Below are 56,047 nucleotides of genomic sequence, written 5' to 3'. Positions count from 1 at the left end.
GGACTGGGGCTAGCCTTGGCGGCGCCGGCTCGGCGCACCGCGTCGATGATCGCCCGGCGAGTCCGGGGGTCTGGTTGAGTTCGAACAGGCGTGAGTCGCGCAGCCGCCTGCCCATGACGGGTGAGAATGACCTCCTCCCCCGACTCCGCCCGGCGCACCAGCTCGGTAAGTTGAGCCTTGGCCTCAGTGACGGAAATGCGCATTTGAACCGATGGACTATTAAATGGTCCAATATATTGGTCCAGCATGTGGTCCAAAGTCAATTGACCACGAAAAAGGGCGGCGCCCGGAGGCGCCGCCCAGTTCGGCAGGGCTGGTGAGAGGGGTGGCTCCAGCCCTGAGTTCCAGTCACCCTTACGGGGTCGGAACGGTGATCGCCTCGGGCTGAGCCGAATCAGGGGTCGCCTCGGACGGAGCCGGGTTGACCGCTTCGGGAGCCGCTGTCACCGGCGGGACCACGATGGCGGCCGGGGCCGACGCCGAGGTCTGGGCCAAACCGGAATAGGCCTGCGGCGTCGCCGGGATCGTGGCGCTGGCGTTGGTCCCTGAACCCTCGGCGCTCACGGCGGAGGTCGCGGGGCGGGCCCGGGCCACACGGGTCGGGGCGACGCGAGCCGTGGCCCTGGGCGTCTCGATTCTGGCCAGCCTGGTGTCAGCGGGCGCTTCCGGCGCCATGACCGGCGGTGTGGTCACCGCGGCGGTCTGAGTGGGAGCCAGCATCGGGGCCGGAGCCACGGTGTTGGTGGCGCTCGGAGGCGGAGTCGCCTCGTCCTTGGGGCCGCCCATGAACATGACGCCGGCGCCAATCGCCAGGGCGATAGCCGGAACCGCCGCGTAGACCAGGGGATTTACGCCGCCCTTGGCCTTGTCAGCCTTGGGTCGGGCATAGATCGGGGTTTCCGAAAACATCGGCGTGTCGGAACCAGGCTCGGCGTCTCGGCGCTCAAGATCAGACGCGGCGACAGTCGGCTTGGCGAAGGGGCTATATTCGGTCGTCATTTTAAGACCTCCCAATGTTGTTCGAGAGGTTAAACGAGGGGTATGGTCACACGTTCCGTGTTCTCATCGGTGGAGCTCGGGTCTGGTGTGTCAAAAACGCCGCAACGCCCAATAAAATATGGGCTTGAGGCGGGTCATATTTTCTTCGGAAACTTCCTAATTTTCGGATCAACCGGCTCCTGTCCTTTTCAGACCGCGCCGAAATCTCTCCAATTTGCGACGTAAACCCGCCCCAATTGGCGCTCAGTTCAAATCTTCCGTCAGTTCGCCAATCGATCGGATGACGCGGTCGGGCCTGATCAAGCTTTCCGCGGGCAGGCCCTCTCCCAGGTGATCGTGCCAGATGGCGTGGATGCCCAGGCGCTGAGGCGCCGCCACCTCCCATTCGAGATTGTCGCCCACCATCCATGTCTCATGGGTCTGCACGCCGAGGGCGGCCATGGCGTGGAGGTAGGACTGCTCCTCCGGCTTGCCGAACCCGGCCTCGCCCTCGATCTGGATGTGGTCGAAGCGGTGGGCGAGGTCGAACCTCTCGATCTTCGCCCGTTGCACCGCCGCCGCGCCGTTGGTGACCAGGGCGAGCTTCACGCCACGCCGTTTCAGCTCGTCGATGGCCTCCACCGCGCCAGGGAAGAAGCGGATCTGTTCCTCGCGATAGGCGTCGAAGCGCGCGGCGAAGGCCCGGCCGGTTTCCGGGGTCAGGCCGGGCGTTCGCCGCCGAAGGTCGGCGAAGACCCCAGTGACGACACCGAGCCGCGCCGCGGCCAGGTCCATGCGCCCGCGCTTGTGGCGCTCGGCGTCCGACCAGAAGGCGCGGAAGGCTTTCTCCATCTCCTCGGCAACCCGGGCGGGGCCGGGGGGCGTGAGGTCGGCGGCGAACTCTTCGGCCACCTCGGCCAGCAGCTGTGGGCGGCGCCCCAGGGAGATGAGGGTGTCGTCCAGGTCGAACAGAATTGCGCGGGGCAGCAGGGTCATGGAATCAGCCTAGCCCGTGAACCGAGTCGTTGGACTGAGTCCTTTCCGCCACGGTGCACCCTGTCTGACGCGGGTGTGACGACGGGTGTCCAAAGCCCCGCTTGACCCGCGCCTCGCCGCCCCGCCAAGGTGGCGCGGACGTCGGAGGGTACGCATGAGTTTTAAGGCCCGGCTCGAACGTGAGTGGCGGTTCGTACGCGGGCTCAACCGCACCCTGAAGCGGGTGAAGACCATTGCGCCCACGTCGCCCAACCTAGTCTGCGACGATCTGCAGGCCGCCGTCGATCAGTGGCGTGAAAAGCCGGCCCTGACCTTCGAGGGCAAGACGCTGACCTACGGCGAGATGGACGCCATCGCCAATCGCTACGCCCATTGGGCCAAGACCAACAACCTGCGGCGCGGCCAGAGCGTGGCGTTGTTCATGCCCAACCGGCTGGAATATTTTCCCATCTGGTATGGCCTGACCAAGGTCGGGGTGATCACCGCCCTGATCAACAATCAGCTCTCGGGCGCGGCGCTCGCCCATTGCCTGAACATCTCGGGCGCCGGTCACGCCATCGTCGACTCCGAGACATCCGTCGCCTTCGAACAGGCCAAGGGGCTGCTGGACAGACCCATGCAGCAATGGGTGCTGGGTCACGCGGTGGGCGATCAGCGCGATCTCTCGCAGGCCTTGAAGAGCTGCAGCTCCCTGCCGCCCGACCGTTCGGTGCGCGAGGGGATGACGGCGAGCGACACGGCCCTGTTCATCTACACCTCCGGCACGACCGGCCTGCCCAAGGCGGCGCGGATCACCCATGTGCGGGCCCAGCTGTTCATGCGCGGCTTCGCGGGCTCCACCGGGGCCACGGAGAAGGACCGGATCTACAATCCCCTGCCGCTCTATCACTCCACGGGGGGGCTCTGCGGCCTGGGCGCGGCCCTGCTGAACGGCGGCTCGGTGGTGCTGAAGAAGAAGTTCTCCGCCACGCACTTCTGGTCCGACGTGGTGGCCGAGGAAGCCACGATGTTCGTCTATATCGGCGAGCTGTGCCGCTACCTGGTGAACCATCCGCCCGGGGAGGACGACACCCGCCACAAGCTGCGCCTGGCCTTTGGCAACGGCCTGCGCCCCGATGTCTGGGCGGAGATGAAGTCGCGGTTCCGGATTCCCGAGATCCTGGAGTTCTACGGCTCCACCGAAGGCAATGTGTCGATGTTCAACTTCGATGGCCGCACCGGCGCCATCGGACGTGCGCCCAAGTGGCTGCGCAATCGGTTCAACATCCGTCTGGTCCAGTACGATGTCGAGGCCGAGGCGCCGATCCGCGGGGCCGACGGTTTCTGCATCGAATGCGGGCCGGGCCAGGTGGGGGAGTGCATCGGCAAGATCGGCCAGGGCGACGCGCGAAGCGAATATACCGGCTATGTCGACAAGGTCGCCTCGGACCGGAAAATCCTGCGCGATGTGTTCGAGAAGGGCGACGCCTGGTTCCGCACCGGCGACCTGATGAAGGCTGACGGCGACGGCTATTTCTACTTCATCGACCGGATCGGCGACACCTTCCGCTGGAAGGGCGAGAACGTCTCCACCGGTGAGGTGGCCGAACGGCTGCAGGCGGTACCGGGGGTCACCGAGGCGAATGTCTATGGCGTCGAGGTTCCCGGCGCCGACGGCCGAGCCGGCATGGCTGGCCTGGTGGTGGACGCAGATTTCGACATCAAGGTCTTCGGCGACCAGGTGGCCGCCGACCTGCCGCCCTACGCCCAGCCGGTGTTCGTGCGCATCCTGCCGGCTATCGAGACCACGGGCACCTTCAAGTACCGCAAGCTCGACCTGGTGACCGACGGCTTCGACCCCGGCAAGGTGAAGGGGGCGATGTTCTACAAGGACGGCGCCAAGGGCTATGTGAAGCTGACCAAGGCCGGATTCGCCAAGCTGGAGGCCGGCGGCGTGAAGCTCTGAGCAGATCCTTCCCCAGGCGCGTAGCGACGATGTGGGGGCGGTGGGCTGTCGCGAAGCGGCAGGCCGGAGGGGGATCGACGTAGTCGACACCAGTCGCCGTAGAACAAGTGTCAAAGTCCCCCTCAGTTAGCGTCGCTGACAGCTCCCCCAGTGGGGGAGCATCTGATAGGGCCAGCCAAAAAACCCGCCCGGCTAAGACCGCTTTAAACCCTACCGGACCATTCTCTCGTCATGGCCAAGCTCATTCTCGTCACCGGCGGCGCCGGGTTCATCGGTTCGTCGCTCTGCGCGCGCCTTGTCGCCGAAGGCCACAAGGTCATCTCGCTCGACAACTATTTCGCAGGGACGAAGGACGCCCATGTCGCGGGCGTCGACTACCGCGACGGCCACACCAAGGATGTGGCGGCCCTGGTGCCCGAGACGCCGGACCTGATCTTCCACCTGGGGGAATATTCCCGCGTGGAGAAGAGCCTGCTGGAACCGGCGACGGTCTGGGACCTGAACAAGGCCGGCAGCTTCGGCGTGCTGGAGTTCTGGCGGGCCAAGGGCTGCAAGCTGCTCTACGCCGGGTCGTCCACCAAGTTCGGCGACGGCGGGCTGGGCCGCGACCAGAGCCCCTATGCCTGGACCAAGGCCACCAATACCGAACTCGTCCGCAACTATGGCGACTGGTACGGCCTGCAGTACGCCATCACCTACTTCTACAACGTCTACGGACCGGGCGAGCGCGCCGGGGCCTATGGCACCCTGATCGAGATCTTCCGCCAGCGCCGCCTGGCCGGTGAGCAGCTGCGGGTGAATGCGCCCGGCACCCAGAAGCGCAACTTCACCCACATCGACGACATCGTTGAGGGCCTGGTCCTGGTGGGCGAGAACGGGGTCGGCGACGACTTCGGCCTGGGAGACAGCCGCGCCTATTCGATCCTGGAGGTGGCGGAGATGTTCGGCGGCGAGATCGTCATGGGGCCGGAGGTGGCCGGCAATCGGATGAGCGCCGACATCGACACCTCGAAGACACGCCTGCTTGGCTGGTCGCCGACCCGCGCCCTGATCGACTATATCGGTCAGACTCCCGGTGCGAACACCAAGCCCCGCCGAGACTAGGCGTCCAGAGGCAGGACGACCCGGCACTGGATGCCGTCGGCGTGGTAGGCCAGGGTCGCCTCGCCGCCCAGCTCACCCTGCAGACTGCGTTCGATCAGGCGTGAGCCGAACCCCCTGCGGGTGGGGGCGCTGACCTTCGGCCCCTTCTCCTCGGTCCAGGCGATGACCAGGCGGTCGCCTCCCTGACCGCTTTCCACCGACCAGTGAACCCGCACGCAGCCCTCGGGACTGGAGAGGGCGCCATACTTCGCCGCGTTGGTGGCCAGTTCGTGGAACAGCAGGCCTAGCGCCAGGGCGCGGGCGGGCGAAAGCGCGAGGTCGGGCCCCTCCAGGCGGTAGCGCTCGACGCCGTGAGGTCGGAACTCCGCCAGCAGGATGTCACGCAGGTCGGCGCTGCGCCAGCTGGAGGCGGTGAGCAGATCGTGGGTGGCCGACAGGGCCAGCAGCCGCGACTTAAAGGCCTGGCGGAAGGCCACCGGGTCGGGGCTGGTGCGCAGGGTCTGGGCGGCGATCGACTGCACCGTCGCCAGGGTGTTCTTCACCCGGTGGTTCAGCTCGTCCAACAGCAGCTTCTGTTGCTGCTCGGCGCGAACCCGGTCGGTGACGTCGCTGCCCTCGACGAAGACACCGGCCGCCTGGCCGTCGGCGCCGAGGATCGGCTGATAGATGAAATCGACGAAGCGCTCCTCGGGTGGACCGTCGGCGGTGCGCTGCAGGCTGACGCCCACGGCCCGTCCGATGAAGGGCTCGCGGCTGGCCATCACGCTCTGCAGCAGCCCCACGAACCCCTGGCCGCGGACCTCCGGCAGGGCCGCGTCCACCGGCAGGCCGATCACCGGGCGGTGGCCGACAAGCTGCTGATAGGCGTCATTGGCCAGGGTGAAGGTGAGGTCAGGCCCGGTGAGCACGGCCATGAAGCCCGGGGCCTGGCGGAAGATGTCGCGCAGCTCGCCCGTCTCCTGCAGCAGGGAGAGGTTGGCTTGCTGAACCTCCAGCACGCGCTGCAGCAGGCTGGTTTCGCCGGGGGCCGGCGCCTCGCTGCTGGCCTGCTGCTTCAGGGTCTGGAGTTCGGTGACGTCGACGGTGTTCTGGACGATGAAGGCCACCTGCCCGTCGTCGCCGAACAGGGGCGTGTGCACCGCCGACCAGTAGCGCATCTGCATCCCGCCGCCCTCGCTGGCGGGCCGCTCGATGGCGTAGGAGATCAGGGCCATGGTGTCGGGCTGGCCGGTCTGGAGGACACGCTCAAAGGAGGCGCGCAGCAGGCGGCCGCTCTCGCCCGGATCGGGGAACATCTCGAAGATGGGCTGGCCCAGCAGCGTGTCGCGGTCCCGGCCCAGGGTGTCGACATAGGCCTGGTTGACCTCGACGTAACGAAGCTCGCGGTCCAGCACCATGTACGGGCTGGGCAGGGCGTCGAACAGGGCGTGGAAGTCGATCTTCGGCAAGGCGTGGTCCCGCATTTTCATCAATGCCCGCGGGCCGACCGCATCATAACGAATGGGGGAGATGGCTGCATCCCTCGCGAGATCCAGAATGATGAAAGGTCGCGGCGGCGCTGCGTTCGCACGCGGACTCGCCTATATCTGCGCCATGCCGACTGACACGACCCTGGCGCCCCTGAAGGGCGCGGCCCTGATCAAGGACGAGGTGAAGCGTCTGCCGGACTCGCCGGGCGTCTACCGCATGATGGGCGAGGACGGCGAGGTCCTCTATGTGGGCAAGGCGCGGTCGCTGAAGAAGCGGGTGCTGCAGTATGCGCAGGGAAGGTTCCACACCCAGCGCATCGCCTTGATGGTGGACCTGACCCGGTCCATGGAGTTCGTCACGGTCCGCACCGAGACCGACGCCCTGTTTCTCGAGATCAACCTGATCAAGCAGCTGAAGCCGCGCTTCAACGTGCTGCTGCGGGACGACAAGAGCTTCCCCGAGATCGTCATCCGGCGCGAACACCCGGCCGCCCAGCTGCGCAAGCATCGCGGCGCCCACACCATCAAGGGCGACTATTTCGGGCCCTTCGCCAGCGCCTGGGCGGTGAACCGCACCCTGAACACCCTGCAGAAGGCCTTCCTGCTGCGGTCGTGCTCCGACAGCGTCTATGAGAGCCGCACCCGGCCCTGCATGCTGCACCAGATCAAGCGCTGCGCCGCGCCCTGCACCGGGCTCGTCAGCCTGGAGGACTACGGCGCCCTGGTGGAGCAGGCCGAGGATTTCCTGCGCGGCAAGAGCCGGGCGGTGATCTCCAGGATGTCGGGCGAGATGCAGGCGGCCTCCGATGACATGGAGTTCGAGCGCGCCGCGCGCCTGCGCGACCGCATCCGGGCCCTGGCCTCGGTGGCCCAGGAGCAGCAGATCAATCCAGAGACCCTGGACGAGGCCGATGTCTTCGCCCTGTTCGCCGAGGGCGGGCAGGCCTGCGTCCAGGTGTTCTTCTTCCGGGCGGGCCAGAACTGGGGCAACCGCGCCTACTTCCCCCGGGTCGACAAGTCCGACGAGGACATCGACGTGATGAGCGCCTTCCTTGGCCAGTTCTATGACGACAAGCCGATCCCGCGCCTGATCCTGACCAATGTAGAGCCGGCCGAGCGGGAGCTGCTGTGCGAGGCCTTCTCCCTGAAGGCCGGCCGCAAGGTGGAGATCAGCCGGCCGCAGAAGGGGGAGAAGAAGGGTCTGGTGGACCACGCCCTCACCAACGCCCGCGAGGCCCTGGGGCGCAAGATGAGCGAGAGCTCGGCGCAGGGGAAACTGCTGGCCGGGGTGGCCGAGGCCTTCGGCCTGGAGGGCCCGCCCGAACGGATCGAGGTCTATGACAACAGCCACATCATGGGCACGAACGCCGTGGGCGGGATGATCGTGGCCGGGCCCGAGGGCTTCAACAAGAACCAGTACCGCAAGTTCAACATCAAGGGCACGGAGCTCACCCCCGGCGACGATTTCGGGATGATGAAGGAGGTGCTGCGGCGCCGCTTCGGGCGGATGGTCAAGGAGGAGGAGAGTGGCGAGGCCTCCAGCCCGCGGCCCGACCTGGTGCTGATCGACGGCGGCGCGGGCCAGATCTCGGCGGTGATGGAGGTGATGGCCGACCTGGGCGTCGACGACATCCCCGTGGTGGGGGTGGCCAAGGGGCCCGACCGCGACGCCGGGCTGGAGCGCTTCCACGTGGCCGGCAAGCCGCAGTTCATGCTCGAGCCTAAGTCGCCGGTTCTCTACTACCTGCAGCGCCTGCGCGACGAGGCCCACCGCTTCGCCATCGGCACCCACCGCATCAAGCGGTCCATCGACATGAAGAAGAACCCCCTGGACGAGATCGAGGGCGTGGGGCCCGGCCGCAAGCGCGCCCTGCTGCACGCCTTCGGCTCGGCCCGCGGGGTGAGCCGCGCCTCGGTGGACGACATCATGAAGGTCGACGGGGTCAGCGAGCCCCTGGCCCAGCGGATCTTCGACTTCTTCCGCAAGGCGTAGCGACTCTCGGCAAGCTGAGGCGTTAGACTGTCATGATGAAGTCCCTGCCCAACATCCTGTCCACCGGCCGCCTGATCCTGACGGTCCTCATGTTCGTGGCCCTGGCCGCTGCGGCGGGCGGCGTGCCCTATGTCAGCGAGAACCTGACGCCCGACACCCAGTTCGCCCTGCAACGGTTCGCCTTCTGGGCCTTCGTGATCGCCGCGGTGACCGACTATTTCGACGGCTGGCTGGCGCGCAAGTTCGACGCCGTGACGGTCTGGGGCGCGATCCTCGACCCCATCGGCGACAAGGTGCTGGTGGCGGGCGCGATCCTGGGCCTGATGGCGCTGGGCCCCCAGCCGGCCGTGGTGCTGCCGGTGGGCCTGATCCTGTTCCGCGAGTTCACGGTCAGCGCTCTGCGCGAGGTCGGCGCGGGCCGGGGGATCAAGCTGCCGGTCACGATGTTGGCCAAGTGGAAGACCACCCTGCAACTGGTGGGCCTGGGCGCGGAGCTGCTGGTGGCCTCGTGGGCGGCGTTCCAGCTGCCGTCGGACCCGTCCATCCAGGGCCCGGTGATGATCTTCGCCCACACGGTGCTGTGGCTGGCCGCCCTGGTGACCCTGATCACCGGCTGGCAGTACTGGGACCAGACGCGCAAGGCGCTGGCCGCCTAGCTCATCGGATTGGCGGGCTGGGGCGGCTCGGGCAGGGGGATGAACTCCTGGTCGGCCTTGGCCTGCTCGATGCGCTCCTTGGACGAGGAGACGAAGTTCCAATCGATGAAGCGCGGGCCCACCGGCTCGCCCCCCAGCAGCATGACGATGGCCGGCGTGACGGCGGTGAACAACACCGGTTCGCCCGGCTTGAACACGATCATCTGGCCTTCGCGGAAGGTCTGGCCCAGCACCTCCACCTCGCCGCGGGCCACATAGGCCGCGCGCTCGGGATATTCGGCGGGAAGCTGCGCCTTGGCGCCGGCCTGCAGCGCCCAATGGACATAGAACATCGGCGAGTGGGTCTTGACCCGCGCCTGCGCCCCGACGGCCCTGCCGACGATCAGCCGGGCCCACATGCCGTTTTCCTCATAGGTCGGCAGGTCGGCGACGTCGTGATGGTAGAAGGCCGGATCGATCTCCTCCTGGCCGTCGGGCAGGGCGACCCAGGTCTGGATGCCGTCCATGCGGCCTCCATGGGCGCGCAGGTCCTCGAAGCGCTCGGAGTGGGTGATGCCGCGGCCCGCGGTCATCCAGTTCACCTCGCCCGGGTTCACCACCTGGGTGGCGCCTACCGAGTCGCGGTGGGTCATCTGGCCTTCGAACAGATAGCTGACGGTGGACAGGCCGATGTGGGGATGGGGGCGGACATCGACGCTGAGCGGGAAGCCGGCGGTGAAATCGGCCGGACCCATATGGTCGAAGAAGATGAAGGGCCCGACCATCCGGTGGGCATGGAACGGCAGGACCCGCCCCACCTCGAACCCGCCAAGGTCCTTGCGGCGTTGTTCAATGACGAGGTCGATCATGGGAAGGAAACCCTAGGAGTGGGCGCTCACATATGGACTGACCAGGCCGAGCGGCGCGGCGGTCGTATTCTTCACCGAGCGTATGACGATCCGGCTCTCGATGTTGGAGACCAGACCCAGGGACAGGATCTTCTCGCGCAGGAAGTCGTCGAAGGCGTGCATGTCGCGGGTCACGACCCGCAGCTCGTAGTCGGCCGAACCGGTGACGGTGGCGCACTGCACCACCTCGGCCAGCTTGGTGATGGCCTGCTCGAAGTCGTTGAGGTTGTCCTTGGTGGGAAGGCTGAGCTTGACGGTGCAGTAGACCTCGAAGCCCAGGCCCAGCAGTTCGCGGTCCAGGATGGTCACGCGGCGCTGGATGATGCCGGAATCTTCCAGGCGCTTGATCCGGCGCCAGCAGGGGCTGGAGGACAATCCGACCCGCTCGGCGATCTCGGCGACGGACAGTCCGGCGTCATGCTGAATAAGATCCAGGATCTTAGCATCGACAGCGTCGAGAGCCTCAGACAAGTTTTCCTCCCACACTTGGCGCTATTGCGCCTCATTCGTGCCCCGGAACCGCTGTCAGGGGGCACGCCTTTGGCAAGCAATTGCGGCGCACTTATATGATCTTCTAACCTCGTTAGGGAACCCAAAAGGAAAGAAATTGCGATGCGGCACCAGGATGTGACGCTCGACGACAAATTTCTGCTCAGCCAGGGCCGGGTTTTCATCACCGGCGTGCAGGCCTTGTTGCGAGTTCTGATGGATCAGCGCCGCCTCGACCAGGCGGCCGGTCTGAACACCGCCGGTTTCCTCTCCGGCTATCGCGGCTCGCCATTGGGCGGGCTGGACCAGCAGGCGACGCGGGCGAAGAAGCACCTGGAAGCCTGCGAGGTGGTCTTCAAGGAAGGCCTCAACGAGGACCTAGCCGCCACCGCCGTCTGGGGCAGCCAACAGGCCAACCTCTTCCCCGGCGCCAAGTTCGATGGCGTCTACGGCATGTGGTACGGAAAGGCGCCTGGCGTCGACCGCACCGGCGACGCCTTCAAGCATGCCAATTTCGCCGGGACCTTCCCCAAGGGCGGTGTCTTGGCCGTCGCCGGTGACGACCACACCTGCAAGTCCTCGACCCTGCCGTCGCAGTCGGAATTCGCCTTCCAGGACTTCGAGATGCCGGTGCTGTCGCCAGCCGATGTGCAGGAGGTGCTGGACTACGGCCTGCTGGGCTACGCCATGTCGCGCTATTCCGGCCTTTGGGTCGGGCTGATCGCGCTCGCCGACACCATGGACAGCGGTGTCACCATCGACGTGGACCTGGCGCGCCACAAGTTCGTCCTGCCCACCAACTTCGCCCTGCCGCCCGGTGGGCTGGGCATCCGGCTGAAGGACCAGCCGCTGGACAAGGAGCGCCGGCTCCGCACCCAGAAGATCCCCGCCGCCCTGGCCTTCGCCCGCGCCAACAGGATCGACCGGGTGGTGCTGCCGGCCGCCCGGCCTCGGCTGGGCATCGTCTGCCAGGGCCAGGCCTACACGGACGTGATCGAGGCCTTCGCGGCCATGCGCATCAGCTTCGAGGAAGCGGCCAGCCTCGGGGTCTCGATCTACAAGGTCGGCATGCCCTGGCCGCTGGAGCCGCAGGGTCTGCGGGCCTTCGCCGCCGGTCTCGAGACCCTGATGGTCATCGAGCACAAGCGCCCCCTGATCGAGACCCAGGCCCGCGCCGCCCTTTACGACCTGCCGGCCCACGCCCGTCCGCGCATCATTGGCAAGACCGACGAGGTGGGCCATCCGCTGCTGTCGCAGCTGGGCTCGCTGTCGGTGGCCGAGGTGGCGCTGGCCATCGCCGACCGCCTGCCGCCCGGGCCGCACATGGACCGGGTGCATGACTATCTGAGCCGTGTCTCGGCCGCCTCCATGGCGGCGGTGACCCTGGCCGCCGAACAGCAGCGCAAGCCGTTCTTCTGCTCGGGCTGCCCGCACAACACCTCGACGCGACTTCCCGAGGGATCGCGGGCTCTGGCCGGCATCGGCTGTCACTACATGGCCAGCTTCTCCGATCCCCAGACCGACTTGAACAGCCACATGGGCGGCGAGGGCCTGACCTGGGTGGGCTCGGCGCCCTTCACCACCGAGGACCATGTCTTCGCCAACCTGGGGGATGGGACCTACAACCACTCCGGCTCGCTCGCGGTCCGCGCCTCGATCGCCGCCAAGTCGCACATCACCTACAAGCTGCTGTTCAACGACGCCGTGGCCATGACCGGCGGCCAGCAGGCCGAGAGCGGCTTCACGCCGGCTCAGATCACCCGGCAGCTGGCCTCGGAAGGTATCGCCAAGACCGTCATCGTCGCCGACGATCCCAGCCGCTACGCTCACGTCACCGACCTGGCGCCGGGCGTCGAGGTCAAGCCGCGCTCCGAGCTGATCGCCGTGCAAAAGATGCTGCGCGACACGCCGGGCACGACGGTCCTGCTCTATGACCAAGTCTGCGCCACCGAGAAGCGCCGTCGCCGCAAGCGCGGGGCCATGGAAACCGCCACCAAGCGGGTCTTCATCAACCCCCTGGTCTGCGAGGGCTGCGGCGACTGTTCCAAGGTCTCCAACTGCGTCTCCGTCGAGCCGCTGAACACCGAGTTCGGCCGCAAGCGGAAGATCAACCAGTCCACCTGCAACACCGACTATTCCTGCCTCGACGGCTTCTGCCCCTCCTTCGTCACCATCGAGGGCGGTGAGAACGCCCAGGCCAAGGCCCTGCCGGCGCTGACCGCCGACTCCACGCCCCTGCCCAGCTTCGAGCCGCTGGAGGGGGTGAAGAACATCGTCTTCACCGGCATCGGCGGGACCGGCGTCACCACTGTCGCCTCGATCCTGGCCATGGCCGCCCACGTCGACGGCCGCGCCGCCTCGGTGGTGGACATGACCGGCCTGGCCCAGAAGGGCGGGGCGGTGTTCTCCCATGTCCGCATCGGCGAGCTTGAGGAGACCGTGGTCGGCGGCCGGGTGCCGGCGGCCTCGGCCCATGTGCTGATCGCCTGCGACATCCTCTCGGCGGCAGGGCCGGACGCGCTGTCGCTCTACGCCAAGGACCGCACCGTGGCCTGCGGCAACGAGGACTTCGCCCCCACCGCCGACTTCGTCACCGATCGCGACGTGCGGTTCGACGCCGGAAACATGGCCCGCCGGATCGCGGCGGCCACCAAGAGCTACGACGAGTGCCCGGCGCACCACCTGGCCGAGACCCACTTCGGCGACGCCATCTACGCCAACATGATCATGGTGGGCTTCGCCTGGCAGAAGGGGCTGATCCCGATCTCCAGCCGGGCGGTCTATCGCGCCATCCGGCTGAACGGGGTCCAGGCCGAGGCCAACCTGCAGGCCTTCGAACTGGGCCGCCGGGTGGCCCACGATCCGGCTGAGCGCGGCAAGGCCGAGGCCGACGTGCCGACGCCGGAGACCATGCCGCTGGCCGAACTGATCGCCCACCGCGCGCGCGAACTGACCGCCTATCAGAACCAGGCCTATGCCCGCCGCTATCTGACCCGGGTTGAAGACGTCGCCAAGGCCGAGGCCATCTTCGGTTCGGAGGTCCTGACCCGTTCGGTGGCGGTGAATCTCTACAAGCTGATGGCCTACAAGGACGAGTACGAGGTGGCCCGGCTCTATTCCGACGGCCGCTTCGAGGCCGAGAAGAACGGGACCTTCAAGGGCGGCAAGGCCAAGGTCTGGCTGGCCCCGCCGATCATCGCGCCCAAGGACGCCAATGGCCGGCCGAAGAAGATCGCCTTCGGAGGCTGGATGCTGGACCTGGGCTTCCCGATGCTCGCCAAGCTGAAGGGCCTGCGCGGGACGGGCTTCGACCTCTTCGGCTACAGCGAGGAGCGCAAGATGGAGCGCGGCCTGATCGCGGCTTACGAGGCGGGGATCGACAAGCTGCTCGCCGGTCTCTCGGCGGAGAAGATGCCGCTCGCCGTCCAGATCGCCCAGGTCCCGCAACAGATCCGCGGCTATGGCCACATCAAGGAGGCGTCCGTCACCAAGGCCACGGCGCAGGAGACTACCCTGTGGGCGCAGTGGGCCTTGACCTGACGAAGGGGTAGAGCGCCGCTGCGGAGGCCAGCAGAACCCCCGCGATGAGAGGCGCTCTCCAGTCGTCGGAGGCGATCCGCGCCACGAGCAGTCCAAGGCACACAACCGCGCCGGCCGCCGGGATGACGACAGGTATCTCGAAACCGCCTTTGGGCTCGTCCTTGCGCAGGGTCAGCACCACCAGGGATGCGTTGACCACGACGAAGACGCAGAGCAGCAGCAGGACCGTGGCGGAGGCGAGTTCGGCGATGTCGCCGGCCATGGCCAGGGCGATCAGCAGGACCAGCAGGATGACGATGGCGAAGTGAGGCGTGCGCCGCGTGGGATGAACCCGCGCCAGCTGAGCGGGCAGCCGGCCATCGCGCGCCATGCCGTACAGCAGGCGCGAGGCGGTGACGTAGTTGATGAGGGCCGAGTTGGCGACGGCGAAGACCGTGATGACCACGAAGGCCCAGTCGGGGAACCAGGGCGCGGCCCGGGCCATGACGTCGGCCAGGGGGGCCTTGGCGTCGGCCAGCTCCCGCCAGGGGATGACCGAAACCGCCGTCACCGCCACCCCGATGTAGAGGACGCAGGCCAGCGACATGCCGAGCACCAGCCCCAAGGGCAGGGTGCGTCGCGGGTTCTTGACCTCCTCGGCGACATTCAGCGTGTCTTCAAAGCCCACGAAGGAGAAGAAGGTGAGCACGGCGCCCTGCACCATCAGCAGCGGCGGGATGGCCAGCAGGCTGCCGCCGGACGGGGTCGCTGGGGTCTGGAACATGTCCACCGACCCCCAGTACTTCGCGCCCACGACGATGATCAGGGCCAGGCCGGCGGCCTCCACCACGCTGCACACGACATTGGCCCACATGCTCTCGCGAATGCCGCGAAAGACGATGCCGGCCATCAGGAACAGATAGGCCACCGTCAGGACCACGACCGGTGTCTCTGACAGGAAGGGGATGCGCTGCAGGTTTAATCCGATGACCCACGATCCCGCGGCGATCGAGGTGAGGCCTGAGCCAGCGACGGCCAGCCCCAGGACATGGGTCAGCAGGCCCCTGCCGTAGGCGCGGTGGGTGACGTAGGCCGCCCCCCCGGCCCGCGGGTAGCGGGAGCCGAGGGAGGCGTAGGACAGCCCGGTGAGCAGGGCGGCCACCATGGCCAGGAGGAATCCCAACCAGACCGCCGAGCCGAGTTCGCCCGCCGCCTTGCCGATCAGGCCATAGATGCCGGCGCCCAGCATGGAGCCTGCGGAGTAGAACACCATCTGGCCCAGACCGATGGTCCGCATGAGTTGCGGCTGGCCTGTCGGGGCGTCGGGGCTAGCGGAGTCTGTCAGGGCCATCTCCTTGCAATGGGAACGGTCAAGGTCGGTTCCCGACCGCTCCCAAGCTTTCGGCCAGGCGACCGCGGCCTTATGCGGCCCTGCCAAATATGCTGGCGGTCTCGTCTGAGGGCAGGGCGACGGCGCGTTCGGCGATCAGGGCGCGCCGCAGGTCGTGGTCCTTGTTGCGGGTGGCGGCCTCGATCAGGGTCAGGTCGATCAGGTCGCGCTGGGCGTGGCTGCCGCCGAACCGCGCTGAGCGGTTGCGGACCGTCCGCAGACGCTCAACCGCCAGGCCGTAGTTCCCGGCCCCGAAGGCGACGAGGCCCTCCATGACGGGCAGGCCGACCTCACCCGTGAAGCTGGCGTTGTCGCCGGGACCCTTGAGCGCCGCCTGCTGGGTTTCCAGCAGCGCCTGGATCGCGTCCGTGCGGCCGGCGCCCACGAAGGACAGCATGGCGTGGGTGTCGTCGAAGGCGTAGGCGCCCAGGGTGTCGGCGCGGGCCTGGTAGACGTCGGCCAGCTCGTTCCAGCGGTTCCCCAGATCGATGCCGCGCACCCACAGCCGCCACAGCAGGGCCGAGGCGTCCACCAGGTCGAAGGCCATGTCGGACTTGGCGCCCCAGATCGGGCCGTCATAGAGCTTCAGCACCTCTTCCACCTCGCCGAGGCCGAGGTGGAAGAGCGCGAGGTGCCACCAGTTGTGGACCGCGAAGAAGCTCTCGCGGGTCCAGGCGTCGATGTCGGCGCGCATCCAGATGATCCCGTCGGCGCGCCGGTCCTGCATCTCCAGGACGTGGGCGACGGCGTGCTGGGCCCAGCCGTTGCGCGGCTGCAGCTCGATGGCCTGGCGGCCGGCGGCTTCGGCGCGGTCATAGAGACCAGTCTCCTCAAGGCCGAAGGCGAGCATGCCGAGCACGGCGTGATAGTCGGGTCGGCCCTGGTCCCAGTAGGGGGCGGCGCGGCCGATGCGGTCGCGGAGCATGCGGCTGTCCCCGGTCAGGAAGTCCATCAGCTGGCCGGCCTGGAGACCGAGCGCGTCCTTCGGATGAGCGATGGTGAGGTCCTCGAAGATCCGGCCGGCGGCGCGGTATTCTCCCGACAGCATCTTCTGCAGGCCAGCCAGGTGGCCCTGCTCACGGTCGTTGGCGGGCAGGGAAAGCGCCGTGGTGGCCGCCTCCACGCCCACCTGAACCGCCGCGGCGTTGGAGCCCACCAGGTGCAGGTAGGCCTTCAGCACATGGGCCATGGTGAAGGCCGGGCTGTCGGCGATGGCCGCCTCGATCAGGCCGCCGGCGTCGCCTGCGAAGCAGTGATAGGCCTCGACGGCGGCGATGTAGTTTTCGGTCGCCGCGGCGCTGGCGCCAGACAAGACAGACCCGGAGAGGTCACGATGTTGCATTTCTTTCTCCTGGCGACTGGGCGCAGAGGGGTTGTCTTCCAGATGCCGGCCTTTCGCGGTGGGGCGGTCAGGCTTGGACGCGGCGAGATTTCCCGACATCTGAGCCGCAAATCGGGGGTTTGGCGAGCGGAACGAGAGGATCGGCGGCATCCTTCTTGAAGGCTTATGCCGAGGCGATGGAGCGGGGAGCCGCGAGGTGCGGCAGCGCAACGGCCAGGCCCTGAGCCCACCCCGGCTTGGCGTCGCCCGCGGCATCGGCTACCCACCCATCCATGGCGGATTTCGATTTCGACGCGGTGGTGGTGGGCGCGGGCGCCGTGGGCCTGGCCTGCGGCTACGCGCTCACAAGGCGGGGGCTGGTGGTCGCCGTTCTTGAGAGCGGCCCGATCATCGGCGAGGGGGTCTCGGCGCGCAATTCCGAGGTGGTCCACGGCGGGCTCTACTATGCCTCCGGCTCGCTCAAGGCGAAGCTCTGTGTGCAGGGTCGGCGAGCCCTCTACGCCTTCTGCGACAGCCACAAGGTCGCCTATGACCGATGCGGCAAGCTGGTGGTGGCGACGACGCCCGACGAGGTCGGCCGGCTGGACGCCATCCTGGAGCAGGCCCAGGCCAACGACGTCGAGGGCATGGCGCACATGACCAAGGCCCAGGTCCTGGCGCTTGAACCCGAACTGAAGTGCGAAGGCGCCCTGATTTCCCCACAGAGCGGGGTGTTCGACAGCCACGGCTACATGCTGGCGCTGCAGGGCGAGATCGAGGCTGGCGGCGGGGCGGTGGTGACCTCCACGCCCTTCGAGGGCGCGAGCCCCCTCGCCGGCGGCGGCTGGTCGGTGCGGGCCGGCGGCGCAGAGCCGACGACCCTCACCTGCCGCGTCCTGGTGACCGCGCCGGGGTTGGCGGCCCAGGCGGTGGCCGCGCAGATCGACGGCTACCCGAAGGTGACGATCCCCGAAGGCCACTACGGCAAGGGGGTCTATTTCCGGCTGACCGGCAAGGCGCCCTTCGCCCGGCTGATCTACCCGCCGCCGATCCCCGGCGCGCTCGGCACCCACTACCGTCGCGACCTGGGCGGCCAGGCGGTGTTCGGGCCCGACCTGCAATATGTCGACAGCCTGGACTACAGCGTCGATCCGGCGCGGGCCGCCGACTTCTACAGCTATATCCGCAAGTTCTGGCCGGGGCTGCCGGACGGGGCGCTGGCGCCTGATTATGCCGGCATCCGGCCCAAGCTGCATGGGCCTGGCGAACCGCAGCCGGACTTCCGCATCGATGGGCCACAAGCCCACGGCATGGCTGATCTGGTCACCCTCTTCGGTATCGAGAGTCCGGGGCTGACCAGCTCCCTGGCGATCGGCGAAGAGGTGGTCTCGCGGCTCAGCCTCTAACGCTGGCCGCAGGGCTTCCCATATGGGGCCCATGACCCCGCTTTCCGTTCTCGACCTTTCGCCGATCCTTCAGGGCGGCGACGCCGGCCAGTCCCTGCGCAACACGCTGGACCTCGCTCGCCACGCCGAGCGGCTCGGCTACAACCGCTACTGGCTGGCCGAGCACCACAACATGCGGGGCGTGGCCAGCGCCGCGACCGCCGTGGTCATCGCCCACGTGGCGGCGGGCACCAGCACCATCCGGGTCGGCGCCGGCGGGGTCATGCTGCCCAACCACGCGCCCCTGGTGATCGCCGAGCAGTTCGGGACCCTGGCGGCCCTGCATCCCGGGCGCATCGACCTGGGCGTCGGCCGCGCGCCGGGCTCCGACCAGCTGACCGCGCGCGCCCTGCGCCGGACCCTGACCGGCGACGTCGACCAGTTCCCGCAGGATGTGATGGAGCTGCTGCACTATTTCGAACCGGCCCAGCCCAACCAGGCGATCCGCGCGGTCCCCGGCGAGGGGACCCGCGTCCCGGTCTGGATCCTGGGGTCCAGCCTGTTCGGGGCGCAGCTGGCCGCGCACCTGGGCCTGCCCTTCGCCTTCGCCAGCCATTTCGCTCCCGCCCAGATGATGCAGGCCATCCACCTCTACCGGGCCCAGTTCCAGCCCTCGGCGTACCGCGACGAACCGCATGTGATGCTGGGCCTGAACATCGTCGCCGCGCCCACCGACGAAGAGGCGCGGTTCCTGTTCACCTCGATCCAGCAGGCCTTCGTCAACTTGCGCACCGGCCAGCCCGGTCCCCTGCCGCCGCCGATGGAGGGCTATGGCGAACGCCTCGATCCCATGGCTCAGGCGGGGCTGGCCTCGGCCCTGTCGCAGGCGATCATCGGCTCGCCGGATACGGTGCGCGCGGATCTGGCCGAGTTCGTGGCGCGGACGGGCGCCGACGAGCTGATGGTGACGTCGCAGATCTTCGACCACACCGCCCGCCTGCGCTCCTTCCAGATCGCCGCGGAGGCTCGCGACGCGTTGGCGAAGGTGGCGGCGTAAAGCGTCCACCATCCAACCGCACATCCCAGCGAAGGCCGAGATGTGCGAAGTTGAAATCAGCTCTTCGGGACCAGCTTGAGAATGCGGCCCTCGGCGCTGTCGGTGGCGAGGTAGAGGGCGCCGTCGGGGCCGACCACCACGTCGCGGATGCGTTCGTTCAGCTCGGTGGCGATGCGCTCCTCGCCCACCACCTTTTCGCCGTCGAGGGTCAGGCGGGTCACAGACTTGCCGGCCAGGCCGCCGACGAACAGGCTGCCCTTCCACTTTGGGAACAGGGCGGCGTCATAGAAGGCCAGGCCTGAGGCCGCGATCACCGGGTCCCAGTAATAGATCGGCTGCTCCATGCCATCCTTGGCGGTGAGGCCCGCGCCGACGGGGCCGCCCTGGTACTCAATGCCGTAGGTGATGGTGGGCCAGCCATAGTCCTTGCCGGCGGCGGGGATGTTGAGCTCATCGCCGCCCCGGGCGCCGTGCTCGGTGGTCCACAGCTTGCCGGTGGCGGGGTTGAGAGCCGCGCCCTGGACGTTGCGGTGGCCGATGGACCAGATCTCGGGACGGGCGCCGGCCTTGCCGACGAAGGGGTTGTCCTTGGGGATCGAGCCGTCGGCGTTGATGCGCACCAGCTTGCCGATGGCGCTGTCCATCTGCTGCGACTGCACCCGGCCCGGCAGGACCGAGCGGTCGCCAAGCGTCACGAACAGCTTGCCGTCGGGGGCGAACACCAGGCGTCCGCCATAATGCTGCACCGACTGCAGGGAGGGCGCCTGATGATAGATCACCTGGACGTTCTCCACCTTCGCCTGGCCGTCGGCGGCCACCACCAGCTTGCCGCGGGCGACGGCGGTGTTGGTCATCTTTTCGGCCGGGCTTTCGGCATAGCTCCAGTAGATCAGGCCGTTCTTGGCGAAGGCCGGATCCACCGCCAGGCCCAGCAAACCGCCCTGGCCCTTGGCGTAGATGGCGGGCAGGCCGGCCACCGGCTCGCTCAGCGCCCCGTCGGCGCCGACGATCCGCAGGCGGCCGGGCTTCTCGCTCACCAGGATCTTGCCGTCCGGCAGGAAGGCGATCCCCCAGGGATTGGCCAGGCCCTCTGCGACCGTCTTGACCTCGTACTCGACGCCGGCCTTGACCTCCGGCGCGCGGGTCTGGCCCGCGAAGGCCGGGACTTGGTCCTTGCCGTTGGCGGGCCGCGTCTCCACCGGCGCGCCGGGCGCCGCCAGGGTCGGACCGCAGGCGGAGATCAGGGCCGCGACCGCGGCGGTGAAGAGCAGGCTACGCATGGGAGTCTCCGGGGTTTTCAGCACAATAGCACGTCAGTCAGATCGTTCCCGCTGCTTGGCGCAAGGCGTCCTCGGGGCTCGCGCCCTCAAGATGGACCAGCGACCAGACGGCGAAGAACAGCAGGGGCCATCGCTCCGCGCCGCCCCCGACGAAGGTGGCGCGGACCGCGTCCGGCGTGCGGACTCGCCGCACGGCCTCCACCTTGCCGATCCGCTCGGCGAGGTCGGCGGCGCGGGGCGCAATCCAGGCGTCCACAGGGACGGTGAAGCCCTGCTTGCGCGCCCAGGGATCGGCGGCGGGACAGACCCGCTCAAGCCACTTGCGCACCAGCCACTTGCCATAGCGTCCCCGCACCTTGAACCGGTCGGGCAGGGGGAAGGCGAAGTCGGCCACGGGCGGATCGAGGAACGGGGTGCGGCCCTCCAGCCCATGGGCCATCAGGCAGCGGTCCAGCTTCAGCAGCAGGTCGTTCGGCAGCCATGTGACGATGTCGGCCCACTGCGCCTGCTGCAGCCGGGTAAGGCTCGCGGGCGCCCTTGCCTGCGCGCGCCAGCGGGCCAGGGCCTCGGCGTCATCGGGTCGCGGCTCGGCCGGACGTCCCCCCAGCCAGGCGGGGCGCAGGGCCTTGCGATAGCGGCCATAGCCGCCGAACAGCTCGTCGCCGCCCTCGCCCGTGAGCACGACGGTGAGGGTTCCCTTGGCGGCCTCGGCCAACTTGTAGGTGGGCAGGGTCGCGTAGTCGGCGGTGGGGTCGTCCAGGGCCCAGGCGACCTGCGGCAGGATGCGCCAGAAGTCGGCCTCGTCGAACCGGGTCTCGCGCCAGTCGAGGTTCAGGGCCCTGGCCACCCGCTCGGCCTGGGCCCGCTCGTCCCTGGCGCCCGGCGCATCGAAGCCGCAGGTGAAGGCGGTGACCGGCCGGGCGTTCAGCCGCGACATGAGGGTTGCGATGGCGGCCGAGTCGATCCCGCCGGAAAGGAACAGGCCGTAGGGCACGTCCGACCGCTGGTGGACGCGGACGCTGTCTTCGAGAACGGCGTCGAGCTGGTCGACCAGTTCTTCCTCCCCTGCGTAGCGGGGGAGGGGGACCGCCCGAAGGGTGGTGGAGGGGGCGAGACTGGGCGGGGCGCTTGAGGCCGCCCCCTCCACCGGTTGCGCCGGTCCCCCTCCCCCGTGAACGGGGGAGGAAAGGAAACTGCGATGGGTGGGCGCCTGCAGCTTGCCCTCCACCACCTCGACGATCTCGCCGGGCGCCAGGCGCTTCAGGCCCTTGAAGATGGTGTCACCGGTCAGGGTGTAGTTGAAGGCCAGCAGTTCGCGGGCGCGATCCTCGTCCAGCTCCGCGTCCAGCAGGGCCGCGAAGGCGCGGGGCTCGGACGCGAAATAGACCGCGCCCTCCTGCTCCAGCACATAGAGCGGCTTGATGCCGAAGGGGTCGCGCACCAGCCATGTGCGGCCGTCGGCGCCGATCAGGCAGAAGGCGTACATGCCCCGCAGCCGCTGGAACGCGGCCGGCCCCTCCTTGGCGTAGAGGTGCAGCAGAGGCTCGAAGTCAGAGCCGGTGGAGAGCTCGTCGGCCAGCCCGAACTCGGCGGTCAGTTCGACATAGTTGTAGATTTCGCCATTGCCGATCACCGTGCCGCCCGCCGCGTGCAGGGGCTGCCAACCACCCTCCAGGTCGATGATCGACAGGCGGGCGTGGGCCACCGAGCCGCCGCGAACCTGTTCGGTCCGCACCCCGTTGGGGCCACGATGGGTCAGGGTCTCGATCATGGGACGCGCAGACGCCGTCCCGTGCAGCACCCCGGCGATGCCGCACATCAGGCGGCCCCGTAGTCGGCGAACAGCGACCGCCATTGAGCGACGACCGCGGCCTCGGAGAACTCCGCCTCCACCCGGTCCGACCCGTTCTGCACCAGCCGGATGCGCAGCATCGGGTCGGCCAACAGCCGGCGCGTCGCCTGCGCCAGCGCCTCGGCGTCATCGACCGGGACCAGCAGGCCGTCGTCGCCGTCCGCGATCAGGGCGGCCGGGCCCTGGCTGGCGGCGGCCACCACCGGCAGCCCATGGGCCCAGGCCTGGATCACCACATTGCCCAGGGGCTCGTAGCGCGAGGGGAAGACGCAGACATCGGCGGCGCGGTAGAGGGCCGAGGCGTCGGTGCGCCAGCCCAGGAACCGCACCCGGTCGGCGACGCCCAGCGCCGCGGCCATGGCCTTCAACTTGGCCTCCTGCGGCCCGACGCCCGCGATCCACAGGAAGGCGTCGGGGATCTGGGTCAGGGCCTGCAGGGTGACGTCGTGAGCCTTGGCGTCATGCAGCCGGCCCATGGAGAGCAGCAGGGGCGCGTCGGCGGGCGTGTTGAGAGGCGCGCGGTCGGCCGGCGCGGTCTCGGGCGGGACGGCGGCGAAGTTGGGAATGCAGCGCACCTTGCCGGCCGGCCAGCCCTGGCCGACGATCCACTCGGCGATGTCCTCGGTGTTGGCCACCAGCTCGTCGAAGCCGCGATAGTATTTGAGATTGTAGTAGCCGCCGAGGCGCCCGATCCGGACCGGGCCTTTCGGCGTGTGCCGCGCGGCGCGGTTCATCCAGGCCAGGGCCAGCTTCACATCGTTGCGGCGGGCGAAGCCGCCCACCTGGGGCTTGGTCAGGATGTCGATAGGTCCGCCGAACCGGAAGGTCGCGGTGGGGACGCCGGCGGCCGCCAGGGCCGCCTGCCGATTCGGGTTTGGGCGGATGGCGGCGGCCTGGCTGACGCCCGCGCGGGCGAGGCCGGACACGAGGTCGACGAAGTACGTCTCCGCGCCGCCTTCGCCGGCCGTTCCAAGGAGGTGGAGCACGCTCATATGAGCCGCAACTCTAGCCGGGCTTTGCGCCGCACCCAAGCCGCTTGAAGCGGCGAACATCCCACCCTATAACCCGCGCCTCCGCGGGTGGCCCATGGCTGGGTAGCTCAGTTGGTTAGAGCGGTGGATTCATAACCCACAGGTCGGCGGTTCGAGCCCGCCTCCAGCTACCACCCGCGGATATTTCCTTGCACATTGACCCGTCGCCCTCGGCGTCTTGCGGACAAATGCGCGACCAGGTGTCGGGATCGCCCCGCGTCATCCGTCATACTTTGGTGACCCAACTAGGTCCTGAGGAGATGAACCGATGCGCTTCCTGTTGATCGTCAAGGCGACCCCCCAGTCGGAGCGTGGCGAGATGCCCGCCGACGTCGAACGGCTGATGGTCGATATGGGCAGGTTCAACGACGAGATGATCGCCGCCGGCGTCCTCCTCGATGGGGCGGGCCTGCAGCCCAGCTCCGCCGGCAAGCGGATCCGGTTCAAAGGCCTGGGCCACGCGGTCGTCACCGACGGGCCCTTTGACAACGTTTCCGAGCTCGCGTCGGGCTACTGGATCCTCAACTGCAAGGACACCGACGAGGCCCTGGCCTGGGCGCGGCGGGTTCCCTTCTCCAGTGGGGCGCTCGAGCTCCGCCCCCTGGCGGAGCCGGAGGCGTTCGCCGACCTGGTCTCGGAGGAGGAAGTGCAGAAGGAGCGTGACCACCGCGCCGAACAGCTGCGCAAGGCGCCAAAGCCCAAGGTCTGAGCCTCAAGAGGGCCCCTGCGGGGATTTGGGCGGCGGGCCCCAGCTCAGTCCCGTCGGAGGTGCAGGGCGTCGCCGCGCGATGCTGGTGTGCTATGTCATACCCATGCGCATCCAAGCCCTGCTTCCCGTCCTGTCCCTGCTGGCCCTGTCGGCGTGCGAGCCTGCGCCGCCCGCCGCGCCCCAGGCGCCTGAGCCGCCGGCCTCTCGGTGGTCGTCCATCGTCACGGGGGCCGGGATGGCGCTGAGCTATGCGCCCGCAGTCCCCAGCGCGCAGACGCCGCCGATCCGTCTGAGCTGCGCTCGCGATCCCGACGTGTTCCAGGTGGCGGTGGAGCAGATCATCCCGATCTCCAGCGAAGATCGGCTGTCGGTGGGGTTCGACGGCGAGCCCTTCGCCCTGGCCGTGACTCCGGAATCCTTGGCGGGACCCGCGGGCCTCGAGGCGGCCGGGCCGATCACCCAGGACCTGTTGACCGTGATGCAGACCGCCAAGGTGATCGAGGGATCCTACGGCGCCACGCAGTTCGGACCCTATGACGCCCCGCCGCCGGCGATGCTGGCGAGTTTTGTTCAGGGCTGCCGGGCGGCGGGCGTCAGCCGGTAGATCCCGGCGGATCAGCCGGCGAAGATCCAGGCGCCATCGAGGGTGGCCAGGGAGACTCCCACCAGGATCATCTTGCCGCCGCCCACCATGTCTATGACCGTGTCGGCGCCGACCTGGGAGGCGGTGGCGGCGGTCCCGACGTCAAGCTGCACCCGGTCGCCCTCGGCGCGGCTGAAGTCGGTGATCCGGTCGATTCCCGTGCCGCCCCAGGTGCGGAAGGTGTCGGCGCCGGGGCCCCCGCTGAGGGTGTCGTCGCCGAGGTCGCCCGACATCCAGTCGTCGCCGGCCCCGCCCGACAGGCTGTCATTGGCCTGGCCGCCTCGCACCCAGTCGACGCCGTCGCCGCCGTCCTGGGTGTCGGCGCCGAGATTGCCGTAGACCAGGTCATCGCCGGCCTCGCCGTAGAGCATGTCATTGCCCTGGCCGCCCACCACCCAGTCGTGACCGTCGCCGCCGCGAACGGTGTCATTACCCTGGTTTCCGTGGGTGTCGTCGAAGCCGGCCCCGCCGACGATGCTGTCGTCTCCCAGGAAGCCGCGCAGGAAATCGTTTCCGCCGCCACCGTTCAGATAGTTGGCCGCGTCATTGCCCAGGATAGTGTCCGTGGCCGACCCGCCCAGGACGTTCTCGATCACTGTCGCATAGGCGATGCCCAGGTTGTCGGACCAGGTGTAGGTCTCCGGGTCGATGATGAACTCGGCGATCGTGGCGGCGGAGTTCGGATAGATGCTGCTCCAGTCGTCGGCCTGGGCCTGGGCCGAATAATAGGCGATCGAGGAATAGGCGCCTGGCGTCAGGTCGATGATCGATGAGCGGGTATGGGCCGAGAGGTCGAAGGTGTCGGTCCCGCCCGCGTCATAGACCGCCTGCATCATGGGGGTCGCCTGGGACCAGGTGTAGGTGGTGTCGCCGAGACCGGTGGTGGGGTCGGTGCCGTAGCGGGCCTGCAGGGCGACGATGTCGAAGACCATCGGGGTGGTGGGGCTGACCGCCCGTCCCACCAGCCGGTTGACCCCGTCCACGGGCTCGATCGTGACGTGGAAGATGTCCTGCGGAAAGTCATAGGACATTATTGTATAGCGGACGTTGTCGTAGCCGGTGGGCAGGGTGGCGCCCGGTCCGAACGGGTGCTGCAGGCCCAAGGCATGCCCCAACTCATGCAGCACCGTCTCGAACCCTGCGGAGCTCGGGGCGAAGTTCGAGGTCTTCAAGGTCTCGTCCAGCCACACGTCGCCCTGCCACGCCCCCTGAGCGAATCCCGGCTGGGGCGGGCGATAGGCGAAGGCCGTGGTGTCCTCGTTGCCGGTGACGTCATTGACGTCGGTGAAGGCGAAGCGGATCTGGCCGGTATTGGCGACGTCGTCGGTCTCCACCAGGCTGGGGGCGATGACCTTGTCCCAGGCTTGCAGGGCCAGCCGGATGGCCGCGGCCTGGGCCTCGGTCACGGTTCCGTAGTCGGCGTTGGCCTGCTCGTCGTCGACGGCGTAGGTCGGCCAGGTGCTGCCGGCCTTGGGAAAGCTGAAGGTGATCTGGCTCCCGCTCCAGGCGTTGCCCTCGTCGTACAGCAGGACGCTGGTGATCTCGGAAATGCTCGGCGCCGCCATCTTCGCCCCCCACAGGCCGACGCCGGTAACGCGTCACTCGACCTCTACCCTAGCGCGACCCGCCGGTGCGTGGGCAAGCGCAAACGTCAGGCGGCCACCGCGCGGCCCCACTCGTTCCAGCCGGCGATGCGCGGCGTGCCCGGCAGGTACATGGTCTCCAGCCAGTCGACCTTCAGCCCGGCGGCGGGAAGGGCCGCGGCCACGGGTCGGATGATGTGACAGCCCCCGGCCATGCGGCTCCACAGCGGGTCCCAGAACCTCTGCCATCTGGCGACGTCGGCGTCGGGAGCCAGGCCATGCTCACAGAACAGGAACTCTCCCCCGGGCTTCAGCACGCGCCGCGCCTCGGCCAGGGCCGCAGCCGGCGTATGGACCGAGCAGAGGGTGAAGGTGCACACCACCGTATCGAAGCTGCCGTCCTCGAAGGGCAGGGCCTCGGCGGTTCCCTCTGCGACCTCGACGGCCAGGCCGGGCGCCCGGGGCGCGGCCTCGGCCAGGGCGAGCAGCTCGGGCGAAGGATCGACCCCAACCACCGTGGTGACCGCCGCCGGATTGTAGAAGGCCAGGTTGAGCCCCATCCCGATGCCCAGCTCCAGCACCCGTCCGCTGGCGCGGGGGACGATCTTGGCCCGCTGTTTCATCATCGGTGGCGAGGAGCAGGCGCAGGTCAGCAGACCCGGCAGGATCTTGCGGCTGTAGAAGGATGACATGGCGTCTCGTCCCCGAACTTTCGACCAGCATCCCCCAGGTCGCCGCCCAAGGCCAGTGTCCGCAGACGGCGCGCCGCGCCGGGGCAGGGCGGCGCCAAGCTAGGCTGCGACCGACTCTTCGGCGGCGCCGCCGAGGTTTTCCTGCAGGGCCTTCAGCAGGTTCTCGGGCTTCATGGGCTTTTCCACGACACCATTCATGCCCGCGGCGAGGTAGCCCGCGGCGTCCTCCGGGTCTGCGTTGGCGGTGAGCGCGATGATCGGCACCCGGCCCGCCGCGCCAGGCAGGGCGCGGATCGCCTGGGTGGCGGTGACCCCGTCCATGCGGGGCATCTTGATGTCCATCAGGATCAGGTCGAAGCGGCCGGTGCGGGCGGCGGCCACGGCCTCCACGCCGTCGACGGCCGACTCCGAGGTGCAGTCGAACATCTCGCACAGGGTCTCGGCCACCATGCGGTTGGTGGCGTTGTCGTCCACCACCAGGATGTGAGCGGCCCGCTGCTGGGCGTCGAGATTGTCGGGCTCCGCCTCGCCGTTGCTTTCCACGGCCGTGGGGGCGGTGAATTCGAAGACCAGGGTCTCCCCGGCCCCGGCGTTGGCCTCGGTGTGGACGTCTCCGCCCAGGGCCGCGACGATCTGGCGGCCGACGGCCACCGACAGGGCCGTTTCCAGCCCGAACAGCGCCTCGATCTCCTGGATATCCAGGGCGTCGCCGACGCTGCGTTCGCCGCCGCCGCGCACGCGGCCTTCCAGCCGCACCATGTCCCCGGCCGGATAGGCTCGCAGGGTGGCCTCAACCGCGCCGTGACGCACGCCAGCCAGGGCCTGGGAGATGAAGCCGTCGAAGGCCTGCATGACCCGGGCGGAATCGATGAGCGCCGTCATCTCCGGCGCGCCGTCATAGGAGACCAGCAGGGTGACGCCGGACTTGGCCGCCTTCTGTCCCCAGCGGGCCTCGATCTCGTCGGCCAGGTCACGCACGCGCTTGGGCGCGGGCTCGAAGGCCATGCCCTGGGTGGCGGCGTCCTTGAGGTCGGCGCTGGAGGCCAGGATCTGGCGCACGCAGGCCGCGGCCTCGCTGACGCCGGCGACGCAGGCCTGGGCGTCGGCGCCCAGGGGGTGGCGCGCGAGACGTTCCGCAAGCGCCAGCACGCCTTCCATCTGCTGATGGATTTCGCTGGTGATCCGTTCGAAGAAAAAGTCTGGCAGAGACATGAACAGCCGACGCGTGGGGAACTATGCCCAGAATGCGCGTAAGCGCTTGCAGAGACGTTAAGGTCAGAGACCGAGAGTTGTGCGCGCTGCAATAGGTCGTACGCGCTGAAAATTCCTGACGCAGGCGCAGAAAAAGGGCGGCGGATTGCTCCGCCGCCCATGAATTTCCTGGAGAAAATCCGGCTCCTTGGAGCCGGGCCGTCATCCAGATCCTAGAACTTGTATTGCAGTTCCAGGCTGTAGGTGCGCGGCGCGATCAGGCCGCGCGAGATCGAGACGCCGGTTTGGCGCAGGTACGGCGTGCCGCCCACCACAAGGCCGGGGTTCGGATTGCCGAACACCGCCGTCGGGTTGGTGGAGCCCGTCGAGGTGAAGCCCTGCTCGTCGGTCACGTTCTTCACCGAGGCGATGAGCGTGTACTTGTCGTCGGCGTCCTTCCACAGCGCCCGCAGGTCGCCGGTGCCGTAGGCCGGAACCTCGAACGCCGGGTCGTTGAAGGGCTGGTAGATCGTGGAGTCGGTCCAGGTGTAGGTGCCCGACAGGATCAGCACCCCCGGGGCGAAGTCGAAGGTGTAGTTGGCGTTGAACGCGAACTTGTTTTCCGGCGACTGGAAGAGCTGGCTGCCCTTCAGGTCCTGGAAGACCAGCAGGACGCCATTGGTGGTGGCCGAGCCGCCGCGGGGCTGGGCGCCCGGCAGCAGGGCCGAGGGATCGGCAGGGTCATAGAAGCAGCAACCGCGGGTGATCTCGGTGTTCAGATAGCCGTAGGAGGCCATCATCTGCAGCGGCTCGATCGGGCGCCATTGGGCTTCCAGCTCGACGCCCCAGGCCTTGGCGTCGACGTTCACGAAGTTCGAGGCCGCCGCCGTGCCGGTCGCGTTGAGCTGCGACAGGTTGAGCTGCAGGTCCTTGAAATCGTTGTAGAAGACTGACGAGTTCAGGATGAAGCGGCCGTTGAAGGTCTTCTTCAGGCCGATTTCGTAGGCGTTGACGGACTCTTCGTCGGCCTTCGGCTGCGGAGCGAGCGTGCCCAGCAGGAAGCCGCCCGACTTGTAGCCACGGCTGTACTTGGCGTAGGCCAGGGTGTCCTGGTCCGGGGTCCAGTCCAGGTTCAGGGTGCCGGTGACGGCGCTCCAGCTGTCGGACAGGCTGCGGAAGTTCTGCACGCCGGGGGTCAGCGGGTCCATGTCGCTGGAGACGTCGAAGGCCGCGGCGCCGCTGAAGATCGAGGGCGACTGGATGATCAGGCGCTGGGTCTCAAACCCGTCCTTGTCGTCGACCGTGTAGCGCAGGCCGCCGGTGATCGCCCAGGCGTCGTTGAACTTGTAGGTCGATTGGCCGAACACCGCCCAGGCCTTGGATTCCAGGGTGGCGTTCTGGTCGACGAAGTTGCGCAGCGGGTTCGGGGCGGCGGGCGTGCCGGCCAGGGTCAGCGGGGTGGCCAGCTGCGACTGCTGCGGCGAGCCGAGCTGGATCCGCTGCTTGTACTCTTCCTTGTACTGATACAGGCCGAGGATCCAGGAGAGCTGGCCGTCGCTGTTGGAGGTGAGGTTCACCTCGTTCGAGAAGTAGCGCTTGTTCTCGTTGAAGTCGGTGGTCAGGTCCGGGAAGAACGGAACCGCCATGCCGGGGATCGCGATGGTGCCCGTCCGGCTGGTGGCGTCATAGTCGCCGCCGGTCTGGTAGTTGTACTGCTGGAAACCGCCGATGTACTTCAGGTCGGCCCATCCCAGGTCATAGGTCACCTGGGTGGTCAGCACGTGGTTGCCGCGCAGATAGCCGTAGCCGTCGCGGTTGGTGTTCTGCTTGTAGGGGTCGGTGACGCCCGGATTGGCCACGCCGTAGCCGAACTGCGGGTTGGGCAGCAGGCCGCCGATAGGCTGGAACACGCGGGTGGTGTCGTAAGGCGTCACCAGGTTGGAGAGGCGGTCGCCCACGCCGGTGGTGTCGTCCCAGTTCGAGCGCGAGTAGCGCAGCCAGGCGTTGGTGTTGTCGCCCAGCTCGGCCTCGGCCTGGATTTCGAAATAGGTGCGCTTGATGGTCCCGCCGTCATTGGACGGGCCGATGTTCTTGATGAAGCCGTCGCGCTGCCAGTCCTGGCTGCCGCCGATGGAGAAGCGCAGGTGCTCGGCCACCGGGATCGAGACCAGGCCTTCGATCTTGGTGCGCTCGTAGCTGCCCACCGCGAGGCGGACTTCGCCGCCGAACTCGTCGGCCGGGCGCCTGGAGATGGTGTTGATGGCGCCGCCCATGGCGTTGCGGCCGTAGAGGGTGCCCTGGGGGCCGCGCAGGATTTCCGTGCGCTCGACGAACAGCGGCGACTTGAACAGTTCCGACGAGGAGGCGGAATAGAAGCCGTCGGTGTAGGCGGCGACGCCCGGATCGTTGCCGACGTAGAAGGTGTTACGGCCGGCGCCGCGCAGCGACACCCGGTCGGTGCCGGAATAGTTCATGCCCGGCGTGAAGTTCACGAAGTCCTGGATGTTGTTCATCCCGATGACGTCGCGCTGATTGGAGGTGTAGGCCGACACCGCGACCGGAACGTCCTGCAGGGCCTGCTCGCGCTTCTCGGCGGTGATCACCAGCTCATCGATGGTGAAGTCGTTGGCGGCGGCGTCCTGGGCGAGGGCGGGGGCGGCGATCGCCGCCAGGGTCAGGGTCGAGACCCCGAGCGCCAGAGCGGTGCGCAGCCGGAAACGGTTGACTGAAGACATGTATCCTCCCGGGCGGCGGGGCTTCGCCCGCGTCCGCCTGCATGTACGAATCTGATGAAGCCTGGGCGCGGGGAGGCGCCGAAGCGCGCGATACCTCGGTCGCGCGCGCGCCTCCGTCAATGTGCGGCGCCGAAAGGCGCGGGCTTTTGGCGACGCTTTCGTGTCGCTGTGGCCGAAGTACCGCAGTTTCAAACGCGCGGTACAAAACTGACCCGTGTTCTTTGGTTGCCCTGTTAATTCCTGAGAAAGCTTGACCAATCCGGGAGGTGGCCGCGTCCGCGGGTCATACCGAGCCTCGAAATTGGCGTGCAGCCTGCGTGCACCGGGGCGTTTCCGCACTGCGGCCAAGAAAAAGGGCGGCAGGTTTCCCCGCCGCCCCTTCAGTTCATAGAGTTCGTTTAGAAGCGGTATTGAAGCTCCATGCCGAAGAGCCGAGGCGGCGTTAGTTCCAGGTTCTGGGCGGCCCCGGTGGCCGGGGGGTTGCGCTGGGACCCGGCGACCGCCGCCGCGTAGCCTTCAGTATCAAAGACGTTCTTGACATAAGCGATGACGGTGTACTTGCCGCCGGACGGCTGCCAGAACGCGCGGAGGTCTACCTGGTCCCAAGAAGGCGCCATGTTGTAGCTGCGCGTGAAGACATTGGCGTAGGACTCGCTGCGGTAAAGGTAGGTCGCCCCTAGAGTGAGGGCGCCAGCGTCCATGTCGAACGTATAGGCGCCGTTCAACGCGACCTTATGCTCGGGCGCTTGCGGGAGCTTGTTTCCTTTAACACTGACTGCCGTCGTGGTGACGTTATCGTTGACGTCGACGAGCGATACGCTCTCCAGGATTTTGGTAGGGTTGTAGCCGTAATCCAAGGTCAACCGAATTGGCGGCGCTGGCTGCCAAATCGCACTCAACTCCAGCCCGCTGGAACGCGACTTAGCAATGTTCACGAACTGGCCGACGTTAGTTGGGCCTACCCTGATCGTGACCGGCGCCTGAAGGTCTCGATAATCAATGTAGAACAAGGCGGCGTTCAGTTGGAGAGTCGGGAAATTCTTCTTGACCCCAATCTCGTAGGCATTTGCGAACTCGGCATCGGCCTTGGGCACAGCAAGGAAACCACCGGCGGAGAAGCCGAACGCCTTATAGCCTCGGCTGTAGCGAGCATAGGCCATCGTGTCGTCGTCCGGTTGCCACTGCAACCCAGCAGTCCCGGTCGTGGCGTCAGAGGTGTCGCTCAGCTCACGGCTGGCGATGCCCGTCGCGCTGCTGATGGTGTACTGGCGACAGACCCCGGCCGTGCAGACCGAAGGACTGGTGACGCCCTTGATGAGTCCCGAGGTGCTCTTTGGCGCAAGGGTGTCGGTCAGGTCAAAGGCGCCGTTGCCCAGACCGGCGAGGCCGTTCAGGGCGCCGCCGAGGCCCAAGGCCGCGCCGACCGCAGGCAGAGCGTTGATGTTGCCCAGCAGGCTGCCGTAGTTCGCCGCCGTTCCTGGGCCAAAACCGCTAAGTCCGAGGGCCGGATAGAGGCCTGGATAGCAAGCATCAGAGTTGCAAACGATGCGGCGGTTCTCAGTCCCGAACTTCTTGTCCTTGGTGTACCGGAGGCCCACCGTGAGCTTCACGGTGTCGGTGACGTCCCAGTCAACCTGCCCAAAAAGCGCCCGGCTCTGCGTGGTGAGGGCGTAGGTGCCGGTCGACCAGAACTGGTCCGGATTTTGCGCTGCGCCGAGCACTGGCGTTCTCAGGTTGCTGGGCCCGACAAGGTAGAAGTCGGCGGTGCTTCCTGTGCCGGTGTATTTTTCCTGATAGTCGAACGCTCCCACAATCCACTGAACGGGTCCGTCCGTCGTCGAGGAGATATTGATCTCGTTGCTATACCACTTAGGATATTCAAAGTAGTGATAGCCATTGTTGGCGTTGACGGTCAGCGGCCCGCAGTTGACCGTCGAGAGGCCGGCGGCGAACAAGGCGCCGACGTTGCCGCAAAGAGACCCGGGCGAGAGCGGGATTTGGTAGGACTGGACGTTGGTGGCGTCTGTGTCGCCGTAAAGATCGTATTTGTACTCCTGAATGCCGCCCACATACTTAATGTCGAAACTCGGCGCATGGTAGACGAACTGCGTCGTGAATGAGTTCACATCGCTTAAGCGGACGCGTTGAGTGATGTTTGTGTTGAACTTGTGAGAGTCAGTCAGCGCTGGATTGGTGGTGTTTGTGCCGCCGTTGAACTGCACAAGGCTGCCCGGCACGATCCCGTTCGTATAGCCAAATGCCGAATTGTAGACGATCGGGAAATTCGGATCGAGGAGACCTGACTCGTTGGGCCCATTGAGGAAGCCGGCACGGGCGCCGGGGCCGCCCCGGTTGTGCCAGGCCAGGGTCTTGTAGGAGGCCCAGAGTTCAGCGTTCTCGCCGAGGTCGGCTTCCAATTGGAGTTGGTATTGATACTCGTCACGTTTGCTGCCTTCGGAAGGGCCGCCATTGACGTTTTCGTAGTAGCCTTCCCGCTGGTCGAGCTTGTAGCCTGAAACCCGATACCTCAGGCCGTCCGCAATTGGACCCGAAATCGCAGCCTGGAAGTTTGTAAATTCATAATTCTCCGCAATTCCCCGTACCTCCGCGTAGAAGTCCTCAGTCGGCCGCACGGAGATGACGTTGACGGTGCCGCCGATCGCGTTGCGGCCGTAGAGCGTGCCCTGAGGGCCCCGCAAAATCTCGACCCGATCCACATCCAAAGGCGGGCCGCCAGCCAGCACTGTCGAGGTTGTGAACAGGCCGTCAATGTAGATCGACACAGCGCCGTCGACCGAGTGGACGTTGGTGAGGCGGCCTATGCCTCGCATGCTCGCGCGGTCGTTTGCAGATTGGTAGACAAAGCCTGGGGTGAAATTGGTCAGGTCCTGCACCGTGCTGATGCCGACCTTGTCGCGCTGCTGGCTGGTGAAGGCCGAGATCGCGATGGGGACGTCCTGCAGGCTTTGCTCCCGCTTCTCAGCGGTGACCACCAGCTCTTCAATGGTCGTTGTGGCTTGGGCGAACGCTGGCGAGGCCATTGCTGTAAAGGCCGCCACGGATGCGCCAGCAACCAGCAGGCTCCGCAGGTGCAGAGTTTTGGACATTCAATTATCCTCCCATGACAGCCGGACTCTCTACGCCGGTCCGGTCTGTCAGCATTCGCCACGCAAAGATCTTGGCCTGGAACCCGCGGCGGCTGTCCCAGCAGAGGTGACGGTCACGCCGCGACAAAGAGTCTGTCAACGCTCAGCGATAGGTGAACAGCGTTCAGTCGGTCGTTTTTTGGCGGCGATGTGGCGCAAATACCAAGGGTCTTTGAACCTTCCGTAGCGGCATGAAGGCCTGATTTCTCAAGGGATGGGCGAATTTTTGACCGCTCGTACGATGAACCGGTCCCTCGGGCCGGCGCCGGGGCGCGCCCCGCGGCGCGGCCCACGGTCGCGCCGGCCTTTCGATTTTGCCGCCTCTGACGCATATGGAGCCGATGAGCCAACCCACCCGCGCCCTCGTGCTGTTTTCCGGCGGCCAGGACTCCAGCGTCTGCCTCGCCTGGGCCCTGGAGCGCCACGACCATGTCGAGACCGTCGGCTTCGACTACGGCCAACGTCACGCCGTGGAGATGGCCCAGCGCCAGGTGGTGCGCGCCGGGTTCCTGCAACGCTTCCCCCAGTGGGCCGGCAAGCTGGCGGACGACCACGTCATCGATCTGACCGGCTTTGGCGCGGTGGGCGAGACGGCCATGACCACCGAGCGCGCCTTCGAGGTGACGGAGAAGGGCCTGCCCAACACCTTCGTGCCCGGGCGCAACCTGGTGTTCCTGACCTATGCCGCCGCGCTGGCCGATCGGCGCAAGGCCCGCTTCCTGGTGGGCGGCATGTGCGAGACCGACTTCTCGGGCTATCCCGACTGTCGCCGTGACACCCTGGACGCCCTGCAGACGGCGCTGAACATGGGCATGGCCCAGGATTTCGTCATCGAAACTCCGCTGATGAAGCTCACAAAAGCCCAGACCTGGGCGCTCTCCAAGACCCTGGGCGGCGAGGCTCTCGTCGAGCTGATCGTCGCCGACAGCCACACCTGCTACCGCGGCGAACGCGGCGAGTTGCACGCCTGGGGCCACGGATGCGGCGACTGCCCGGCCTGCGACCTGCGGGTGCGGGGCTGGAACGAATGGGTGGCCGCCGGCCGGCCGGAACTCGTCCAGTGACCTATTCGGTCAAGGAGATCTTCCTGACCCTGCAGGGGGAGGGAGGGCAGGCGGGCCGCCCAGCCGTCTTCTGCCGGTTCGCCGGCTGCAACCTCTGGAGCGGCCGGGAACAGGACCGCGCCACCGCCGTCTGCACCTTTTGCGACACCGACTTCGTGGGTATGGACGGGGAGGGGGGCGGACGCTTCACGACCCCCGAGGCCCTGGCCGACGCGGTTGCGGCCCGGTGGACGGGCGGTCCGGACAACCGCCTGGTGGTCTGCACCGGCGGCGAGCCCCTGCTGCAGCTGGACCCGCCCCTGATCGACGCCCTGCATGGGCGGGGCTTCACCATCGCGCTGGAGACCAACGGCACCCTGGCCGCCCCCAGCGGCGTGGACTGGATCTGCGTCAGCCCCAAGGCCCATGCGCCGGTCGTGCAGCGCACGGGGCAGGAATTGAAACTGGTCTTCCCGCAGGCCAATGTCGATCCGGCCACCTTCGCATCGTGGGATTTCGAGCGGTTCCTGTTGCAGCCGATGGACGGTCCGGCGCGCCTGGAAAACACCCAGGCGGCGATCGCCTATTGCCTCGCCCACCCCCAGTGGCGTTTAAGCGTCCAAACCCACAAATATCTCGGCATTCCCTGAGCCGCGACTGCGCTCAGCGACGCCAAAGACAGCTGATGACCGCTCCAATTTTCGAGATCACCAAGGCCGCGACCTTCGATGCGGCGCACTATTTTGAAGATGGGCCCGAGCACCGGCCCTATTCGCGCCTGCACGGTCATTCCTTCAAGGTGGAGGCCACCGTGCGCGGCAAGCCGCAGGAGCCGGTGGGCTGGGTCGCCGACCTCGCCGACCTGGACAGCGCCCTGCGCGCCGTGGCCGCTGAGCTGGACCACGGCCTGCTCAACGAGAAGCCCGGCCTCGAACGCCCGACCCTGGAACACCTCTGCCTCTACTTCGCAGAGCGCCTGAAGGCCCCGTTCCCCGGCCTGTGCCGCATTGTGGTCTCGCGTCCCACCATCAGCGAAAGCTGCGCGCTGAACCTCTAGGCCCCTGTGCAGTCAGGCGAGCGGGTTGCAAGCAACGGCCCCTTGACACTGACCCGCGGTCATTAGTTAATGACTGTCGGTCATCAGGAAGGGCCCCATGAGCAGACCTCCGCGGCGGCGGCTTCATCCAGAGGCTCGGAAGCTCGAGATCGTCGAGGCCGCCGAACGCCTGCTGCAGGCCAATGGTGGCCGGGCGCGGGTGGAGGACGTGGTCCGCGAGGCGGGCGTCGCAAAGGGCACCTTCTTCCTCTATTTCCCCACCTGGGACGACCTGCTGGAGACGATCCGGCAGCGGCTGGTCTCCCAGTTCGACACCGCCTACCCCCTGCCCACCGAGGTCGAGGGCCCGGTGGACTGGCCTGGCCTCGTGGAGTCCCAGGCCCTGGCCTTCATCGAGTTCACCCTCTCCCGACGCGGCGTGGGTGAGGCCGTCTTCCATTCCGACTTCGCCGAGCGCCGGCCCCTGGCCGACCACGCCATCCACCGGCTCGCCGCCGTGATCCGCGCTGGCCAGGAGGCCGAAGCCTTCGGGCCGGTCGATCCGGACGCCACGGGACGCCTGCTGTACGCCGTGATCCACGAGGCGGCCGACGCCGTCGCGGGAGGCGGCGACCGCGCGGCCATTCAGGGCGCCCTGCAACACGTGCTTCGGCGCACCCTCGCGCCATGACCCCAGTCTTCGTGCCAACCCCTGGAGGATCCCATGAGTGAGAGCGTTGTGAACGTACGGTACATGGTCAGCGACGTGCAGGAGGCCGCCGACTGGTATGTCGGCCTCATGGGCTTCAGCCGGCTTCCCAACGCCTCGCCCGCCTTCGCGGCCGTGGAGCGCGGTCCCCTGCGCCTGCTGCTGAGCGGCAAGGCCAGCTCGGCCGGTCGGGCCATGCCCGACGGCCGCCAGCCCGAGCCGGGCGGATGGACGCGCTTCCAGATCATCGTCGAGGACCTGGCCGCCGAGGTCGATCGCCTGCGGGGCGAGGGTGTGACGTTCCGCAATGATATCGTCACCGGTCCCGGGGGATCTCAGATTCTCGCCGAGGACCCGTCGGGCAACCTGGTGGAACTGTTCCAGCCGGCGGTCTGGGGCTGAACCCGGCGCCCGGATGATCGGCGAGGGAGATCTTCAGCGGGACAAGCCGGTCTTCTGGCCAGGCTCAGCGCCGCTTGCGGTCGTCGCGCTCTTCGTCCTCGTCCTTCCCGTCGCCAGGGATCACCGCGCCCACCACCATGCCCGCGCCCTTGGCGGTCATGCCGACGGCGCTGGCGGTGACGCCCACGGCGGTGCCAACCACGGCGCCGGCGGCCATGGCGATGCAGCTGGCTTGGGAGAGGCCGAGCGCGGCGAGGAGGGCGGCGGTGGCGGCGGTGCGGACGATGGTCATGCTGGGTCCCTGACTGGCCCGCCAGGGTTAACCTGCAATTGATACCAAATGGTGGCTAGGCGGCTCGCCGGACTGTTGAGCGCGCGGGCCGCGACGCGACAGTGAAGACTCTAGAGCCTGAGCGCACGGGGCGCGGGCCCGTCGACGGCGCGGCGGCGCGGACCGTCGTAATTCGGGTCCACCTTGCGGCGGCGGTCGGGTCCGAAATAGTCGTCGGTCCGCACATAGGGGCGCGGGTGGTCGATGATCTTCTGCAGCCGGTCCAGCACACCGCGCGCGGTGAGCGGCTTGGCGAGGAACTCGTTGACCCCCACGTCGCGGGCTTCGCTGATTCGGCGCATGGTGGAGTGGCCGGTGATCATGATGACCGGCGCCATCTGGTTGGGGCTGTCGGGGGAATTGCGCAGCAGCCGCACGAAGTCGATGCCGTCCAGGGGCTCCATGGCCAGGTCTGTCATGACGATGTCGATGGGATGGGCCCGCATCTGCTGCAGGGCCTCGGCCCCGTCGCCGGCCTCATAGATGTTCTGCAGGCCCACCGCGCGCAGAACCTCCGACAACAGCACCCGCATGTGGTGGTTGTCGTCCACGATCAGGATCTTGAGGACTTCAAGCCGCACGGGGTGGTGTTCGCCCTACAATCTAACCTAGAAAACTGGCCTTGAGTCGATGGGGGTGTCGTCATCGACGGCGCGGAAGGCGCTCAGATACCGGCGTCGAACGCGTTCGGTCAACGGGCAATAATCCCTGACGGAACAAAACAATTCGGAGCGTGAGGGGTCGCCGAAGGCCGCGCGCTGAAGCTAAGCGTCAGCGGTCTGCTACTTTACCGGGCAAGTGGGCGCCGCCACCCGTCTGGGCCCGGTGCCGCAGGTAGGCGTCGGCCAGGACGCAGGCGGTCATGGCCTCCACCACCGGGACCGCGCGCAGGCCGACGCAGGGGTCGTGGCGGCCCTTGGTGCGCAGGTCGATGTCTTCGCCAGCCTCGTTGATCGACTGGCGCAGGGAGAGGATGGAGGAGGTGGGCTTGAAGGCCACGCGCGCCACCACCGATTGTCCTGTGGAGATGCCCCCCAGGATGCCGCCGGCGCTGTTGGACAGGAACAGCGGTCCCTCATTGCCCATCCGCATCTCGTCGGCGTTCTCCTCGCCGGAGAAGGCGGCCGAGGCGAAGCCCGCGCCCACTTCCACGCCCTTGGCGGCGTTGATGGACATCAGGGCGCCGGCCAGTTCGGCGTCCAGCTTGCCATAGATCGGCGCGCCCCAGCCGGCGGGCACGCCCGTGGCCTCGACCTCGACAATGGCGCCCGTGGAGGAACCGGACTTGCGGACGGCCTCCAGGTGGTCTTCCCAGACCGACACCATCGCAGGGTCGGGGCACCAGAAGGGGTTCTCGGTCGTCTGGTCCCAGTCGAAACGCGAACGGTCGATGGCGTGCGGCCCGATCTGCACCACGGCGCCGCGGATCGTCACACCGTCGAGGATCTTGCGGGCCACGGCGCCGGCGGCCACACGGGCGGCGGTCTCGCGGGCCGAGGCCCGTCCGCCGCCGCGATAGTCCCGCACCCCGTACTTGGCGAAATAGGCGTAGTCGGCATGGCCGGGGCGGAAGGCCTGGGCGATCTCGGAATAGTCGCGACTGCGCTGATCGACGTTCTCAATGATCATGGAGATCGGCGTGCCGGTGGTGACCTGGCCGTCGGTGCGCTCGTCGGCGAACACGCCCGACAGGATCTTCACCGCGTCCGGCTCCTGGCGCTGGGTGACGAACTTGCCCTGGCCCGGCCGGCGCTTGTCCAGCCAGACCTGGACCTCTTCGGCGGTCAGCTTGATGTTGGGCGGGCAGCCGTCGACCACGCAGCCCAGGGCCGGACCGTGGCTCTCGCCCCAGGTGGTCACGCGGAACAGATGGCCGAAGCTGTTGTGCGACATGCCGGCGCTTCTAACTGCGCGCTGTGACTATGGCTAGGCCGCCCAGGCCGCGGCGAAGCGCCGAAGCTGGGCGCGGGCGGCGGAATCCCCGGTGGCGCTGTCGGCGGCCAGGCGCAGGAACAGGTGACCCTGGCGGTGACGGCCCCGGGTCGGCAGGCCTTGGCCCACAAGGCGGATCAGCCCGCGTTCGCCGGCCTTCTTGGTCAGCCAGACGATGCGCCGGCCCAGCGGCGTCTCCACCGCGATGCGGCCCCCTTCCGCCAGCAGGCGCGGCTCGATCTTCACGGTGATCCAGAGGTCGTCGCCCCGCACCAGCATTTCGCCATCGCCGCGTATGGCGACCTCCAGCTCGGCCTCGCCTACGCGGACGGTGTCGCCGGCCCGCATCCCGGCGGGCAGCTCGATCTTCACCCGGCGACCGTCCGAGAGACGATGCTCCACCTTGCCGCCGGTCATGGCGATCAGGGGCGGGACCGAAAGGGTCGGCGAGCTGACGACAGGACGGCTGACCGTGGCCGGCGGCTGGCTCACCCGGTCGCGGGGAACCGGGGCGGTCTGCAGGATGTGATAGGCCTCCACGACCTCGCGGAAGCGTTCGGCGTCGCCGCCCTTTCTGTCAGGGTGGGCGCGTTTGGCAGCCTCGCGGAAGGCGCGGCGCAGTTCGGCGGGGCCGGCGAGGGGGCCTGCGCCCAGCACCTCGCGCGCCCGTTTCGCGCTCATCGTCATGGAGTTCGCCGCAGTCATCGACGACAGTCTTAGGAAGACGCGGTCAATGGGGGGTTAAGCCCTGACGCCGGAAACCGGCTGCGCTATATGCGGGGCCATGACCGACAAGCCCGCCATCCCCGCCTCACCGACCGAGGACGACTACGTCCGCAGCGTCACGGAGGCCGCGCCGCTTCCGCTGCTGTCGGAGGAGGACCCGATCGCTCTCTTCAACACCTGGCTGGCTGAGGCCCTGGGCAAGGAGCTCAACGACGCCAACGCCATGGCTCTCGCCACCGCCGACGCCGACGGCCTTCCCGACGTGCGCATGGTGCTGCTGAAGGACGCCGACGAGCGCGGATTTGTCTTCTATTCCAACGAACAGAGCGCCAAGGGCCGCGAGCTCGCGGCCAATCCGCAGGCCGCCCTGCTGTTCCACTGGAAGTCGCTGCGCCGGCAGGTCCGTGTGCGCGGTCCCGTCTCCCACGTCTCCGAGGCCGAGGCTGACGCCTATTGGGCCACCCGCGCCAGGCCCGCCCAGATCGGCGGCTGGGCCTCCCAGCAGTCGCAGGCTCTGCCCGACCGCCTGGCCTTGGAAAAGCGCATCGCCGAGTACGGCCTGAAGTTCGGCCTCGGCAAGGTGCCACGCCCGCCGCATTGGCGCGGCTTCCGCATCACGCCGCACAGCATCGAGTTCTGGCGCGATCGCCCCTTCCGCCTGCACGAGCGCCTGGTCTTCGTCCGCGAAGGCTCGGGCTGGACCACCCAGCGGCTCTATCCTTGACCGATCCGCAGGAAGCCGAGGTCGCCGCCTGGTTCGAGGCCCAGGCTGACCGCGCCATCGAGACCGCCTGCGCCCGGGTCTATCTGGCCGGCGAGCTGGCCTTCAAGGTCAAGCGCCGGGTGGAGTTGGGCTACCTCGACTACTCCACCCTGGACCTGCGCCACTGGGCGCTCGAGCGTGAGCTGAGCTTCAACCGCGCGGCGGCCTCCGACATCTACCGCGCTGTCCGCAGGGTGACACGGGCGCCCGATGGCGGCCTGGAGCTGGACGGCGCCGGCGAGACCGTCGAGTTCGCCCTGGAGATGCGCCGCTTCGACGAGCACGCGGTCCTGGCGGCCCAGCCCTGGGCGGTGGACGGGCCCCTGGCCGATGCGCTTGGCCGCACGGTGGCCGGCTTCCATGCCGATGCGCCCATCCGTCCCAATGGCGGCGGCGGCAAGGCGCTGAAATACACGATCGATTCCAACGCCCAGTTGCTGAGGGGCCTGGCCGCGCGGTTGGGCGCCGAGCGCGTCGAGCAGGCGGCTGCCGCCACCGAGGCCGAGTACCACCGCCTGGAGCCCCTGCTGGACGCCCGCCGCGCCGCTGGGTTCGGCCGCCACTGCCACGGCGACCTGCATCTGGGGAACATCCTGCTGGAGGATGGCCGCCCCATCCTCTTCGACTGCATCGAGTTCAACGACGTGCTGTCGGAGATCGACGTCCAGTATGACCTGGCCTTCCTGCTGATGGACCTGCAGTTCCGCAGGCGGTCAGACGCCGCCGTCCGCGCCCTGTCGGCCTATTTCGACCAGGCGGCCCGGAGCTGGGGCGATGAACTGCGGGCCGGCATGGCCGCCCTGCCGCTGATGCTGTCGGTCCGCGCCGCCGTCCGCGCCCATGTCTGCGCCTATAGCGGCGACGATGCTGGCGCTGTCGCCTACCTCGACGCCGCCATCGCCCACCTGACACCGGTGGCGCCCAGCCTGGCGGCGGTCGGCGGGCTCTCCGGCGCCGGCAAGTCCACCTTCGCCCGCCTGATCGCGCCAGGCCTCGGGGCCTCGCCCGGCGCGGTGGTTCTACGCACCGACGAAATCCGCAAGCGCCTGCTGGGGGTGGCCCCGGACGCCAGGCTCTCCAGCGCCGTCTATTCCCCGGCCTTCTACCAGGACGTCTACGACACGGTGTTCGCCGATGCGCGCGCCCTGCTGGCCGCCGGCCGCGCCGTGGTCCTGGACGCCACCTTCATTCAACCGGAACTGCGCGCCCGCGCGCAGGCGCTTGCCGCCGAGCTGGGCGTGGCCTTCCATGGCGTCTGGCTGGAGGCCGCGCCCGACATCCTCGCCACTCGCATCGACGGCCGCAGCGGCGACGCGTCGGACGCCACCCGGGCCACCCTCCAGATGCAGCTCGACCGCGACATCGGCGAGGTGACCTGGACCCACGTCGACGCCTCAGGTCCCGCCGCGGACTCCGCCGAGGCCTGGTCGATCCGCTACGCCCGCGGGTGATCGCCCCTGCGCGCGAGGCCCCTGGATTCATTCTCCGTTAGTCAAGAGCACCCAAGGCTCACCGCACAACTCGGAGATCGGTGTTATGGGCGCGCAGCAACAGACCGCGGAGGTGCTCGAGGCCAGCGTGTCTAGCATGGTGGGCGTCCTGGCCTGGGAGATCGAACTGGCCGGCGCCCGCTGCATGAAGCTCGACGTCCTCATCGGCCAACTGATGACCATCCTGCCGCCGGAACACCGCGAGAAGCTGGTGGAGGGCATGCACACGGTCGATCTGCTGGGCCAGCAGCTCACCAGTCTCTCGACCTTCGCCCGTCACCTCAGCGCTGGAATCCCTGAGGAGGTGACCGCCTCGGTGGAGGACGCGCTCGGCGGGATGACCCTGGGCGCCCTGGCCGACCGCATGTTCAGCGCCCTGGGCGGCGAGGAGAAGGGCATCAATGACGGCGACGAGGCGGGCGACCTTGACCTGTTCTGACCCCTCCGTCCCGACCCTCAAAGGCGCGCGCCGATGAACCTCGAGAGCCAGGGCCGCAGGATCCTGATCTGCGACGTCGACCGCACCGTGCTCGAGCTGCTGCAGATTCGCTTCGACCTCGCCGGCTGCCACACCTTCGTCGCTCGCACCGGGGCCTCGGCCCTGGAGACCGTGAAGACAGCGCGTCCGGCCGCCATGATCCTGGAGCTGAACCTGCCGGAGATGGACGGCTTCGACGTGTTGCGCGCCCTTAATCCGCGCGGCGAGGGGATCCATTTCCCAGTCCTGGTGATGGGCAAGAAACTGTCCGCGGAGGACATCCAGCGGGCGGTGGCGCTGGGCGCCCGGGATTGCCTGGCCAAGCCCTTCAGCGGTGCTGATGTGCTGGAGCGCGTCGCCCGCCAGTTCCGCCGTCACGCCCCGCCCGCCCCGCCGCTCGCCGCCCAGTCCCTCCGCACGGCGATGGTCTAGCGCCCGCGAGGACTGATCGCGGGACAACCTCCGCTTCCCTTGGCGGTGAAGCTGCGGCCATTGTGCGCGTCGTGAACATCCTCTTCATCACCCTCGACCAGTTCCGCGGCGACGCGCTGGCCTGCGCCGGCCATCCGATCGTGCAGACGCCGCATCTCGACAGATTGGCCCGCGAGGGGGTGCGGTTCGCCCGCCACTACAGCCAGGCCGCCCCCTGCAGTCCGGGCCGGGCCAGCCTCTACACCGGGACCTACCAGCTCAATCATCGGGTGGTGGCCAACGGCACGCCCCTGGACCGGCGGTGGGACAATGTGGCCAAGGCGGCGCGCAGGGCCGGCTATAGGCCAACCCTGTTCGGCTACACTGACCAGGCGGTGGACCCCCGGGACGTCACCGGCCCCGAAGACCCGCGCCTTAGGTCCTGGGAGGGCGTGCTGCCGGGCTTCGAGGTGGGGCTGAACTTCGCCACCCACAATCCCGGCGTCTGGGTCGACTGGCTGCGCGGCCTGGGCCACGAGGTCCCGGACGACTATGAGGGCGCGGTCGGCGGCGAGCCGGGTCGCCCGGCCGAGCACAGCCTGTCCGCCTATCACACCGACGTTCTGCTGGACTGGATCGCCGCCCAGGAGGGCCCCTGGTTCGCCCACCTGTCCCAGCTTCGACCGCACCCGCCCTATGGCGCGGCGGGGCGTTTCGCGACGATGTACGACCCCGCCGACATGGCGCCGCCCATCGCGCCCGCTGAAGATCGCCACCGGCTGCACGATGGCCTGCGCCGCGCCATTGGCGCGCCCGAGGACCCGACGGAGATGGCCCAGCTCCGGGCGCAGTACTTCGGCATGGTCAGCGAGGTCGATCACCAACTCGGACGCCTGTGGGCGGCCCTCGAGGCGTCCGGCCAGTGGGAGGACACATTCATCGTCGTCACCGCCGACCACGGCGAGCAGCTGGGCGACCACGGCCTGATCCAGAAGGCGGGGTTCTTCGAGGAGAGCTACCACATCCTGAATATCGTCCGGGACCCGCGCCAGCCCCGCGCCCACGGCGCGGTGGTGGACCGCTTCACCGAGAACGTGGATCTCCTGCCCACGCTCTGCGAGGCCATGGGCCTGCCCGTCCCCGACCAGTGTGACGGCCTGCCGTTGACGCCCTTCCTTGCGGGCGAGGACCCGCCCCACTGGCGCGCCGCCGCCCACTGGGAATTCGACTGGCGCGGCTCCAACATCGCCAAGGGCGTCCAGGCCTGGCCGTGGGACCGGCGGCTGGAGCAGCAGAATCTGGCGGTGCTGCGCTCGGAGGAGGCCGCCTATGTACAGTTCGGCGACGGCGCATGGCTCTGTTTCGACCTCGCCGCGGACCCCACCTGGCGGACGCCGGTTACCGATACCGGTGTCATCCTCGCCCACGCCCAGGCGATGCTCACCTGGCGCGCCCAGCACACCGACCGCACCCTCACCGGCCTGCTGATCGACAATGGCGGGACCGGACGCTGGCCGGCCTCGCACCTCTGACGCAATTCTTCACCAAAACCCTCGCGTCACAAGGGCGCGGCGTTGCGTCGGAGCCCGGCAAAAACTAGCCTGTCGCGCGCCCGTTCAGAGGCCGCAGTGGAGGACGCGTTTCGATGCAAGGCAGGATGCAGGACTGGCCGCTGACGGTCGACCGGATCATCGATCACGCCAAGTCCTGGCACGGCGACCGCGAGATCGTCTCGCGCTCCGTCGAAGGTCCCATGGTGCGCACCACCTATGCGCAGGTCCATGCGCGGGCCAAGCGCGTCTCCAACGTCCTGAGGGGCCTGAACATCCAGCCGGGCGACCGCGTCGCGACCCTGGCCTGGAACACCGCCCGGCACATCGAGGCCTGGTACGGGATCATGGGGATGGGGGCGGTCTGCCACACCCTCAATCCGCGGCTGTTCTCCGAGCAGCTCGTCTACATCATCAACCATGCCGAAGATAAGGTCATCTTCACCGACCTCACCTTCCTGCCCATTCTGGCCGGAATCCGCGACCAGATCCCCACCGTCCAGCACATCATCGTCTTCACCGACGACGCCCACATGACCGCCGGCCTGCCCGGCGCCCATTCTTATGAGAGCCTGCTGAGCCAGGTGTCCGAGGACGCCGTCTGGGGCGGCTTCGACGAGAATTCGCCGGCGGGCCTCTGCTACACCTCGGGCACGACGGGCAATCCGAAGGGTGTGCTCTACAGCCACCGCTCCAACTTCCTGCACACCCTGGTGACCATGGGCGCCGACGTGCTCGGCATCGGGGCGACGGACACCGTCCTGCCGGTGGTGCCCATGTTCCACGCCAACGCCTGGGGCGTGGCCTTCTCCGCGCCCGCCGTGGGCGCCAAGCTGGTGATGCCCGGCGCCAAGCTGGACGGCGCCTCGATCCACGAACTCTTGGAGAGCGAGCAGGTCACCTTCTCGGCCGCTGTGCCCACCGTCTGGCAGATGCTGCTGACCCACCTGCGCGACACCAACGGGACCCTCAACAGCCTCAAGCGCGTCGTCATCGGCGGCTCGGCCGTGCCCGAGGCCATCGTGCGGGCCTTCCGCGACGACTATGGCGTGGCGGTCACCCACGCCTGGGGCATGACCGAGACCTCGCCGCTCGGCACCCAGGCGACGCCGAACCATCGGATCGCGGCCATGGACGCCGAGGACCAGCTGCGCTTCCAGCTCAAGCAGGGCCGCCCGCCGCTCGGCATCGACCTGCGGCTCACCAATGACGAGGGCCAAGACCTGCCGCGTGACGGCCACACCTTCGGCAAGCTGCTGGTGAAGGGCCCGTTCGTGGTGGGCGAGTACTTCAAGGGCGATGGCGGGGAGATCCTCGACGACCAGGGTTTCTTCGACACCGGGGACGTCGCCACCCTGGACGAACACGGCTTCATGCAGATCACCGACCGCGCCAAGGACGTCATCAAGTCCGGCGGCGAGTGGATCAGCACCATCGAGATCGAGAACATCGCCGCCGGCCATCCCAAGGCCGAGCTGGCCGCCGTCATCGGCATGGCCCACCCCAAGTGGGACGAGCGGCCCTTGCTGTTGGTCAAACTGCGGCCTGGCCAGGAGGCCACCAAGGAAGAGTTCCTCCAGTTCCTGGAAGGCAAGATCGCCAAGTGGTGGATGCCCGACGACGTGGTCTTCGTCGAAGACATCCCCCTGGGCGCCACCGGCAAGATCGACAAGAAGCTGATCCGCACCCGGATGGCCGACTATGTCCTGCCCACCGCCGCTGCGGCCGCCGCCTCGACCATCGCCCTGGCCGCTCCGCCCGAGCCGAAGATCTACGCGCCGGAGCCTGAGACCCCTCCCGCACCGGAGGTTCACGCCCACGCCGAGCCCGCGCCGCAGGAGGACCACGCCGGCTGGTCTCCCGCGGCCAGGCCCACCCAGGAGGAGAGCTATTCCGGACTTACGGTCCTGACGCCGACCCTGGATGACGCTGCGGCCGTGGAGGCCCAGGCGGAGGCCATCGCCCCTTTTCCCGCTGAGCCCGCGTCGGAGACGCGCGCCTCGGCTATCCCGCCGCCCGAAGCCCATGCGCCCCTGACCTTCGGCTCGTCCTCCGACGAGGAGCCCTTCGGGGCGCCCCTGGTCCCGCGCCGGACCAAGACGCGCAAGGGCGACGGCTTCGCGGGCTTTTATCTGAACCTGGCGACCCTGGTGGCCCTGACGCCGGCCCTGATGGTGGGCGCGGGCATGCTGGGCACCCGCTACGGCCTGATGGACTGGAAGACCGGCCTGGGCGTCATCGCCCTGGAATGGGCGCCCAAGGTGACCATGATCGCCGTGGCCGCGGGCCTGCTGGGGATCATCATCGCCCTGTTCGCGGGCTTCGGCCGCTACTGGGCCCGCGCCCTGATGGTGCTGATCCTCTGCGGCGCGACCTTTGGCGGCTATCTCTGGGCCCGTCAGGCCCAGATCACCAATCCCCCCATCAATGACGTCTCCACCGACTGGACCATGCCGCTCACCTTCTCGCAGAAGATGATGCGCGAGCGGGGACCCGAGGCGATCATGGTGGAGGCCGATCCGATGCGGCCCCTGGACTCCTTCGCCTATGCCGGCCGCCGCATCGCCGATATCAACGCCGAGACCTGCGCCGATGCCCGGCCGCTGGTCCTGGCCCAGGCGCCGGGGCAGGCATACGCCCAGGCCAAGGCCGCCGTCGAACAGGCAGGCCTCGCCCTGGTGACCGACGATCCGGCCACCGGCCGCATTGAGGCCACCGGCCGCAGCCTGGCCTTCGGTCTGAAGAATGATGTCGTGGTCCGGGTCCTGCCCGCGCCCCAGGGCTCGCGCATCGATGTCCGCGCCATCGGCCGCGTTCCGGTCTCCGACCTCGGCGCCAACTGCGCCCGGGTGACGGAGCTGATCGGGGCGATGCGGAGCTGATCCGCGCCGGGATTTCGGGAGCGACAGCCAACGAAGGGGCTCGAAGGCGCAACGAATAGAGAGGCGGCCCGTTGGAGCGACGCAACGCTCGCCCCTTGGACGCCAATGACCCTCCAGCCCCCGCGACGCATCGATATTCGCGACAACCGGCTCGCAGCGGCGATCATTGAGCACGCCGTCGAGTACGCGATCCTGACGATGGAATTCGACGGGACCATCACCTCCTGGAGTCCGGGCGCTGAGCGGATGACCGGCTATGCCGAGGCGGAGATCGTCGGATCGAACTTCTCCCTGCTCTTCACCCCGTCCGACCGGTCGGCGGGGGAGGACAAGATCGAGCTCGCGACCACGCTGCGCGATGGTCGGGCCGAGGATTCCCGCTGGCACGTGAGCAAGAACGGCGGGCGCTTCTGGGCCAACGGCATGACAATGCTGATGCGCGACCCGGACCTGACCTGCCTGCTCAAGGTCATGCGTGACGAGACCCCCGCCAAGCGGGCGGACGAGCAGCGGGTGCTGCTGCTCAATGAGCTGAACCACCGGATCAACAACACCCTGGCCACGGTGCAATCCATCGCCGAGCAGACCCTGCGGGGCCGGGAGGTCAGCAGCGAAACCCGCGGTGATCTGGCTGGACGGCTGCTGACGCTCTCTGAGGCCCACCGGGTGCTGGTGGACGAAAACTGGGCGGGCGCGGACCTGCACACCATCGTACGCAAGGCCCTGGCCCCCCACGCCGGCGAAGAGAGCCGCATCGTCTTCGATGGCCCCGACGTGCGACTAAGTCCGCCGCAGGCCGTCTCGATGGCCCTGGCCCTGCACGAACTCGCCACCAACGCCCTCAAGTACGGATCGCTGACCACCCCCGACGGGTCGGTGCGGATTGACTGGAACCTGGCCCACGACGGCGCCGGCGGTCGGCACCTGACTTTCCTCTGGGAAGAGCATGGCGGGCCCGCGGTCGCGATCCCGACCCGCCGGGGTTTCGGAACCCGGCTCCTGGCCCGCACCTTCGCCGAGGAGAACGGGGGGAGGGCGGAGGTGCAGTACAATCCGTCGGGCCTGAGATGCCTGATCCACCTGCCGCTCTCCACCCGGGAAGAGGCGCTTGTCCTGGACCTGTCGGCCGACCCCGGGCAGTAGGGCCCGCCGCACGAAGCGGCGGCAAACTTGATCTAGCTCAAAGGCGCCAGCCGCCCGGTCCGCCAACCTGGGGTCCAAAGGAGACCCCAATGCCTGACATCGGCCTGATCCAGCAGATCTATCTCGGCGGCGTGATCACCGCCTTCCTGAGCTTCATCCTCGTGTTGGGATGGGGCGCTCTCTATTCCAATTCGGCGCCCCGCAAACACCTGGAGGCAGCCCCGGTTCGCCAGTCGGAGCCAGGCAAGGCCGCCTGAGGTTCGGCGTCAGGCGCGGCGGTAGTCGCTGTCGGGACCGGGCTTGCCGTCGGTGGTCACCAGGCCGCGCTTCACCAGGTCGATCATGTGGCCCAGCACGGAGCGCGCCGCCGCGGGGTGGAGCCTGGGATCAACGTCGGCATAGAGCACCGGGACCATCTCCCGAATTCGGCCATGGCCCTCGGTCACAGCCTTCAGCACCTGAGCCTCGCGGGCCCGGCGGTGAGCGATATAGGCGTCGATGAACGGCGCCACTTCGGTGACCGGCGGCCCGTGGGTCGGCCATAGGATGGAAAAGTCGCGCGCCTTCACCAGGTCCAGGCTGTCCATGTAATCTGTCATGTCGCCGTCCGGCGGCGTGATCACAGTTGTCGACCAGCCCATGATGTGGTCGCCGGAGAACAGCGCGTTCTCTTCCTTCAGCGCAAAGCAGATGTGGTTGGAGGTGTGACCCGGAGTGGCGATCGCCTCCAGCGTCCAGCCTGGCCCCTCCAGCACCTGACTACCGCCACACAGGCTGACGTCCGGCGAAAAGCCGAAGTCCGCGCCCGCCTCCATCCGCACGCCGCTGTCGTCCACCGGGATCTCGGCCACGGCGCAGCCGTAGATGGTCGCCCCCGTCCGCGCCTTCAGCGGTCCCGCCAGGGGCGAATGGTCGGAGTGGTGGTGGGTGATCAGGATGTGAGTGATCTTTTCGCCCGGCTCCAGGGTGCCCAGGATGGCCTCCAGGTGCTCGTCCATGTCCGGACCGGGGTCGATCACCGCCACCTCGCCGCGCCCGATGATGTAGGTGCCGGTGCCCAGATAGGTGAAGGGACCGGGATTGTTGGCCACCACCCGCCGGATCAGGGGGGAGACCTGGTCAGCCTTGCCGTAGTCGAACTTGATCTCGCGGACGTAGGGAATCATCGAGCGGTCTCCTTTGGGAGCGTGACAGCCTGAAGTGGGTACCGATTCAGGCGACCGTCACGCGACAGACTAAAGAAAAGGGCGGCGCTTATCGACTCCCGGCGCCGACCTTGCGCAGCAGCGCCTCAGTTCAGGATTGTGAGGCGGTTATGGCGGCGCAGGCGGTGATGTTTGTTTCAAAACGGCTTCAGCGGGTGGTCTTCGCCCTGATGTGTCTCATGACGGCGCAACTGATTCTGACCATGGCCAGCTGCGAGCCCGACGAACCGGCCCTTCTTGGCGCGGTCCGCGTGCCCATCTCCTATCCAGGCTAGGCTGGGAGGACGCCATTGAGGTCGTAGCCGGCCTGATGGCCGAGCTCCACCAGTTCGTCGCGCGAGCGCGCGCCGTCCATGGCCTCCCCCAGCGACCAGGTGATGATCGAGCGGGTGCCTGACCGGCAGAAGGCCAGCACCGGACCCTCTGAGTTTTCCAGGATCGAGCGCTCCTCGGCCACCTGGTCCTGGGTCGGACCGCCGCGCACCGGGATGTAGGCGTATTGCAGCCCCGCCGCCTTGGCGGCGGCCTCGACTTGCGCGCTGCTCGGCTGGGCCGGGTCCTCGCCGTCGGGACGGTTGTTAATCACCAGCTTGAACCCCAGGTCAGCGGCCCTTTTCAGGTCATCCAACCCGATCTGTGGGCTGACGGAGAGCTGGTCGGTGACGCGTCGGAATTCGGTCATGGTCTGACTTCACTTGAGGTGGGAGGAGGCCCTTCGTTGACATCATCGGGGGGCGATGAAACTTTCGCAACGCCCGGCCGTCAAAACGCCCTCCACCTTGAGCTTCCAAATCCATGTTGCGTTTCATAGGCCGACGACTCCTCGTGGCCATCCCGACGCTGTTCCTCGTCGTCACGCTCGCCTTCTTCATGATGCGCGCGGCGCCCGGCAGCCCGTTCGACATGGACCGCAAGCTCTCGCCCGAGATCGAGGCCAATGTCATGGCCAAGTACGGGATGGATAAGCCGCTGGGCGAGCAGTACGCCGACTACCTCAAGGGCGTGCTGCAGGGCGATTTCGGGCCGTCCCTGAAATACAAGGACAAGACCGTCCTGCAGATCCTGCAGGAGAACTACAAGGTCAGCCTCACCCTGGGCCTCTCGGCCATCACGCTTGCCGGCGCCATCGGCGTGACCCTGGGGGTGCTGGCGGCGCTGAAGCAGAACGGGTGGGTGGACTTCAGCGTCATGGGCGTGGCGATCATCGGAGTCTGCATCCCCACCTTCGTCACCGCGCCGCTGCTGGTGCTGCTGTTCGGCTCGATCCTGCAGTGGCTGCCCAACGGCGGGTGGAACGACGGGGCGATCCAGAACCTGATTCTGCCCATCACCGTCCTGGCCCTGCCTCAGATCGCCATCATCTCGCGCCTGACCCGGGCCGGCATGATCGAGGTGCTGCATTCCAACTATGTCCGCACGGCGCGGGCCAAGGGTCTTCCGGCCCACCGGGTGGTGTTTAAGCACGCTCTGCGCGCCGCCATCCTGCCCCTGGTGAGCTACCTCGGCCCGGCCTGCGCGGGCCTGCTCACCGGCTCCCTGGTGGTGGAGAAGATCTTCAACCTGCCGGGGCTCGGAAAGTTCTTCGTGATTTCCGCCCTGCAGCGCGACTACACCGTCGTCATGGGCATGGTGATCTTCTACGCCGCCCTGATCCTGTTCCTGAACCTGGTCGCCGACCTGCTCTATGCGGTCCTCGATCCCCGCGTGAGGCTGTCGTGAGCACTCCTATCCTCGCTCCCGGCTCGCGCGAAGGCGCGGCCCTCATGGAGACCGCCGTCAAGGGCCGCAGCCTGTGGGACGACGCGCGCCGTCGCCTGCTGCGCAACTGGGGGGCGGTGGGCGGCATGATCATGCTGGCCATCCTGGTGCTGGTGGCCCTGATCGGGCCCTATGTGACCCCCTTCGCCTACGATCAGATCAACAAGAACGACGTCTGGGCCGCGCCGCTGACCGGCGGCCACCTGCTGGGCGCCGACTCGCTTGGCCGCGACCTGCTGGCCCGGCTGCTCATGGGCCTGCGGGTTTCCCTGTCCATCGGCCTCATCGCCACCCTGGTCTCCCTGGTGATCGGGGTTGCCTGGGGCGCGGTGGCGGGCTTTGTCGGCGGAGTTGTGGACGAGGTGATGATGCGCATCGTCGACGTCCTCTATTCGCTGCCCTTCATCTTCTTCGTCATCCTGCTGATGGTGACCTTCGGCTCCAACATCATCCTGATCTTCATCGCCATCGGGGCGGTGGAGTGGCTGACCATGAGCCGGATCGTGCGCGGCCAGACCCTGTCGCTGAAGCACAAGGAATTCGTCGAGGCGGCCCGGGCTGCGGGCCTGACCCAAGGCTCCATCATCACCAAGCACATCGTGCCCAACCTGCTGGGGCCTGTGGTGGTCTATGTGACCCTGACCATCCCCGCCGTCATCCTGGCCGAGAGCTTCCTCAGCTTCCTGGGCCTGGGCGTGCAGCCCCCGATGGCCTCCCTGGGCACCCTGATCGCCGGCGGCGCCCAGGACATGGAGCTGGCCTGGTGGTTGCTGGTGTTCCCGTCGGTGACCATGGTCATCACCCTGATGAGCTTCAACTTCATCGGCGACGGCCTGCGCGACGCGATCGATCCCAAGGACCGGTGATCACGAATCCTTCTCCCGCAAGGGAGAAGGACCGCTCCCCTATCTGACCCGCCGGGCGCGGACCGCGCGCTGGCCGTCGAGGTTCATGAAGTAGCCCATGGCCGCCTTGCGAATCTCGGCCTTGGAGCCCGCCTTGGGCGGGCGGGCGAGAATCTCGCTGTCGTTCTGGGCCCAGACCGCGCCGCCCTCGAGTTCCACCGTCCAGCGGCGGTCGCCCCCCTGATAGGCGCGAACCACGGCGGTGGTCACCCGGTCCAGATCCTCGGGCTTCTCGCCGCGATCGAACATCGCCATGGAGGGCAGGGTGAAGCCGAAGGCCTGACGGCGCGCGGCCCGGGCCTGCTCGCGGTCCACCACGACGATGTCGCCCTGCTTCTCGGCCACGTCCAGGCTGGAGACCGCGGCGTCGTAGCAGGCCAGCCGCTCGGCGGCCTCGGTCTTGCCCTTGCAGTCGATCAGGTTCTGGAAGGTCGCCGTGCGCGCCGCGGCCCGGGGCTCGGCGGCTGACGCTGCGCTGGAGAGGGCAAAGGCGGCCATACCGAGGGCCACCAGCTTTAAGCGCGTGGGAAACTGTGTCATCCGTGGCCCCATGATCTCGATATCCCGCATTGATAAGGCGCTGCGGTCGCGCGGCAAGCCGATGATGTTGGCGCTCGCCGCCTTTTCGCTCCTGGCCACGGCCGGCTGCTCCCAGAAGGTCTCGCGCCCGGCCTGTCCAGCCGGCAAGGTCTGTCTGCAGGTGGGCAATGGCTCCGAACCCGCCAGCCTGGATCCGCACAAATCCACCGGCACCTGGGAAGACCGCATCATCTCCGACCTTATCGTCGGGCTGACGACGTCGGACATCGACGGCAAGTCGATTCCCGGCATGGCCGAGCGCTGGACCAGCAGTCCCGACGGCAAGACCTGGACCTTCTATCTGCGTGACGCCGTCTGGTCCGACGGGGTCCCGGTCACCGCCGACGACTTCGTCTTCTCCCTGCGCCGCATCCTGGATCCGAAGACGGCGGCCGAATACGCCTCGCTGATCTACTTCATCAAGAACGCCCAGCCAGTGAACGAGGGCAAGCTGCCGGGCGCCGAACTGGGCGCGCGCGCCGTCTCGCCCAGGGTGCTGGAGATCACCCTGGAGCACCCGGCCCCCTACATCACCGAGGTGGCCAAGCATCAGACCATGCTGCCGGTGCCCAAGCACGTGGTGGAGAAGTGGGGCGACGCCTGGAGTCAGCCGGGTCACTACGTCTCCAACGGTCCCTACATGCTGAAGAGTTGGACCCTGGGGGACCACGTCGGCGTGGTGAAGAACCCGCGTTTCTTTGACGCGGCCAACGTCTGCATCGATCAGATCAACTACTATCCCACCAATGACGCCATCGGCGCCGAGCGTCGCGTCCTGCGCGGCGAACTCGACATGAACGCCGACATCCAGTCCAACCGCATCGCCTTCCTGCGCGAGCGGATGCCGGAATACGTCCACACCAACACCTATCTCGGCGTCGCCTACCTGGCCTTCAACGCCTCGGTGCCCGCCTTCAAGGACAAGCGCGTGCGCCTGGCCCTCGACATGGCCATCGACCGGGAGTTCATCACCGGCAAGCTGCTGCGCGGGGGCCAGACCCCGGCCTATACCTTCGTGCCCCCGGGCGTGGCGAACTACACCCCCGCCGCGCCGCCGGTCTGGTCCACCTGGTCGCTGGAGAAGCGTCAGGCCGAGGCCCGTCGCCTGCTGGCGGAGGCGGGCTACGGTCCCAAGAACCCGCTGAAGATCGAGATCAAGCACCGCAACAGCCCTGATCCGATGCTCTTCATGCCGGCGGTCCAGGCCGATTGGAAGGCCGTGGGGGTCGATACGGCCCTGATGCAGAACGAGACCCAGATCGCCTATGCGGCCTATCGCTCTCGGGACTTCCAGGTGGCCGACGCCGCGTGGATCGCCGACTATAACGACGCCATGAGCTTCCTCTATCTGCAGCAGTCCTCCACGGGATCGCAGAACTATGGCGACTACAAGAATCCGGTGTTCGACGCCCTGCTGGCCAAGGCCGACAATGAGCCGGACGTGAACCTTCGCGCGGGCTACCTCGCCCAGGCCGAGCAAATCATGCTGGACGACGCCACCGTGGCGCCGGTCTTCTTCTACGTGAACAAGAACCTGGTCTCGCCGAAGATCACCGGCTGGAAGGACAACCTGGTGGATCACCACCGGTCGCGCTGGCTCTGCATGCCGCGGACGACCGGCTGACATCAGGGATTCGGTTTCGGCGTGGCCGTGCTCAGAGGCGCGGCGTCCCATCGCCTGGGAAGGGCGGCTGCGCGCCCGTCAGCCGTAGCCGAGCAACTCGCGCAGGCCCGGCGCCATGAAGTCCACCGCACGCTTCTGGTCGTCGGGCAGCACCTCGGGCAGGGTCATTCCCACCGACAGCTTCTCGCGGCTGGTGGCGCTGTGTTCGCGCGCCGACCCTACCCGAACGCGGTGGCGCCAGTCGTCGGGGAGGGAGATGCCGAACTTCGCCAGCAGGTCACGGAAATAGGTCTCCGCCGCAGCGGCCTCGAGGTCCTTCAGGTGGGCCACAATGTCCTCGTAGCGGACCAGGTGCACGCCCGTGCCTAGCCACGCCACCGCATGGAAGGTGAAGGCCTCCCGCAGGGCCGGTCCCTTCCCCGGAATCCCGAAGATCATCAGGTTCATCATCTGCTCGACGCTGACCGCCCCGTTCTTCAGGGGGTTCAGCTCGGGATGGTCCAGCTGGTCCGACAGACTGAACCGCGCGCGCGCCAGCACATAGTCATAAGGGTCGCGCACCAGGATCACCTGGTTGGCGTGCTTCAGGGCCATTAGCGAGATGTCGGCGAACAGCAGGTGGCCCACGCTGAACTGCGGCCGCGCGGGGTTCAGCGCCCCGATGTGTTGCTGCAGGTTCTGCACCTGGATGAACTCGCGATCGTAATGCTGCTCGGTGGGTACGAACATGCGCACGATGTTGCGCAGCAGGTGGGTGCCGCACTTGGGCACGCTGTTGAGGAACGCCGTCTGGCGCAACGGCGCCTGGGCGAACTTCCGCACCTCCGGCCCGAGGGTGTCAGGCTTGCTGCGGATGACGGCGACCGGTTGAGCCATGGGAGCGCTCCTCGAAACAAGAGTTATCGCTAGGCGCCGGGCAGTCCCGGCGCAACCGAAAATAAGTCGCGCTAAGGGTGCGGAAAATCCGCTAGCCTCATGGCGAAGGTCCAAGGGGGGCGGCGCCTACAAGATGAGTGGTTTCGACCAGAC

The 56,047-nt window shown here is 67.8% G+C and carries 51 protein-coding genes and 1 tRNA gene (2 of these 52 running past the window's edge); 28 read left to right on the top strand and 24 right to left on the bottom strand.

From position 1 onward, the window contains the following. The 3 genes from Q8N10_RS14850 to Q8N10_RS14840 all read right to left on the bottom strand — a co-directional run. Positions 1-203, bottom strand: partial view of a type II toxin-antitoxin system Phd/YefM family antitoxin gene (locus Q8N10_RS14850; protein ID WP_304775661.1) — the 5' portion only. The gene continues 55 nt to the left of window position 1, outside the view; the window shows 203 of its 258 coding nt (coding positions 1-203); its start codon is at positions 201-203; its stop codon lies off the left edge, out of view. Positions 204-354: 151 nt separating this feature from the next. Next, the gene (locus tag Q8N10_RS14845; protein WP_304775639.1) at positions 355-999 is read right to left on the bottom strand and encodes a hypothetical protein; all 645 of its coding nucleotides are present in this window, start codon (positions 997-999) and stop codon (positions 355-357) included. A gap of 243 nt (positions 1,000-1,242) precedes the next feature. Next, positions 1,243-1,974: an HAD family hydrolase gene (locus Q8N10_RS14840; RefSeq protein WP_304775640.1), complete on the bottom strand. Its 732-nt coding sequence runs from the start codon at positions 1,972-1,974 to the stop codon at positions 1,243-1,245. A 154-nt stretch (positions 1,975-2,128) separates the two neighbouring features. Here Q8N10_RS14840 and Q8N10_RS14835 point away from each other — a divergent pair, with 154 nt between their 5' ends. After that, positions 2,129-3,919, top strand: a complete 1,791-nt coding sequence (locus Q8N10_RS14835; RefSeq protein ID WP_304775642.1) for a long-chain-acyl-CoA synthetase — start codon at positions 2,129-2,131, stop codon at positions 3,917-3,919. 231 nt (positions 3,920-4,150) lie between these two features. Then, positions 4,151-5,023, top strand: a complete 873-nt coding sequence (locus tag Q8N10_RS14830; protein ID WP_304775645.1) for an NAD(P)-dependent oxidoreductase — start codon at positions 4,151-4,153, stop codon at positions 5,021-5,023. Here the strand turns inward: Q8N10_RS14830 and Q8N10_RS14825 are convergent. Next, positions 5,020-6,471 (bottom strand): sensor histidine kinase, encoded by a 1,452-nt coding sequence (locus Q8N10_RS14825; RefSeq protein WP_304775648.1) that lies wholly within the window; start codon positions 6,469-6,471, stop codon positions 5,020-5,022. The two genes, Q8N10_RS14830 and Q8N10_RS14825, sit on opposite strands and share 4 nt — an antisense overlap. Before the next feature lie 145 nt (positions 6,472-6,616). On the opposite strand from Q8N10_RS14825, the gene uvrC reads away from it, so the two are divergent. Together uvrC and pgsA are read left to right on the top strand one after the other, a co-directional pair. Beyond that, the gene (gene uvrC / locus Q8N10_RS14820; RefSeq protein ID WP_304775650.1) at positions 6,617-8,485 is read left to right on the top strand and encodes an excinuclease ABC subunit UvrC; all 1,869 of its coding nucleotides are present in this window, start codon (positions 6,617-6,619) and stop codon (positions 8,483-8,485) included. A gap of 35 nt (positions 8,486-8,520) precedes the next feature. Beyond that, positions 8,521-9,141: a CDP-diacylglycerol--glycerol-3-phosphate 3-phosphatidyltransferase gene (gene pgsA / locus Q8N10_RS14815; RefSeq protein ID WP_304775663.1), complete on the top strand. Its 621-nt coding sequence runs from the start codon at positions 8,521-8,523 to the stop codon at positions 9,139-9,141. Here pgsA and Q8N10_RS14810 read toward each other — a convergent pair. Together Q8N10_RS14810 and Q8N10_RS14805 are read right to left on the bottom strand one after the other, a co-directional pair. Continuing rightward, complete coding sequence (locus tag Q8N10_RS14810; RefSeq protein WP_304775652.1) at positions 9,138-9,989, bottom strand: pirin family protein; 852 nt, start codon at positions 9,987-9,989, stop codon at positions 9,138-9,140. The genes pgsA and Q8N10_RS14810 overlap by 4 nt on opposite strands. A 12-nt stretch (positions 9,990-10,001) precedes the next feature. Beyond that, positions 10,002-10,499, bottom strand: coding sequence for an Lrp/AsnC family transcriptional regulator (locus tag Q8N10_RS14805; protein WP_304775654.1), 498 nt, complete (start codon positions 10,497-10,499; stop codon positions 10,002-10,004). 141 nt (positions 10,500-10,640) lie between these two features. Between Q8N10_RS14805 and Q8N10_RS14800 the strand changes: the two genes are divergently transcribed. Continuing rightward, positions 10,641-14,057 carry an indolepyruvate ferredoxin oxidoreductase family protein gene (locus Q8N10_RS14800; RefSeq protein WP_305663948.1) on the top strand — a complete coding sequence of 1,139 codons (3,417 nt, stop codon included), beginning with the start codon at positions 10,641-10,643 and terminating at the stop codon, positions 14,055-14,057. On the opposite strand, the gene Q8N10_RS14795 is transcribed toward Q8N10_RS14800, so the two are convergent. Together Q8N10_RS14795 and Q8N10_RS14790 are read right to left on the bottom strand one after the other, a co-directional pair. Next, complete coding sequence (locus tag Q8N10_RS14795) at positions 14,026-15,333, bottom strand: APC family permease (RefSeq protein WP_304779905.1); 1,308 nt, start codon at positions 15,331-15,333, stop codon at positions 14,026-14,028. The genes Q8N10_RS14800 and Q8N10_RS14795 overlap by 32 nt on opposite strands. 124 nt (positions 15,334-15,457) lie before the next feature. Further along, positions 15,458-16,768, bottom strand: coding sequence for a tetratricopeptide repeat protein (locus Q8N10_RS14790; RefSeq protein WP_304779908.1), 1,311 nt, complete (start codon positions 16,766-16,768; stop codon positions 15,458-15,460). A gap of 272 nt (positions 16,769-17,040) precedes the next feature. On the opposite strand from Q8N10_RS14790, the gene Q8N10_RS14785 reads away from it, so the two are divergent. Together Q8N10_RS14785 and Q8N10_RS14780 are read left to right on the top strand one after the other, a co-directional pair. Continuing rightward, positions 17,041-18,153: an NAD(P)/FAD-dependent oxidoreductase gene (locus tag Q8N10_RS14785; protein WP_304779911.1), complete on the top strand. Its 1,113-nt coding sequence runs from the start codon at positions 17,041-17,043 to the stop codon at positions 18,151-18,153. A 31-nt stretch (positions 18,154-18,184) separates the two neighbouring features. Further along, entirely contained in the window at positions 18,185-19,189 is a 1,005-nt protein-coding gene (locus Q8N10_RS14780; protein WP_304779913.1) for an LLM class flavin-dependent oxidoreductase, read from the top strand. A 56-nt stretch (positions 19,190-19,245) separates the two neighbouring features. Here the strand turns inward: Q8N10_RS14780 and Q8N10_RS14775 are convergent, their stop codons facing one another. The 3 genes from Q8N10_RS14775 to Q8N10_RS14765 are packed head-to-tail and all read right to left on the bottom strand — an operon-like array spanning position 19,246 to position 23,313. After that, positions 19,246-20,469: a PQQ-dependent sugar dehydrogenase gene (locus Q8N10_RS14775; protein WP_304779916.1), complete on the bottom strand. Its 1,224-nt coding sequence runs from the start codon at positions 20,467-20,469 to the stop codon at positions 19,246-19,248. Between the two features lie 37 nt (positions 20,470-20,506). Continuing rightward, complete coding sequence (gene asnB, locus Q8N10_RS14770; protein WP_304779919.1) at positions 20,507-22,288, bottom strand: asparagine synthase (glutamine-hydrolyzing); 1,782 nt, start codon at positions 22,286-22,288, stop codon at positions 20,507-20,509. Then, complete coding sequence (locus Q8N10_RS14765) at positions 22,288-23,313, bottom strand: glycosyltransferase (RefSeq protein WP_304779922.1); 1,026 nt, start codon at positions 23,311-23,313, stop codon at positions 22,288-22,290. Before Q8N10_RS14765 ends, asnB begins: the two co-directional genes overlap by 1 nt. Positions 23,314-23,409: 96 nt before the next feature. Between Q8N10_RS14765 and Q8N10_RS14760 the strand changes: the two genes are divergently transcribed. The 3 genes from Q8N10_RS14760 to Q8N10_RS14750 all read left to right on the top strand — a co-directional run bounded on the left by Q8N10_RS14760 (position 23,410) and on the right by Q8N10_RS14750 (position 24,665). After that, a tRNA-Met gene (locus Q8N10_RS14760) sits at positions 23,410-23,486 on the top strand. A gap of 134 nt (positions 23,487-23,620) precedes the next feature. Beyond that, a complete protein-coding gene (locus tag Q8N10_RS14755) occupies positions 23,621-24,061 on the top strand; it encodes a YciI family protein (protein WP_304779925.1) in 441 nt (146 codons plus the stop codon). 103 nt (positions 24,062-24,164) lie between these two features. Next, on the top strand, positions 24,165-24,665 hold the full coding sequence (locus Q8N10_RS14750; protein ID WP_304779928.1) for a hypothetical protein: 501 nt from the start codon (positions 24,165-24,167) through the stop codon (positions 24,663-24,665). Between the two features lie 11 nt (positions 24,666-24,676). Here Q8N10_RS14750 and Q8N10_RS14745 read toward each other — a convergent pair whose 3' ends face one another. From Q8N10_RS14745 to Q8N10_RS14725, 5 genes are all read right to left on the bottom strand, one after another. After that, positions 24,677-26,269, bottom strand: a complete 1,593-nt coding sequence (locus Q8N10_RS14745) for a M10 family metallopeptidase (protein ID WP_304779930.1) — start codon at positions 26,267-26,269, stop codon at positions 24,677-24,679. 86 nt (positions 26,270-26,355) lie between these two features. Continuing rightward, positions 26,356-26,979: a class I SAM-dependent methyltransferase gene (locus Q8N10_RS14740; RefSeq protein ID WP_304779934.1), complete on the bottom strand. Its 624-nt coding sequence runs from the start codon at positions 26,977-26,979 to the stop codon at positions 26,356-26,358. 99 nt (positions 26,980-27,078) lie between these two features. After that, positions 27,079-28,191: a response regulator gene (locus Q8N10_RS14735; protein WP_304779937.1), complete on the bottom strand. Its 1,113-nt coding sequence runs from the start codon at positions 28,189-28,191 to the stop codon at positions 27,079-27,081. 212 nt (positions 28,192-28,403) lie between these two features. Next, complete coding sequence (locus tag Q8N10_RS14730; protein WP_304779938.1) at positions 28,404-30,905, bottom strand: TonB-dependent receptor; 2,502 nt, start codon at positions 30,903-30,905, stop codon at positions 28,404-28,406. 398 nt (positions 30,906-31,303) lie between these two features. Beyond that, on the bottom strand, positions 31,304-34,012 hold the full coding sequence (locus Q8N10_RS14725; RefSeq protein WP_304779941.1) for a TonB-dependent receptor: 2,709 nt from the start codon (positions 34,010-34,012) through the stop codon (positions 31,304-31,306). A 380-nt stretch (positions 34,013-34,392) separates the two neighbouring features. Here Q8N10_RS14725 and queC point away from each other — a divergent pair, with 380 nt between their 5' ends. From queC to Q8N10_RS14700, 5 genes are all read left to right on the top strand, one after another. Beyond that, positions 34,393-35,115, top strand: coding sequence for a 7-cyano-7-deazaguanine synthase QueC (queC, locus tag Q8N10_RS14720; protein WP_304779944.1), 723 nt, complete (start codon positions 34,393-34,395; stop codon positions 35,113-35,115). Next, entirely contained in the window at positions 35,112-35,744 is a 633-nt protein-coding gene (gene queE, locus Q8N10_RS14715; RefSeq protein ID WP_304779946.1) for a 7-carboxy-7-deazaguanine synthase, read from the top strand. The genes queC and queE overlap by 4 nt, the downstream gene beginning before the upstream one ends. A gap of 35 nt (positions 35,745-35,779) precedes the next feature. Continuing rightward, positions 35,780-36,151: a 6-carboxytetrahydropterin synthase gene (locus Q8N10_RS14710; RefSeq protein ID WP_304779949.1), complete on the top strand. Its 372-nt coding sequence runs from the start codon at positions 35,780-35,782 to the stop codon at positions 36,149-36,151. A gap of 97 nt (positions 36,152-36,248) precedes the next feature. Beyond that, on the top strand, positions 36,249-36,821 hold the full coding sequence (locus tag Q8N10_RS14705) for a TetR/AcrR family transcriptional regulator (RefSeq protein ID WP_304779951.1): 573 nt from the start codon (positions 36,249-36,251) through the stop codon (positions 36,819-36,821). A gap of 33 nt (positions 36,822-36,854) precedes the next feature. Then, the gene (locus tag Q8N10_RS14700) at positions 36,855-37,241 is read left to right on the top strand and encodes a VOC family protein (RefSeq protein ID WP_304779954.1); all 387 of its coding nucleotides are present in this window, start codon (positions 36,855-36,857) and stop codon (positions 37,239-37,241) included. A 64-nt stretch (positions 37,242-37,305) separates the two neighbouring features. Here the strand turns inward: Q8N10_RS14700 and Q8N10_RS14695 are convergent, their stop codons facing one another. The 4 genes from Q8N10_RS14695 to Q8N10_RS14680 form a co-directional block, all read right to left on the bottom strand. Beyond that, the gene (locus tag Q8N10_RS14695) at positions 37,306-37,533 is read right to left on the bottom strand and encodes a hypothetical protein (protein WP_304779956.1); all 228 of its coding nucleotides are present in this window, start codon (positions 37,531-37,533) and stop codon (positions 37,306-37,308) included. A gap of 110 nt (positions 37,534-37,643) precedes the next feature. Then, entirely contained in the window at positions 37,644-38,153 is a 510-nt protein-coding gene (locus Q8N10_RS14690; protein WP_304779959.1) for a response regulator, read from the bottom strand. A gap of 190 nt (positions 38,154-38,343) precedes the next feature. Further along, entirely contained in the window at positions 38,344-39,465 is a 1,122-nt protein-coding gene (gene aroC / locus Q8N10_RS14685) for a chorismate synthase (RefSeq protein ID WP_305336866.1), read from the bottom strand. A gap of 33 nt (positions 39,466-39,498) precedes the next feature. Continuing rightward, a complete protein-coding gene (locus Q8N10_RS14680; RefSeq protein ID WP_304777284.1) occupies positions 39,499-40,191 on the bottom strand; it encodes a DnaJ domain-containing protein in 693 nt (230 codons plus the stop codon). 97 nt (positions 40,192-40,288) lie between these two features. On the opposite strand from Q8N10_RS14680, the gene pdxH reads away from it, so the two are divergent. The 8 genes from pdxH to Q8N10_RS14640 all read left to right on the top strand — a co-directional run bounded on the left by pdxH (position 40,289) and on the right by Q8N10_RS14640 (position 49,204). Further along, positions 40,289-40,954 (top strand): pyridoxamine 5'-phosphate oxidase, encoded by a 666-nt coding sequence (pdxH, locus tag Q8N10_RS14675; RefSeq protein WP_304777285.1) that lies wholly within the window; start codon positions 40,289-40,291, stop codon positions 40,952-40,954. Next, complete coding sequence (locus tag Q8N10_RS14670; RefSeq protein ID WP_304777286.1) at positions 40,951-42,444, top strand: AAA family ATPase; 1,494 nt, start codon at positions 40,951-40,953, stop codon at positions 42,442-42,444. Before pdxH ends, Q8N10_RS14670 begins: the two co-directional genes overlap by 4 nt. 85 nt (positions 42,445-42,529) lie before the next feature. Further along, positions 42,530-42,922 (top strand): hypothetical protein, encoded by a 393-nt coding sequence (locus Q8N10_RS14665; protein ID WP_304777287.1) that lies wholly within the window; start codon positions 42,530-42,532, stop codon positions 42,920-42,922. Positions 42,923-42,955: 33 nt separating this feature from the next. After that, complete coding sequence (locus Q8N10_RS14660; RefSeq protein WP_304777288.1) at positions 42,956-43,393, top strand: response regulator transcription factor; 438 nt, start codon at positions 42,956-42,958, stop codon at positions 43,391-43,393. A 71-nt stretch (positions 43,394-43,464) separates the two neighbouring features. Then, positions 43,465-44,904, top strand: coding sequence for a sulfatase-like hydrolase/transferase (locus Q8N10_RS14655; protein ID WP_304777289.1), 1,440 nt, complete (start codon positions 43,465-43,467; stop codon positions 44,902-44,904). 113 nt (positions 44,905-45,017) lie between these two features. Beyond that, positions 45,018-47,804 carry a long-chain-fatty-acid--CoA ligase gene (locus Q8N10_RS14650; RefSeq protein WP_304777290.1) on the top strand — a complete coding sequence of 929 codons (2,787 nt, stop codon included), beginning with the start codon at positions 45,018-45,020 and terminating at the stop codon, positions 47,802-47,804. 105 nt (positions 47,805-47,909) lie between these two features. Further along, positions 47,910-48,947 (top strand): HWE histidine kinase domain-containing protein, encoded by a 1,038-nt coding sequence (locus Q8N10_RS14645; protein ID WP_304777291.1) that lies wholly within the window; start codon positions 47,910-47,912, stop codon positions 48,945-48,947. An 89-nt stretch (positions 48,948-49,036) separates the two neighbouring features. Continuing rightward, complete coding sequence (locus Q8N10_RS14640) at positions 49,037-49,204, top strand: hypothetical protein (RefSeq protein ID WP_304777292.1); 168 nt, start codon at positions 49,037-49,039, stop codon at positions 49,202-49,204. Between the two features lie 9 nt (positions 49,205-49,213). Here Q8N10_RS14640 and Q8N10_RS14635 read toward each other — a convergent pair whose 3' ends face one another. Then, positions 49,214-50,113: an MBL fold metallo-hydrolase gene (locus Q8N10_RS14635; protein WP_304777293.1), complete on the bottom strand. Its 900-nt coding sequence runs from the start codon at positions 50,111-50,113 to the stop codon at positions 49,214-49,216. A 110-nt stretch (positions 50,114-50,223) separates the two neighbouring features. On the opposite strand from Q8N10_RS14635, the gene Q8N10_RS14630 reads away from it, so the two are divergent. Next, positions 50,224-50,427 carry a hypothetical protein gene (locus Q8N10_RS14630; RefSeq protein ID WP_370690195.1) on the top strand — a complete coding sequence of 68 codons (204 nt, stop codon included), beginning with the start codon at positions 50,224-50,226 and terminating at the stop codon, positions 50,425-50,427. Here Q8N10_RS14630 and Q8N10_RS14625 read toward each other — a convergent pair. Continuing rightward, entirely contained in the window at positions 50,424-50,834 is a 411-nt protein-coding gene (locus Q8N10_RS14625) for a TIGR01244 family sulfur transferase (RefSeq protein ID WP_304777294.1), read from the bottom strand. The two genes, Q8N10_RS14630 and Q8N10_RS14625, sit on opposite strands and share 4 nt — an antisense overlap. Positions 50,835-50,947: 113 nt before the next feature. Between Q8N10_RS14625 and oppB the strand changes: the two genes are divergently transcribed. After that, entirely contained in the window at positions 50,948-51,871 is a 924-nt protein-coding gene (gene oppB / locus Q8N10_RS14620) for an oligopeptide ABC transporter permease OppB (RefSeq protein ID WP_304777295.1), read from the top strand. Beyond that, entirely contained in the window at positions 51,868-52,776 is a 909-nt protein-coding gene (locus Q8N10_RS14615) for an ABC transporter permease (RefSeq protein WP_304777296.1), read from the top strand. Before oppB ends, Q8N10_RS14615 begins: the two co-directional genes overlap by 4 nt. Before the next feature lie 39 nt (positions 52,777-52,815). Here the strand turns inward: Q8N10_RS14615 and Q8N10_RS14610 are convergent, their stop codons facing one another. After that, positions 52,816-53,313, bottom strand: a complete 498-nt coding sequence (locus Q8N10_RS14610) for a hypothetical protein (RefSeq protein ID WP_304777297.1) — start codon at positions 53,311-53,313, stop codon at positions 52,816-52,818. Positions 53,314-53,365: 52 nt separating this feature from the next. Between Q8N10_RS14610 and Q8N10_RS14605 the strand changes: the two genes are divergently transcribed. Then, positions 53,366-55,018 (top strand): peptide ABC transporter substrate-binding protein, encoded by a 1,653-nt coding sequence (locus Q8N10_RS14605; RefSeq protein WP_304777298.1) that lies wholly within the window; start codon positions 53,366-53,368, stop codon positions 55,016-55,018. Between the two features lie 78 nt (positions 55,019-55,096). Here the strand turns inward: Q8N10_RS14605 and Q8N10_RS14600 are convergent, their stop codons facing one another. Next, positions 55,097-55,894: a hypothetical protein gene (locus Q8N10_RS14600; RefSeq protein WP_304777299.1), complete on the bottom strand. Its 798-nt coding sequence runs from the start codon at positions 55,892-55,894 to the stop codon at positions 55,097-55,099. Between the two features lie 133 nt (positions 55,895-56,027). Between Q8N10_RS14600 and Q8N10_RS14595 the strand changes: the two genes are divergently transcribed. Beyond that, positions 56,028-56,047: the start of a retroviral-like aspartic protease family protein gene (locus Q8N10_RS14595; protein ID WP_304777300.1), read on the top strand. 1,066 nt of this gene lie beyond the right edge of the window; only the first 20 of its 1,086 coding nucleotides appear in the window; the start codon lies at positions 56,028-56,030; its stop codon lies beyond the right edge, outside the window.

Source organism: Phenylobacterium sp., assembly GCF_030693625.1.
GTDB lineage: Bacteria > Pseudomonadota > Alphaproteobacteria > Caulobacterales > Caulobacteraceae > Phenylobacterium > Phenylobacterium ferrooxidans.
This window is presented reverse-complemented; position numbering and strand designations above follow the sequence as displayed.

Coding starts and splice junctions, on each gene's coding strand:
- Q8N10_RS14700 (WP_304779954.1), top strand. CDS start 36,855: ATGAGTGAGAGCGTTGTGAACGTACGGTACATGGTCAGCGACGTGCAG.
- Q8N10_RS14840 (WP_304775640.1), bottom strand. CDS start 1,974: ATGACCCTGCTGCCCCGCGCAATTCTGTTCGACCTGGACGACACCCTC.
- Q8N10_RS14695 (WP_304779956.1), bottom strand. CDS start 37,533: ATGACCATCGTCCGCACCGCCGCCACCGCCGCCCTCCTCGCCGCGCTC.
- uvrC (WP_304775650.1), top strand. CDS start 6,617: ATGCCGACTGACACGACCCTGGCGCCCCTGAAGGGCGCGGCCCTGATC.
- Q8N10_RS14725 (WP_304779941.1), bottom strand. CDS start 34,012: ATGTCCAAAACTCTGCACCTGCGGAGCCTGCTGGTTGCTGGCGCATCC.
- Q8N10_RS14775 (WP_304779916.1), bottom strand. CDS start 20,469: ATGCGTAGCCTGCTCTTCACCGCCGCGGTCGCGGCCCTGATCTCCGCC.
- Q8N10_RS14660 (WP_304777288.1), top strand. CDS start 42,956: ATGAACCTCGAGAGCCAGGGCCGCAGGATCCTGATCTGCGACGTCGAC.
- Q8N10_RS14740 (WP_304779934.1), bottom strand. CDS start 26,979: ATGTCATCCTTCTACAGCCGCAAGATCCTGCCGGGTCTGCTGACCTGC.
- Q8N10_RS14735 (WP_304779937.1), bottom strand. CDS start 28,191: ATGTCTCTGCCAGACTTTTTCTTCGAACGGATCACCAGCGAAATCCAT.
- Q8N10_RS14785 (WP_304779911.1), top strand. CDS start 17,041: ATGGCGGATTTCGATTTCGACGCGGTGGTGGTGGGCGCGGGCGCCGTG.
- Q8N10_RS14650 (WP_304777290.1), top strand. CDS start 45,018: ATGCAAGGCAGGATGCAGGACTGGCCGCTGACGGTCGACCGGATCATC.
- Q8N10_RS14710 (WP_304779949.1), top strand. CDS start 35,780: ATGACCGCTCCAATTTTCGAGATCACCAAGGCCGCGACCTTCGATGCG.
- Q8N10_RS14810 (WP_304775652.1), bottom strand. CDS start 9,989: ATGATCGACCTCGTCATTGAACAACGCCGCAAGGACCTTGGCGGGTTC.
- Q8N10_RS14755 (WP_304779925.1), top strand. CDS start 23,621: ATGCGCTTCCTGTTGATCGTCAAGGCGACCCCCCAGTCGGAGCGTGGC.
- Q8N10_RS14640 (WP_304777292.1), top strand. CDS start 49,037: ATGCCTGACATCGGCCTGATCCAGCAGATCTATCTCGGCGGCGTGATC.
- Q8N10_RS14625 (WP_304777294.1), bottom strand. CDS start 50,834: ATGACCGAATTCCGACGCGTCACCGACCAGCTCTCCGTCAGCCCACAG.
- Q8N10_RS14845 (WP_304775639.1), bottom strand. CDS start 999: ATGACGACCGAATATAGCCCCTTCGCCAAGCCGACTGTCGCCGCGTCT.
- Q8N10_RS14830 (WP_304775645.1), top strand. CDS start 4,151: ATGGCCAAGCTCATTCTCGTCACCGGCGGCGCCGGGTTCATCGGTTCG.
- pgsA (WP_304775663.1), top strand. CDS start 8,521: ATGAAGTCCCTGCCCAACATCCTGTCCACCGGCCGCCTGATCCTGACG.
- Q8N10_RS14745 (WP_304779930.1), bottom strand. CDS start 26,269: ATGGCGGCGCCGAGCATTTCCGAGATCACCAGCGTCCTGCTGTACGAC.
- Q8N10_RS14800 (WP_305663948.1), top strand. CDS start 10,641: ATGCGGCACCAGGATGTGACGCTCGACGACAAATTTCTGCTCAGCCAG.
- Q8N10_RS14795 (WP_304779905.1), bottom strand. CDS start 15,333: ATGCGGACCATCGGTCTGGGCCAGATGGTGTTCTACTCCGCAGGCTCC.
- Q8N10_RS14645 (WP_304777291.1), top strand. CDS start 47,910: ATGACCCTCCAGCCCCCGCGACGCATCGATATTCGCGACAACCGGCTC.
- Q8N10_RS14730 (WP_304779938.1), bottom strand. CDS start 30,905: ATGTCTTCAGTCAACCGTTTCCGGCTGCGCACCGCTCTGGCGCTCGGG.
- Q8N10_RS14610 (WP_304777297.1), bottom strand. CDS start 53,313: ATGGCCGCCTTTGCCCTCTCCAGCGCAGCGTCAGCCGCCGAGCCCCGG.
- Q8N10_RS14765 (WP_304779922.1), bottom strand. CDS start 23,313: ATGAGCGTGCTCCACCTCCTTGGAACGGCCGGCGAAGGCGGCGCGGAG.
- Q8N10_RS14665 (WP_304777287.1), top strand. CDS start 42,530: ATGGGCGCGCAGCAACAGACCGCGGAGGTGCTCGAGGCCAGCGTGTCT.
- Q8N10_RS14705 (WP_304779951.1), top strand. CDS start 36,249: ATGAGCAGACCTCCGCGGCGGCGGCTTCATCCAGAGGCTCGGAAGCTC.
- Q8N10_RS14780 (WP_304779913.1), top strand. CDS start 18,185: ATGACCCCGCTTTCCGTTCTCGACCTTTCGCCGATCCTTCAGGGCGGC.
- pdxH (WP_304777285.1), top strand. CDS start 40,289: ATGACCGACAAGCCCGCCATCCCCGCCTCACCGACCGAGGACGACTAC.
- Q8N10_RS14790 (WP_304779908.1), bottom strand. CDS start 16,768: ATGCAACATCGTGACCTCTCCGGGTCTGTCTTGTCTGGCGCCAGCGCC.
- Q8N10_RS14600 (WP_304777299.1), bottom strand. CDS start 55,894: ATGGCTCAACCGGTCGCCGTCATCCGCAGCAAGCCTGACACCCTCGGG.
- Q8N10_RS14835 (WP_304775642.1), top strand. CDS start 2,129: ATGAGTTTTAAGGCCCGGCTCGAACGTGAGTGGCGGTTCGTACGCGGG.
- queC (WP_304779944.1), top strand. CDS start 34,393: ATGAGCCAACCCACCCGCGCCCTCGTGCTGTTTTCCGGCGGCCAGGAC.
- Q8N10_RS14750 (WP_304779928.1), top strand. CDS start 24,165: ATGCGCATCCAAGCCCTGCTTCCCGTCCTGTCCCTGCTGGCCCTGTCG.
- asnB (WP_304779919.1), bottom strand. CDS start 22,288: ATGTGCGGCATCGCCGGGGTGCTGCACGGGACGGCGTCTGCGCGTCCC.
- aroC (WP_305336866.1), bottom strand. CDS start 39,465: ATGTCGCACAACAGCTTCGGCCATCTGTTCCGCGTGACCACCTGGGGC.
- Q8N10_RS14680 (WP_304777284.1), bottom strand. CDS start 40,191: ATGACGATGAGCGCGAAACGGGCGCGCGAGGTGCTGGGCGCAGGCCCC.
- Q8N10_RS14635 (WP_304777293.1), bottom strand. CDS start 50,113: ATGATTCCCTACGTCCGCGAGATCAAGTTCGACTACGGCAAGGCTGAC.
- Q8N10_RS14605 (WP_304777298.1), top strand. CDS start 53,366: ATGATCTCGATATCCCGCATTGATAAGGCGCTGCGGTCGCGCGGCAAG.
- oppB (WP_304777295.1), top strand. CDS start 50,948: ATGTTGCGTTTCATAGGCCGACGACTCCTCGTGGCCATCCCGACGCTG.